51 protein-coding genes (1 of these 51 only partly in view) are annotated in these 56,891 nt (G+C 71.8%); 29 read left to right on the top strand and 22 right to left on the bottom strand.

Going from position 1 to position 56,891, the window contains the following annotated elements; genetic code table 11:
* Positions 1–69: the final stretch of a hypothetical protein gene (locus ABD269_RS33115; protein ID WP_344123978.1), read on the top strand. It extends 867 nt beyond the left edge of the window; only the last 69 of its 936 coding nucleotides appear in the window; its start codon lies beyond the left edge, outside the window; its stop codon occupies positions 67–69.
* On the opposite strand, the gene ABD269_RS33110 is transcribed toward ABD269_RS33115, so the two are convergent.
* Both ABD269_RS33110 and ABD269_RS33105 read right to left on the bottom strand, forming a co-directional pair.
* On the bottom strand, positions 29–403 hold the full coding sequence (locus ABD269_RS33110) for a hypothetical protein (protein ID WP_344123976.1): 375 nt from the start codon (positions 401–403) through the stop codon (positions 29–31). The two genes, ABD269_RS33115 and ABD269_RS33110, sit on opposite strands and share 41 nt — an antisense overlap.
* 315 nt (positions 404–718) lie before the next feature.
* Positions 719–1,450: a Stf0 family sulfotransferase gene (locus ABD269_RS33105; protein ID WP_344124082.1), complete on the bottom strand. Its 732-nt coding sequence runs from the start codon at positions 1,448–1,450 to the stop codon at positions 719–721.
* 108 nt (positions 1,451–1,558) lie between these two features.
* On the opposite strand from ABD269_RS33105, the gene ABD269_RS33100 reads away from it, so the two are divergent.
* On the top strand, positions 1,559–2,623 hold the full coding sequence (locus ABD269_RS33100) for a glycosyltransferase family 8 protein (protein WP_344123974.1): 1,065 nt from the start codon (positions 1,559–1,561) through the stop codon (positions 2,621–2,623).
* A 140-nt stretch (positions 2,624–2,763) separates the two neighbouring features.
* A complete protein-coding gene (locus ABD269_RS33095; RefSeq protein WP_344123972.1) occupies positions 2,764–2,991 on the top strand; it encodes a hypothetical protein in 228 nt (75 codons plus the stop codon).
* Between the two features lie 209 nt (positions 2,992–3,200).
* Here the strand turns inward: ABD269_RS33095 and ABD269_RS33090 are convergent, their stop codons facing one another.
* From ABD269_RS33090 to ABD269_RS33075, 4 genes are read right to left on the bottom strand one after another with little or no spacing between them, the layout of a single operon-like run.
* The gene (locus tag ABD269_RS33090; RefSeq protein ID WP_344123970.1) at positions 3,201–3,773 is read right to left on the bottom strand and encodes a peptide deformylase; all 573 of its coding nucleotides are present in this window, start codon (positions 3,771–3,773) and stop codon (positions 3,201–3,203) included.
* A complete protein-coding gene (locus tag ABD269_RS33085) occupies positions 3,770–4,423 on the bottom strand; it encodes a peptide deformylase (protein ID WP_344123968.1) in 654 nt (217 codons plus the stop codon). Before ABD269_RS33085 ends, ABD269_RS33090 begins: the two co-directional genes overlap by 4 nt.
* A complete protein-coding gene (locus ABD269_RS33080) occupies positions 4,420–4,725 on the bottom strand; it encodes a DUF6087 family protein (protein ID WP_344123966.1) in 306 nt (101 codons plus the stop codon). Before ABD269_RS33080 ends, ABD269_RS33085 begins: the two co-directional genes overlap by 4 nt.
* A gap of 13 nt (positions 4,726–4,738) precedes the next feature.
* Complete coding sequence (locus tag ABD269_RS33075; protein WP_486387819.1) at positions 4,739–6,106, bottom strand: NsdA family TPR-like regulatory protein; 1,368 nt, start codon at positions 6,104–6,106, stop codon at positions 4,739–4,741.
* A gap of 195 nt (positions 6,107–6,301) precedes the next feature.
* On the opposite strand from ABD269_RS33075, the gene ABD269_RS33070 reads away from it, so the two are divergent.
* The 3 genes from ABD269_RS33070 to tgmC are packed head-to-tail and all read left to right on the top strand — an operon-like array spanning position 6,302 to position 8,717.
* Positions 6,302–6,535 (top strand): putative ATP-grasp-modified RiPP, encoded by a 234-nt coding sequence (locus ABD269_RS33070; protein WP_344124080.1) that lies wholly within the window; start codon positions 6,302–6,304, stop codon positions 6,533–6,535.
* 3 nt (positions 6,536–6,538) lie between these two features.
* Positions 6,539–7,537 carry an ATP-grasp ribosomal peptide maturase gene (gene tgmB, locus ABD269_RS33065; protein ID WP_344123962.1) on the top strand — a complete coding sequence of 333 codons (999 nt, stop codon included), beginning with the start codon at positions 6,539–6,541 and terminating at the stop codon, positions 7,535–7,537.
* Positions 7,515–8,717, top strand: a complete 1,203-nt coding sequence (gene tgmC, locus ABD269_RS33060) for an ATP-grasp peptide maturase system methyltransferase (protein ID WP_344123960.1) — start codon at positions 7,515–7,517, stop codon at positions 8,715–8,717. Before tgmB ends, tgmC begins: the two co-directional genes overlap by 23 nt.
* 170 nt (positions 8,718–8,887) lie before the next feature.
* On the opposite strand, the gene ABD269_RS33055 is transcribed toward tgmC, so the two are convergent.
* On the bottom strand, positions 8,888–10,120 hold the full coding sequence (locus ABD269_RS33055; protein WP_344123958.1) for a glycosyltransferase: 1,233 nt from the start codon (positions 10,118–10,120) through the stop codon (positions 8,888–8,890).
* Between the two features lie 154 nt (positions 10,121–10,274).
* Here ABD269_RS33055 and ABD269_RS33050 point away from each other — a divergent pair, with 154 nt between their 5' ends.
* On the top strand, positions 10,275–10,781 hold the full coding sequence (locus ABD269_RS33050; protein WP_344123956.1) for a GNAT family N-acetyltransferase: 507 nt from the start codon (positions 10,275–10,277) through the stop codon (positions 10,779–10,781).
* Position 10,782: 1 nt separating this feature from the next.
* Here ABD269_RS33050 and ABD269_RS33045 read toward each other — a convergent pair whose 3' ends face one another.
* Positions 10,783–11,817, bottom strand: a complete 1,035-nt coding sequence (locus tag ABD269_RS33045) for a YhgE/Pip domain-containing protein (protein ID WP_344123954.1) — start codon at positions 11,815–11,817, stop codon at positions 10,783–10,785.
* A gap of 154 nt (positions 11,818–11,971) precedes the next feature.
* Here ABD269_RS33045 and ABD269_RS33040 point away from each other — a divergent pair, with 154 nt between their 5' ends.
* The 7 genes from ABD269_RS33040 (at position 11,972) to ABD269_RS33010 (ending at position 19,507) form a co-directional block, all read left to right on the top strand.
* Positions 11,972–15,466, top strand: coding sequence for a DNA polymerase III subunit alpha (locus ABD269_RS33040; protein WP_344123952.1), 3,495 nt, complete (start codon positions 11,972–11,974; stop codon positions 15,464–15,466).
* Entirely contained in the window at positions 15,463–16,488 is a 1,026-nt protein-coding gene (locus tag ABD269_RS33035; RefSeq protein ID WP_344123950.1) for a DNA polymerase Y family protein, read from the top strand. The genes ABD269_RS33040 and ABD269_RS33035 overlap by 4 nt, the downstream gene beginning before the upstream one ends.
* A 151-nt stretch (positions 16,489–16,639) precedes the next feature.
* A complete protein-coding gene (locus ABD269_RS33030; RefSeq protein ID WP_344123948.1) occupies positions 16,640–17,512 on the top strand; it encodes an esterase/lipase family protein in 873 nt (290 codons plus the stop codon).
* A gap of 137 nt (positions 17,513–17,649) precedes the next feature.
* On the top strand, positions 17,650–18,141 hold the full coding sequence (locus tag ABD269_RS33025; protein ID WP_344123945.1) for a ribonuclease FAU-1 family protein: 492 nt from the start codon (positions 17,650–17,652) through the stop codon (positions 18,139–18,141).
* A 91-nt stretch (positions 18,142–18,232) separates the two neighbouring features.
* Positions 18,233–18,721 carry a hypothetical protein gene (locus ABD269_RS33020; protein ID WP_344123943.1) on the top strand — a complete coding sequence of 163 codons (489 nt, stop codon included), beginning with the start codon at positions 18,233–18,235 and terminating at the stop codon, positions 18,719–18,721.
* 1 nt (position 18,722) lies between these two features.
* Positions 18,723–19,085, top strand: a complete 363-nt coding sequence (locus ABD269_RS33015; protein ID WP_301888529.1) for a GntR family transcriptional regulator — start codon at positions 18,723–18,725, stop codon at positions 19,083–19,085.
* A 113-nt stretch (positions 19,086–19,198) separates the two neighbouring features.
* Positions 19,199–19,507 carry an MmcQ/YjbR family DNA-binding protein gene (locus tag ABD269_RS33010; protein WP_425573034.1) on the top strand — a complete coding sequence of 103 codons (309 nt, stop codon included), beginning with the start codon at positions 19,199–19,201 and terminating at the stop codon, positions 19,505–19,507.
* An 8-nt stretch (positions 19,508–19,515) separates the two neighbouring features.
* On the opposite strand, the gene ABD269_RS33005 is transcribed toward ABD269_RS33010, so the two are convergent.
* Positions 19,516–20,328, bottom strand: coding sequence for a class I SAM-dependent methyltransferase (locus ABD269_RS33005; RefSeq protein WP_344123940.1), 813 nt, complete (start codon positions 20,326–20,328; stop codon positions 19,516–19,518).
* 57 nt (positions 20,329–20,385) lie between these two features.
* On the opposite strand from ABD269_RS33005, the gene ABD269_RS33000 reads away from it, so the two are divergent.
* The 11 genes from ABD269_RS33000 (at position 20,386) to ABD269_RS32950 (ending at position 36,121) form a co-directional block, all read left to right on the top strand.
* Complete coding sequence (locus ABD269_RS33000) at positions 20,386–21,126, top strand: GntR family transcriptional regulator (RefSeq protein WP_344123938.1); 741 nt, start codon at positions 20,386–20,388, stop codon at positions 21,124–21,126.
* 749 nt (positions 21,127–21,875) lie between these two features.
* On the top strand, positions 21,876–22,715 hold the full coding sequence (locus ABD269_RS32995) for a vWA domain-containing protein (protein ID WP_344123936.1): 840 nt from the start codon (positions 21,876–21,878) through the stop codon (positions 22,713–22,715).
* Positions 22,716–22,726: 11 nt separating this feature from the next.
* Positions 22,727–23,521, top strand: coding sequence for a protein phosphatase 2C domain-containing protein (locus tag ABD269_RS32990; protein ID WP_344123934.1), 795 nt, complete (start codon positions 22,727–22,729; stop codon positions 23,519–23,521).
* A gap of 15 nt (positions 23,522–23,536) precedes the next feature.
* A complete protein-coding gene (locus ABD269_RS32985) occupies positions 23,537–25,675 on the top strand; it encodes an AarF/UbiB family protein (RefSeq protein ID WP_344123932.1) in 2,139 nt (712 codons plus the stop codon).
* A gap of 59 nt (positions 25,676–25,734) precedes the next feature.
* Positions 25,735–27,228, top strand: coding sequence for a carboxyl transferase domain-containing protein (locus tag ABD269_RS32980; RefSeq protein ID WP_344123930.1), 1,494 nt, complete (start codon positions 25,735–25,737; stop codon positions 27,226–27,228).
* A gap of 98 nt (positions 27,229–27,326) precedes the next feature.
* Entirely contained in the window at positions 27,327–28,646 is a 1,320-nt protein-coding gene (locus ABD269_RS32975; protein WP_425573033.1) for an ATP-grasp domain-containing protein, read from the top strand.
* The gene (locus tag ABD269_RS32970) at positions 28,643–30,391 is read left to right on the top strand and encodes an IucA/IucC family protein (protein ID WP_344123925.1); all 1,749 of its coding nucleotides are present in this window, start codon (positions 28,643–28,645) and stop codon (positions 30,389–30,391) included. Before ABD269_RS32975 ends, ABD269_RS32970 begins: the two co-directional genes overlap by 4 nt.
* A gap of 199 nt (positions 30,392–30,590) precedes the next feature.
* On the top strand, positions 30,591–32,294 hold the full coding sequence (locus ABD269_RS32965) for an IucA/IucC family protein (protein ID WP_344123923.1): 1,704 nt from the start codon (positions 30,591–30,593) through the stop codon (positions 32,292–32,294).
* Positions 32,291–33,481 (top strand): type III PLP-dependent enzyme, encoded by a 1,191-nt coding sequence (locus ABD269_RS32960; RefSeq protein WP_344123920.1) that lies wholly within the window; start codon positions 32,291–32,293, stop codon positions 33,479–33,481. The genes ABD269_RS32965 and ABD269_RS32960 overlap by 4 nt, the downstream gene beginning before the upstream one ends.
* A 221-nt stretch (positions 33,482–33,702) precedes the next feature.
* Positions 33,703–35,556: an asparagine synthase (glutamine-hydrolyzing) gene (asnB, locus tag ABD269_RS32955; protein WP_344123918.1), complete on the top strand. Its 1,854-nt coding sequence runs from the start codon at positions 33,703–33,705 to the stop codon at positions 35,554–35,556.
* 190 nt (positions 35,557–35,746) lie between these two features.
* The gene (locus ABD269_RS32950) at positions 35,747–36,121 is read left to right on the top strand and encodes a GntR family transcriptional regulator (protein ID WP_344123916.1); all 375 of its coding nucleotides are present in this window, start codon (positions 35,747–35,749) and stop codon (positions 36,119–36,121) included.
* 25 nt (positions 36,122–36,146) lie between these two features.
* Here ABD269_RS32950 and ABD269_RS32945 read toward each other — a convergent pair whose 3' ends face one another.
* A complete protein-coding gene (locus ABD269_RS32945; protein WP_301888543.1) occupies positions 36,147–37,295 on the bottom strand; it encodes a DUF5925 domain-containing protein in 1,149 nt (382 codons plus the stop codon).
* Between the two features lie 114 nt (positions 37,296–37,409).
* Here ABD269_RS32945 and ABD269_RS32940 point away from each other — a divergent pair, with 114 nt between their 5' ends.
* The gene (locus ABD269_RS32940; protein ID WP_344123913.1) at positions 37,410–38,816 is read left to right on the top strand and encodes a glycoside hydrolase family protein; all 1,407 of its coding nucleotides are present in this window, start codon (positions 37,410–37,412) and stop codon (positions 38,814–38,816) included.
* A gap of 81 nt (positions 38,817–38,897) precedes the next feature.
* Here ABD269_RS32940 and ABD269_RS32935 read toward each other — a convergent pair whose 3' ends face one another.
* The 6 genes from ABD269_RS32935 to ABD269_RS32910 form a co-directional block, all read right to left on the bottom strand.
* On the bottom strand, positions 38,898–42,749 hold the full coding sequence (locus tag ABD269_RS32935) for a lipopolysaccharide biosynthesis protein (RefSeq protein ID WP_344123911.1): 3,852 nt from the start codon (positions 42,747–42,749) through the stop codon (positions 38,898–38,900).
* Positions 42,742–43,542: a polysaccharide deacetylase family protein gene (locus ABD269_RS32930; protein ID WP_344123909.1), complete on the bottom strand. Its 801-nt coding sequence runs from the start codon at positions 43,540–43,542 to the stop codon at positions 42,742–42,744. Before ABD269_RS32930 ends, ABD269_RS32935 begins: the two co-directional genes overlap by 8 nt.
* Complete coding sequence (locus ABD269_RS32925; protein ID WP_344123907.1) at positions 43,539–44,642, bottom strand: glycosyltransferase family 2 protein; 1,104 nt, start codon at positions 44,640–44,642, stop codon at positions 43,539–43,541. The genes ABD269_RS32930 and ABD269_RS32925 overlap by 4 nt, the downstream gene beginning before the upstream one ends.
* Positions 44,639–45,451: a glycosyltransferase family 2 protein gene (locus ABD269_RS32920; protein ID WP_344123905.1), complete on the bottom strand. Its 813-nt coding sequence runs from the start codon at positions 45,449–45,451 to the stop codon at positions 44,639–44,641. The genes ABD269_RS32925 and ABD269_RS32920 overlap by 4 nt, the downstream gene beginning before the upstream one ends.
* A 411-nt stretch (positions 45,452–45,862) precedes the next feature.
* Entirely contained in the window at positions 45,863–46,957 is a 1,095-nt protein-coding gene (locus tag ABD269_RS32915) for a GNAT family N-acetyltransferase (RefSeq protein WP_344123903.1), read from the bottom strand.
* Position 46,958: 1 nt separating this feature from the next.
* On the bottom strand, positions 46,959–47,459 hold the full coding sequence (locus ABD269_RS32910) for a hypothetical protein (RefSeq protein WP_344123901.1): 501 nt from the start codon (positions 47,457–47,459) through the stop codon (positions 46,959–46,961).
* Between the two features lie 344 nt (positions 47,460–47,803).
* Between ABD269_RS32910 and ABD269_RS32905 the strand changes: the two genes are divergently transcribed.
* Positions 47,804–48,610 carry an SGNH/GDSL hydrolase family protein gene (locus tag ABD269_RS32905; RefSeq protein ID WP_344123899.1) on the top strand — a complete coding sequence of 269 codons (807 nt, stop codon included), beginning with the start codon at positions 47,804–47,806 and terminating at the stop codon, positions 48,608–48,610.
* Here ABD269_RS32905 and ABD269_RS32900 read toward each other — a convergent pair.
* On the bottom strand, positions 48,599–50,293 hold the full coding sequence (locus ABD269_RS32900; RefSeq protein WP_425573031.1) for a serine/threonine-protein kinase: 1,695 nt from the start codon (positions 50,291–50,293) through the stop codon (positions 48,599–48,601). The two genes, ABD269_RS32905 and ABD269_RS32900, sit on opposite strands and share 12 nt — an antisense overlap.
* Positions 50,294–50,535: 242 nt before the next feature.
* Here ABD269_RS32900 and ABD269_RS32895 point away from each other — a divergent pair, with 242 nt between their 5' ends.
* Complete coding sequence (locus tag ABD269_RS32895) at positions 50,536–50,799, top strand: hypothetical protein (RefSeq protein WP_344123896.1); 264 nt, start codon at positions 50,536–50,538, stop codon at positions 50,797–50,799.
* A gap of 147 nt (positions 50,800–50,946) precedes the next feature.
* On the opposite strand, the gene ABD269_RS32890 is transcribed toward ABD269_RS32895, so the two are convergent.
* Positions 50,947–51,735, bottom strand: coding sequence for an ABC transporter permease (locus tag ABD269_RS32890; RefSeq protein ID WP_344123894.1), 789 nt, complete (start codon positions 51,733–51,735; stop codon positions 50,947–50,949).
* The gene (locus ABD269_RS32885) at positions 51,732–52,679 is read right to left on the bottom strand and encodes an ATP-binding cassette domain-containing protein (protein WP_344123892.1); all 948 of its coding nucleotides are present in this window, start codon (positions 52,677–52,679) and stop codon (positions 51,732–51,734) included. The genes ABD269_RS32890 and ABD269_RS32885 overlap by 4 nt, the downstream gene beginning before the upstream one ends.
* Positions 52,680–52,743: 64 nt before the next feature.
* On the opposite strand from ABD269_RS32885, the gene ABD269_RS32880 reads away from it, so the two are divergent.
* Complete coding sequence (locus tag ABD269_RS32880; protein ID WP_344123890.1) at positions 52,744–53,478, top strand: TetR/AcrR family transcriptional regulator; 735 nt, start codon at positions 52,744–52,746, stop codon at positions 53,476–53,478.
* Here ABD269_RS32880 and ABD269_RS32875 read toward each other — a convergent pair.
* The 3 genes from ABD269_RS32875 to hmgA all read right to left on the bottom strand — a co-directional run bounded on the left by ABD269_RS32875 (position 53,473) and on the right by hmgA (position 56,858).
* Positions 53,473–54,630 (bottom strand): type ISP restriction/modification enzyme, encoded by a 1,158-nt coding sequence (locus ABD269_RS32875; protein ID WP_344124078.1) that lies wholly within the window; start codon positions 54,628–54,630, stop codon positions 53,473–53,475. The genes ABD269_RS32880 and ABD269_RS32875 overlap by 6 nt on opposite strands.
* 112 nt (positions 54,631–54,742) lie before the next feature.
* Complete coding sequence (locus ABD269_RS32870; protein WP_344123888.1) at positions 54,743–55,492, bottom strand: GntR family transcriptional regulator; 750 nt, start codon at positions 55,490–55,492, stop codon at positions 54,743–54,745.
* Between the two features lie 40 nt (positions 55,493–55,532).
* On the bottom strand, positions 55,533–56,858 hold the full coding sequence (hmgA, locus tag ABD269_RS32865; protein WP_344123886.1) for a homogentisate 1,2-dioxygenase: 1,326 nt from the start codon (positions 56,856–56,858) through the stop codon (positions 55,533–55,535).
* Between the last annotated feature and the right edge of the window lie 33 nt (positions 56,859–56,891).

Below are 56,891 nucleotides of genomic sequence, written 5' to 3'. Positions count from 1 at the left end.
CCGCCGGACACGGCCTTGGGCGACTCCCTCACAGACCGCCTCCGGACCCGGACGCCTCCGCCGCGCTGATCTCCCGGATGGTCGTCGGCGCGCAGCCAGGACCGGCCGACGGCTCATGAGCGGAGAAGTTCCGTAGCGCGACGAGGAGGTTCAGTGGATCTTTATGCTTCGAGTCCTTGATCACCTGGTACAGGTAGTGACTCTTGGGGACAAATTTCGCAATAGTCTTAAGGAGACCGTCCCGTCCTTTGAAGTCGAAGAACCCGCCGCCGGTGACGAGGTACTCGCCGACCTCATCAGTCAGATGCTTGGGGAACTCGATGCCCGTGTTACCGCTGATCGTGCTCGTGTCGTTGTTCACGGCAGTCACGTGGCAGTCGAGCATCAGCTTCTCGAACGCCACGGCTGTCTTGAGTAGAGCGGCCTCATATATCCAGGTTATTGCCTGGTCCGAGAGTTTGGCCCTCCTGTGCCTCCTGTGCCTCCTGTGCCTCCAGGACGAACTTCCAGATCCGCTCAGACGTTTTGTTGAAGGTATCTGCTGCGAGCCTTCCGCTCTTCTTCCTGGCCACAGGCGCACGTGTAGGTTCCGCGTTTCGGCTTCCAATTCCAGGCCGTCATGTCCAGCCGATGCCTAATTGGACAAGTCGCATGGAAGTGCTGGACAGCGCGTTCACTCTTTTTTCGGGCTACCTCGTAGTCGTCGCGGAGACAGCGGTCATGTTGAACTGTCCCGGCGGTACCGGGCCAGCCATTCCAAGCTCACGTCGTTTCCCTGCCGGCGTGTGAGCGGCTGCACCGGCCGGCCGCCTCGCGCGACCCCCAGGCTGTCCAGGACCCGGTCCACCACACCTTCCGGGTCCGCCAGCACCTCCTCGTACGTCACCGTGATCGGCGTGATCCCGCTGCCGGAGAACCGGCGCGCCCACTCCTCGTTCTGCTCCCGGATCATGTGCTCCCAGTGCGCGATCCGGTCGCGACGATAGGGAACGTCAGCGCCCACACCGCGAACGTCGTCGGCATACCAGACGTCGGTCTCCAGCGCCCGGTACAGAGACACCGCTTGTGCCGCCGTGTCCAGCCGCCGGTTCCACACATATACCGGGCGGCCGAAGGCGCGCTCGATCACCTCGCGCCAGCTCGCTCCACTCGCGGACTGGTATCGCCGCAGCCCGGCGACGACCTCGTCCAGGTACGACCCCATGACGATCAGGCCCCACACGCCGTTGGCTGAAGTCCCGATCCGCATCAGCTTTCGTAGCTGGTCCGGCTGCGTCCGGTGCGCCGGACCGATCGGGATGTCCTCACCGTCCAGTTCAGTAACGTAGTTGTACAGATACTCCTGCGGTTTGCCCGACAAGCCCGTGCTCTCCAGCAGACCAGCCAGCAGGTGAGTCCCTGCCCTCGGTGTGCTGCAAATGAGCAGGCATCTGCCCGCTGCCGGCGCCATGTCGCTCGCTCGCGCCACAGGTTGCACCCCCTCTTGGGCCGTCTTGACCGTCGCTCGACTCCCTCTTAGCGTATTGGTTCCTAGGTCGCGCACGTGGGGGGTCGAGGGATGCGCATAGCGATCGCGTTCGATGGTCAGTACACATCGGCGGCACGCAACATGCTGTCGTCGCTGGCCCGCTGCCTGCCGCCGAAGAGCGGTGTGCGCATCTCGGCACTCATGACAGACGATTCGCCGAGCGCCGACGTCGTCGAGCACGCGAAGTCCCGCGGGCTCGATCTGGAGGTCGTCCGTCTGCGCCGCGACCTGTCCGACCTGCCACTGCTGCGTTACCTGACCGGCGCGACGTACGCGCGCCTGTTCCTGCCAGAGCTGGTGCCGGACGACGTGGCGCTGTACATGGACGTGGACGTCGTGCTGATGCGAGACGTGACAGAGCTGTTCGCGACGGACCTCCGTGACAGACCCCTCGCGGCCGTGCGGGACATGTGGCGTCCCAACCTCCACGAGGCGCTGGCAGGCGGAGGCAGCGGACAATTCGCGCCCGACGCGCCCTACTTCAATGCCGGGGTGATGCTGTGCAACCTCCGCCAGTGGCGTCGGGAGAACTTGACCGAACGGGCCCTGGACTGGCTTGCGAGCCAGGATCAGGTCCCGGTCTGTCTGGAGCAAGATGCGCTCAACGCGCTCACGCACGGTCGATGGATCGAGCTGGATCCGCGCTGGAACGTATTCCCGATGACTGACTTCCGCGACATCCCGCCCGAGGCTTGGCCGCCGCGACTGGGTACGGAGTACCACGCGTACCGAGATCAGGAGCGACGTGCCTTCGTGCTCCACTTCATCGGCTCCCGCAAGCCATGGCGTCACCCGTACCCGGACACCGAGAACCTCAGGCGATATCGTCACTTCACCACGCCGACTATCGAGGACGTGACGCCGAACCCTGTCACCTCGCCATCTCGGCCGACCCCCCCGACCGTCGAGGACGTGACGCCGAATTCCGTCACCTTGCCATCTCGGCCGACCTCCCCGACCGTCCCAGAGACGCCGTCCCTGGCACTTACCGGGAGCAGGAGGTCGGCGACATTCCCTGCGGCGGTGATCGGCTACCCAAACGAGCATGATGAGGATCAACGGTCCCGGCGTCGCAAAAGGCCTCGCTTCGCCTGACGGCCGCGGCGGGAGAGCGGATCACCTTCCTCAGACTCGCTCGCACAGCGCGGGTCTCGAACTGGCTGGTATACGCCGAGGGACTGCGCGAACACATCGAGGAAGCGATCAAGAAGCAGAACGGGGCTGCACAACTGGAGGTGGAGGCGGGCTCGGACGTCTCGGCCGAGTCGCTGGCGGCCGACCTGGAAGTGGCCACGGCAGAACTCAGAATCTTGCGCGCGGAGCGGGACCAGCTCAAGGCGGACATGGCGCGGCTGCGGGAGACCGAGGCCGAACGGGATCAGTTGCGTGAGGCGCTGAAGGGGACCGAGGAGAAACTGGAGTCCACGCGAAAGAGAGCCGCTCGTCTTCAAGCCACCGCATAGGGAAATGACACGAAAGCCGGAACGATCAAGATGACACTGAGCGCGGATTCAGACGAAGCCGCAGCTCATGAAGCCGCCGTGTGACATCTGAACGCGGAACCTACAGCACGCTCGCTCCTCGCCAGACCGCCCAACGTCATTTCTCACACCAGCGGACCACCGTCAACAGACTCGGCCCGGATGGCACTGTCCCCATGCCGACCAGCGCGCTACTGGCTCTCTCCGTACTGCCACTGCCTACCGGTCCCCTTGTACTCGGCAACCATGATCACCCCGGTGCCGGGGCTCATCCGCGACACGTACAGTACGCCGTCCAGATGGTCGAGCTCGTGCGCGACCAGCCGGGCAAGCCCGTCAGCGAACGTCGTCGTCCGGGCCTGTCCATTGAAGTCCTGATGCTCAACCCGCAACACACGCGGACGGGGAACCTTCCCGCGGACGTCGAAGAAGGAAAGGCAACCTTCATACTGCTCATCGACCTCCGGCGATTCCTCCACCACGGTCGGGTTCAAGAGAACGATCACGTCCCCTCCAGGAGGCCGGACGATCGCCGCACGCCAAGAGAGGCCGACCTGAGGCGCGGCCACCCCCATACCCTTACTGAAGTTGTGCACCTTCGCTGCTCGATCGGCAGCTGCGTGGAGCGCTGCCACGACCTTCCGCGCTGCCGACGCCTCACCAGGGAGATCGAAGTGCCGTGCCGGCTGAGTGAGTACAGGATCGCCTTCCTGCACGATCCCGATGGACTTCATCGTGTCGCTCGCGGTGGGCGGAGTGGTCACCGGCGCGCTCCTTGCCCAGTTTCCGAGAGCCCACGTGCCTCATGTCCCTGATACTGGTCCACGGCGCCTACCTGCACAAATGCTTGACAGCTGCAGATAAGGCCGGTCTGCCGGTATTCCCCGATCGGGATCGGCTCGACTCCGGGCCGCATCCGGGCGGTGTAGAGGAGGCCGTCGAGGTGGTCGATCTCGTGGTGGATCAGCCGGGCCAGGCCGCGCTCGTACACCGTGATCCGGGTGGTGCCGTCCAGGGCGGTGGCCTCCACGGTGATCCGCAGGGGACGAGGGGCCATGCCACGGACGTCGAAGAAGCTGAGGCACCCCTCGTACTGCTCGTCCATCTCTTCGGAGCCCGCGACGATGCGCGGATTGAGGAGCACGATCGGCTCCGCTCCGGCGTCGGCGGGCCGTACGGTCGCGGCCGCGCGGGCGATGCCGATCTGCGGGGCCGCGAGCCCCATGCCCTTGCCGCTGAAATCGTGGGCCTGGGCGATGCGGTCCATGGCGTCGGCCAGCCGCTCGATGACGTGCTCGGCGGTGGCCTTCTCGGCGGGCAGCTCGAAGGCGGCCGCGGGCTCGGCGAGGATTTCGGCGCCGTGCTGGACGACACCGAGGTCCCGCATGCGCTGGCTGGGTTGCACCTCGGTCACCGCAACTCTCCCTGGTTCGCGTCACCCGGTGACTGGTAGAGCTCATTCGCCCACTTCCGTGCCGCCGTCAGGTCAGACGCAGTGCCGACGGGCACGTAGGTGAAGCCGTCCCATTCCTCCAAGACTCGTGGTTCGTCCGGTCGGACGTGGACGGCACCGCCGTGGAGCGGTCGGTGGCGGCGGTACTGGTCCAGCGGCGCGTGTCGCCGTCGTTCGTACGGCGCGAGCGGGTCGTCGGGTTCGAAGCGCGCGTTGGCGCGGGAGGGTTGGTTCGGTGGTCCGGGTCGGCTGTGCTTGCCCATGCGCTCGATGTTCTCAGGCGGCGACGGTGGTCGGCCGGGCGGTGGCGAGGTCTTTGGCCTGGGCTCGTATGTCATTCACAGCTGGGGTGTGGTAAGGACGGGCAGCGTCCAGCAGGGTGTTGAGCCGGGATGCCACGAGCGTGGAGTCGATGCGGGCGGCGTCATCGAGTGCCTGCTGGGCGGCCTCGGCACCTCGTTCGGGCTCGCCCTCGTCGAACAATGCGGCGGCGAGCCCGATGCGGTCCATGACACGGACGCGCTCGAACCCGGGTGCCCTCAGCCTCAATGCCTCCTCGAAGTGGGTGCTTGCGGGCTGGTGAGGGCGGACGTGTCCGGCAAGGTCACGGGCGGAGACCGCGCGGGCGCCGGCGTGCTCGGCGACGTCGAAGTAGCCCACCCACTCAGGCACATCGTCGAGTCCGTCAGCCAGAAGCTCGTCGGCAGCGCCCAAGTTCTGCTGAGCCTGGCGCTCGTCCCCAAGAGCGGCGTGGACCCGGCCGGTCTGAGAGGCGACCAGCGCCCTGACCACAGGCAGCTTGGCCTTTGCCGTGGCCACGTCGAGCAAACCGAGGGCATCACCGGGTCGACCGAGGTAAATCATCTGATGGGACATACGCGTAACGATCTCCACACCGCGGTCACGCTGCCCGGCCTCGCCAGCCGCATGGATTCCGTAGCTCCAGTACCGCTGTGCTGTCCCGTACCGGCCGCAGTCGTGGCTGACCCACCCGGCCAGCGCCGCCAGGTCGGCGGTCGCGGCGAAGACGCGATCTCGTAGACCGACAGGGACACCCGCCTGGATGCGTCGAGCGACTTCGCCGAGCTGGGCGACGATCGCCGCCCGGTACAGGCCGCCGCCCCGAGCAGCGTCGGAACGGGCAAAGAAGGTGGTGACGTCTTCAAGCGCGGTGACGGTATCGGTGTCGAAGCCTCGGGTGCCCCGTGTCAGAGCATGCGCGGTGCCGCCGAGCATGCGTTCGGCAGCCAGGATCAGCGGGGCGCCTATGGCGAGTTTGAGGGTGTCGCGGCGGTTCATGAACAGGTCCATCTGTGTCCATCCGGCCAGGGCCTCGGCGGCTGCCTCGGTCAGCAGTGGGAGCTGGATCGTATCCACCGCCGGACTTGCGCTGGTCAAGCCGAGATCACCGACAGTGAGCGGTTGCCCGACTGACTCGGAGAGTACGGCCGCGAGCAGTGCAGGCACCGGAAGGCGTGGGTGTTCACCGTCGATCCAACGCCGGACGCGTGTGGCGTCCGGCGCGATCTGGCGATGGCCTTGGGCTTTGGCTGTAGCAGCGATCCGGCGGGCGAGCTCCCCATGGGACAAGCCACTTGCGGAGATCCACAGGGCCAAGTGTGCGTTGCCGGATCTGCTGGACACCTCGTGCCTCACTCTCCCCGACGGTGGTCACGGAGTGTGGCTTTTTCGCCACGGTTCGCGGCATCCACGGTACTGGCCATACCGGGCGTCGGTCATCGATTCTGCACAGGCGGGATGCTGGACGGCGTCCCGCTGGGACAGCAAGGGAAAGGTGAGCACATGGCAATGCCGACCACCACCCGGGCACCGTGGGCGATGCGCTTGATCACCGACCGGCTGCCGGTCTCCCCGCCGTCGTATGCGGCGGTGACACTCGACGCGTCCACGCAGACCGCCCAGTACACCGACACCACCGGGCAGGTCGTGGAGATGGGTAAGCACGGAACGTCGAAGACGACCGGCACCGCGTCGATGTCCGGGGGCGGCGACGGGCAGAACCCGCAGTCGCAGACTCAGGACGACCACACCACCGACTACGAGTCGGACTGATCGATGGCCTCCACCGTCCTGGTCGTCACCGCGCTGGAAGACGTCACCGCGGACTGGGTCATCGGCGCGCTTAACGAGCGCGAGGTGCCTGTCGTGCGCGTCGACCCGGCCGACATCGGGCCCAACCTGACCTTCGCGGCCCGCATCGAGGCGGGGGCGCCTGCATGGGGCGGGCGGTTGCGTACGGCGAGCCGGGAGGTGGAGCTGGGGGAGGTGGCGGCGGTCTACTACCGTCGCCCCACTCCGTACACCACCCGATTCGAGCACCTGCCCCAGCAGCAAAGGGACTTCGTCGCTGCCGAGGCCAGGCACGGGCTCGGCGGCATCCTGAACGACCTGCACGGCGCGCTGTACGTCAACAACCCGGCCGCGGTCACCTGCGCGGATTTCAAGCCCGTCCAGCTCCAGCGCTTCACTGAACTCGGGCTGGCGATCCCGCCGACGCTGGTTACCAACGATGCTGAGGCTGCGCGGCAGTTCGCAGCCAAGCATGGTCCCGTCGTCTACAAGACATTCCGGGGCTTGCCACGCTCTCAGGATGGCCACACCGGTGCGATTTGGACTCAGCGCGTCGCGCCGGAGACCTTCGATGACTCGATCGCCATAACCGCGCACCTGTTCCAGGCCGAGATACGCAAGATCGGCGACGTCCGAGTCACCGTGGTCGGCAGTCGCATCTTTGCCAGCCGTATCGAGGCTCCAGACGGCGCCTTGGATTGGCGCCGAGGCGACTGGGGCGATCTTGTGCACACCCCCATTGACGTCCCCGGCCCGATCCAAGGCGCCCTGCACGGCTATCTGGCATCGTTCGGCCTGGTATTCGGCTGCTTCGACTTCGCGCTCACCGGTGACGGGGGAGCTCCCGAGCACTGGACGGCGATCGAATGCAATCCAAACGGGCAGTGGGGCTGGCTCCCGGACGCACTGGCCATCACTGAAGCATTCGCCGACATCCTTAGCAGGAAGGAGACGGCAGGCCATGACGATGCCCGCCGATCTTGAGATCACCGCCGCCAACCTGCGCGAGGAGATGGCAAAAGCCCTCGCTCAGGTTGGCGTCCTGACCGATCCGACCTGGCGCAAGGCAGTGGAGCGAGTGCCCCGGCACCGATTCGTGCCCGGCTTCTACCTGCCCGCCAACGAGCGTGACGGGCAGGGGCTGACAGTTTGGGATCCGGTCACCGCCGAACTCGCCCCTGGCCGGTGGTTGGCCGCCGCGTATTCCGACACGACGCTCATCACCCAGTTCGACGGCGACGAGCCCGACTGGAAGAGCCCTTTCGAGCGGCGCGGCGGAGCGCCAACCTCCTCGTCCACTCTGCCTTCGCTCGTCGTACGCATGTGGATCGACGCGGATCTGCAGGAAGGACACACACTGCTGGAGATCGGCACCGGGACCGGCTACTCGACGGCGCTCGCGTGCGAATGCCTCGGCTCCGCTGATGTCACGAGCATCGAGGTGGACCCGCACCGGCTCAACCAGGCGGCGGGCGCCCTGTATGGGTGCGGCTATACGCCAACCCTGGCAGTAGCGGACGGAACGTATGGATACTGGCCTGAAGCGCGATTCGACCGGATCGTGGCGGCCTGTTCCTTCCGCGCTGTCCCACCCGCGCTGCTGGCCCAGACCCGGCCGGGCGGGAAAATTCTGCTCACCCTCAGCGGCTGGCTCCACGGATACGCCCGAGTCCTGCTCGCCGTCGCCGAGGACGGCACCGCCGAAGGGCAGTTGCTGCCCGGCACCGTCTCCTTCATGCCTGCGCGCACCCATGCAGCCCCTGCGTTCGGCAACCCCACTCACTGGGCCGCCTGCCTCCCCGACCAGTCACGCGAAGCCAGGCACGGCCCAGAGCGGATCACCGCCGCCACCGAGGAGACATTCCATCCCCGCTTCCTCGCCCAGTGCGCTGTACCGAATACCCAGATGACCACCGTTGGAGAAGCAGTGCACTTGGTCGACGTGGCCACCGGTTCCGCCGCCACCCTCAGCCCCGAGGGGGATAACTGGAGGGTGCGCGAGGGCGGGCCCATCAGGCTGTGGGAGCGCATTGAGAACACCCTGGACGCGTACGACGCGGCCGGTCAGCCGGAACCGGAGACCTTCACCCTGCACGTCTGCGAGGGCGGGCAGCATCTGTGGCACCCGCAGATGCCCAGCCTGCCGTTGCCCCGGCCGTTCTGAATGCGCACCGGTGGCCGGGCCGTACTGCCGCTACTCGCACAAGGAGAAGACTGCTGTGCCCTGCACCGTTACCCGCATCGCCACGGCCACCCACGCCGCGACCGTTGCCATCGGCCTCGGCCTTCTCGACGCTCTCGGCTGGTGGGTCGTGACCAGCACAGCGCCGATCGTCAGCCGCCCCCCATCTCGATCAGTCGCCGGGCCGCGGTCAACGCGCCGTCGGTGCGCATGGAATTGGCGACGGTTCGGGCCCTGTCCGCCGTCTCGGGATCGAGGGCGTGGCGGAGGGCGGTGAGCAGCGAGTCGGGGGTGGGGTCGCCGGTCGGGAGTGCGGTGCCGATGCCGAGTCGGTCGACGCGGTGGGCGAAGTAGAACTGGTCGAACATCTGCGGGACGATCACTTGCGGTGTCCCGGATGTCGCGGCGGCGGTGGTGGTGCCGGCGCCGCCGTGGTGCACCACGGCGGTGACCCGCCGGAACAGCGCCCGCTGGTTCACCTCGCCGATCGACAGGCAGTCGGGCTCGTCGTCCACGGGTGACAGGTCTGCCCAGCCGCTGGAGAGGATCACGCGCCGTCCGAGCGAGCGGGCCGTATCGATCATTGTCCTGGTGATGCCCTCGGGCGCGCGCATGCTGCCGAACCCGCAGTAGAGGGGTGGCTCGCCGGCCTTCAGGAACGCCTCCAGTTCGGCGGACAGCGGCCGGTCGTCGGGCAGCATCCAGGCCCCGGTCTGGACCACGTCCAGCTCGGACGGCTCGGACGGATCGGACGGCTCCGGCCAGGGCGCCAGTACCGGGTCCGCGGCCAGCCACGGGCTGTCGGTGAGGATGTGGGAGCGCACGTCCTCGACCGGCGGCAGTCCGACGGCCGCGCGCCGCGCGTCAAGAGCCGTGCGCCATATGGTGTTCCAGCGCGCGGCGTCCTCGGCCCAGAGTGTGTGGTTGCCGACCGGCCCGTCCGGCGGCTTCTGCCCGAGCATCTTGAAGACGGGCGGTGCGTGGTGCGCGGACGGCAGCGTGATGGGGGCGAACGCGGCGTGGACGTGGCCGATGCCGCGCTGTTCGGCCACCGAGCGGGCGGCGACCGCCAGCCCGCCGCCGCCCACGATGGCGTGGCAGCCCTCGGCGGCCGCGCCGACCGCCTCGAACTGCTCGGCGACCGTGCTCTCGATCATCCGACGCCGCTGCTCGGGCGTGGGGACGGTACCGGCGTTCCGCTTCGCGGTCCCGCGCAGCTCGGGTCCGACGGAGAGGTACGTGACCCCCAGGGACTCGGCCCACTGGTGGAAGTCGGGGGGTGCGCACACCACGGCGTCGTGCCCCATTGCTTTGAGCTGCACGGCCAGCGCCACGAGTGGCTGGACCTCTCCGCGCGACCCGATCGTGGACAACAGAAAACGCATCTCGCTCCCGTCCCGCGCCGGACCCCTCGGCGCGTGGGAGGCGATTTTCGCCCCTTATGGGGGCCTTGCGGCAAGTCCCCCTGTCCGGTATACGGTTGAAATGCGGGGAGGAGAGCCCGGCCCGGCGCACGGGGCGGCCCCTAGGGTTGTCGCCATGAACAGCACACCGCAGGTGACACTGAAGCCCTGGAGCGAAGACGACTTCTGGGTGTTGCGGAGGGTCAACACATCCGGGATGACAGAGCACTTGGGCGGGCCCGAGACCGAGGAACAGCTGGTCGCTCGGCACCGGCGGTACGTCGGGCTGCGTGAGCGCGGGCGGATGTACCGGGTCGTGTCGGAAGGCGGCGAGACCGTCGGCTCGATCGGCTTCTGGGAGTCCGACTGGCAGGGCGGCGCGGTGTGGGAGACCGGGTGGGCGGTGCTGCCCGAGTTCCAGGGGCGGGGGCTCGCCGCGATGGCAGCCCGGGCGGTCGTCGAAGCGGCGCGGGCCGCGGGGTGTCACCGCTACCTGCACACGTTCCCCGGAGTGGACCACCCCGCCTCGAACGCGGTCTGCCGAAAAGCCGGTTTCGAGCTGCTCGGCGCGGTCGAGGTCGAGTATCCGAAGGGCAGTTGGATGAGGTCCAACAACTGGCGGCTGGACCTCAAGAGCGTGTGACTCACCGCTCCGCCGGGTCGCGCCGGAATGCCGCGCAGGCCATCGTCACCGCCGCCCCCGCCGCCGCCCACGCGGACAGCACCAGCAGTGGCCCCGTCAGCGCGTTGCCCCGGAAGTACGCGATGGAGCGCGCCGACCAGGTGCCGGCCCCGGGCGGGAGCGCCGGGCCGATGGTGCGCCAGAAGGGCGGGAGGAGGGGGTAGGGATAGGCGCCGCCCGCGCTGGGGTTGCCCAGGACCACGACGATCGCGATGGCCAGGCCGATGCCGATGATCCCCGCCAGCCCCTGGAGGGCCAGGGTTGTGGCGCCGACGGCGAAGACCACCAGCGCGCCCAGCCCCCATAGCCCGAGGATGCTGCCGGGCAGCGCCCCCAGGACCGGGCCCGCGATGACCGCGCCGAGGAGGCCCGCGGCGACGGCGTAGAGCGCGAGGGCGGCGAGGCGGAACCCCGCGCGCCGGGGGTTCGCGGGGCGGGCGCCGGCGCTGATCGCGAGGATCGCGGCGCACAGATAGCCGCCCACGCACCAGCCCACCACCAGATAGAACGAGCTCAGGCCGCGCGCGTCGCCCGCCGCGGCCGGGGCGACGTCGACCACCTTGACCGAGCGCTGCTGGGCGTCCTCGGCGCGGGTGACGACGGCCTCGGCCGCCTGGGCGAGGGAAGCGCCCGCGCCCCCGGCGACGAGCAGGGTGTCGGTGGTGCCGCGCGGGTCGACGACCAGGGCGGCCTCCAGGTCGCGGTCGTGGATCCGCCGCCGCGCGTCCGCCTCGTCGCGGACCGCGCTCGGCTCCAGAGGGGTGCCGGGCAGCACGTACAGCTGCTCCACCAGCTGCTCGCTCAGCTGTTGCGGGGCGACGACGCCCAGCGTGATCTCCTTCGGCTTCGGGGCGTGGAAGGCGCCGATGTAGGACGTGATGAACGCGAGCTGGAGCACCAGCACGCCGATCACCAGCAGCGCCGCGTGGGCCGTCACCGCCTCCCGCACTTCCTCGATGAAGGTGGGACGGGCGGTGTCGCCGGGGGTGCGGTCCATGTCCCGAGCGTGCGGGGTCCGGGGGGTGGCCGCAGGCGGTGCGGGCCGTTCGGGCGACCGCCCACGATGTTCGTATGAATGTTCGAGTGTGTGGTTTATGGTGGATACGGGAGGGCGGAAATCGGCCAGGGGGTGAGCGAGCGCAGGAGGTGCGATGGCAGGGTTCACGCACCTGCACACCGCGTCGGGGTTCTCGATGCGGTATGGCGCCGCGCACCCGGAGCGCCTCGCCGAGCGCGCCGCCGAACGCGGCATGGACGCCGTCGCCCTCACCGACCGCGACAGCCTCGCCGGAGCGGTCCGGTTCGCCCGGGCGGGCGCCCGGGCCGGGGTGCGGCCGCTGTTCGGCGTCGACCTGGCCGTACGGGAGAGGACCCCCGGGCCCGGCCCCACCGTCCGGCGGCGCGCCCCCGTACGGGGCGGCGCTTTCATCGACGAGTCCGCGCCCCGCGTGACCTTCCTCGCCCGGGACGGCGCGGCCGGCTGGGCGGCCCTGTGCGGGCTGGTCTCCGCGGCGTGGGTCACCCCTGACGGGACCGCCGGAAGCGGGGCCGGGGGCACGGTCGGCCGCGCCCCCGGGCTCGCCCACGAAGACCTCGCGGCCGCCGCCACCGGCATCCGCGCCCCCCTGACCGTGCTCCTCGGCCCCGGCTCCGAGGTCGGCCGCGCGCTCGTCGCCGGGCGCCCCGACCGGGCCGCGCGGCTGCTCGCGCCATGGCGGGAAATGTTCGGTGACTCCCTGCGGCTGGAGGTCGTCTGCCACGGCCGCACTGGCACCGGCCCCGGCTCGCTGCGGCTCGCCGCCCGCACCCTCGGCCTCGCCGCAGAACAGCGCGTACGCCCCGTGCTGACCAACGCCGCCCGCTACGCCGACCCCGGGCAGGCGCCCGTCGCCGACGTGCTCGACGCGGCCCGCCGCCTGGTGCCCATCGACCCCCGCAAACCCCTCGACAGCGGTGAGCGCTGGCTCAAGGGGGCGGGGGAGATGGCCGCCGTCGCCGAGCGGGTCGTGGAGGCCGCCGGATTCCGCCGCGACACCGCGCACCGGCTGCTCGCCCTGACCGAGGAGACCGCCGCCGAGTGCCGCGTCGACCCCGAGGACCACCTGGGCCTGGGGTCCGTCCACTTCCCCGAGCCCCACCTGGTCGGGGCCACTCACCGCACCGCCGCCCGCGTGCTGCGCTCCCGCTGCGCCGGGGCCATGGTGCTGCGCGGATACGACCGCGACCGCCGCTACTGGGACCGGCTGGACGACGAGCTGCGCATCGTCGAAGGGCGCGGCTTCCCCTCGTACTTCCTCACCGTCGCCCAGGTCGTCGACGACACCCGCGCGCTCGGCATCCGGGTCGCCGCCCGCGGCTCCGGCGCGGGCTCCCTGGTCAACCACCTGCTCGGGATCGCCCACGCCGACCCCGTCGAACACGGCCTGCTGATGGAGCGCTTCCTGTCGGCCCGCCGGACCGCGCTGCCCGACATCGACATCGACGTGGAGTCCGCGCGCCGCCTGGACGTCTACCGCGCGGTCTTCGACCGCTTCGGCGCCGACCGGGTCGCGACCGTCGCCATGCCCGAGACCTACCGGGTGCGGCACGCCGTACGGGACGTGGGCGCCGCCCTCGGCATGGACCCCGCCGAGGTGGACCGGCTCGCGAAGGCGTTCCCGCACATCCGGGCCCGCGACGCCCGCGCCGCCCTGAAGGAGCTGCCGGAGCTGCGCGGCGTGGCGGCCGAGGAGCACGGCCGGCTGTGGGAACTGGTCGAGGCGCTGGACGGGCTGCCGCGCGGCATCGCCATGCACCCGTGCGGGGTGCTGCTGTCGGACGCGACGCTGCGGGCCCGTACGCCGGTCGTGCCGACCAGCGGCGAAGGCTTCCCGATGGCCCAGTTCGACAAGGACGACGTGGAGCACCTCGGGCTGCTCAAGCTCGACGTGCTGGGCGTGCGGATGCAGTCGGCGATGGCGTACGCGGTGGCGGAGGTCGAGCGGGCCACCGGGCGCCGCGTGGACCTGGACGACCCCGCGCAGGTGCGGCCGGGCGACCCGGCGACGTACGAACTGATCCGCTCCGCCGAGACCCTCGGCTGCTTCCAGATCGAGTCGCCCGGCCAGCGGGACCTGATCGGCCGGCTCCAGCCCTCGACCTTCCACGACCTGGTGGTCGACATCTCCCTCTTCCGGCCGGGCCCGGTCGCCGCCGACATGGTGCGGCCCTTCATCGCGGCCCGGCACGGGCGCGCGCCGGTGCGCTACCCGCACCCGGACCTGGAGGGGACGCTGCGCGAGACGTACGGCGTGGTCGTCTTCCACGAGCAGATCATCGAGATCCTGCGGATCATGACCGGCTGCGACCGGCACTTCGCGGACGAGACGCGCCGCGCGCTGTCGGACCCGGAGGCGGCGGGCCGGGTGCGCGCGTGGTTCGCGGAGCGCGCGGCGGCCCGCGGCTATCCGGTCGAAGTGGCCCGCCGCACCTGGGAGATCGTGTCGGCCTTCGGCAGCTACGGCTTCTGCAAGGCGCACGCGGTGGCGTTCGCGGTGCCGACCTACCAGTCCGCGTGGCTGAAGGCCCATCACCCGGCGGCCTTCTACGCCGGGCTGCTCACGCACGACCCGGGGATGTACCCGAAGCGGCTGCTGCTCGCGGACGCGCGGCGGCGCGGGGTGCCGATCCTGCCGCTGGACGTGAACCGGTCGGCGGCCGCCTATCGAATCGAACTGGTGTCCGGTGAATTCGGGATCCGGCTCGCACTCTCCGAGGTGCAGGGCATCACCGGGGCAGAGACGGAACGGATCGTCGCGGGCCGCCCCTACACCTCGCTCCAGGACCTGTGGCAGCGCGCCCGGCCCGCGAGGCCCGTCGCCGAACGGCTCGCGCGGGTCGGCGCGCTGGACGCCTTCGGCCCCAACCGCCGTGACCTGCTGCTGCACATCGCCGAACTCCACCGGCGGCGACACGGCTCCACCGCCCAACTGCCGCTGGTCGACAGCGCCCGCGCCGCGCCCGTCGGCCTGCCAGACCTCGACGCGGGGGAGCGCCTCGGCGCCGAGCTGAGCGTGCTCGGCATGGACGCCTCGCGCCATCTGATGTCCGACCACCGGGCGTTCCTCGCCGAGCTGGGCGCCCTCCCGGCGAAGCGGCTGCGCGACACGCGGCACGGCGAGACCGTCCTGGTCGCGGGCGCCAAGGCCGCCACCCAGACCCCGCCGGTCCGCTCGGGCAAGCGGGTCATCTTCACGACCCTGGACGACGGCACGGGCCTGGTCGACTGCGCCTTCTTCGACGCTCCCCCTAGGCCTGGCGGCCTGGGAGGTGCCCCCAGCCACGAGCGGTGCGCGCACACCGTCTTCCACTCCTGGCTGCTGCTCGTGCGCGGCGTCGTCCAGCGGCGCGGCCCCCGCAGCCTCAGCGTGGTGGGCTCCGCCGCGTGGGACCTCGCGGAGCTCACCCGGCTCCGCGCGGAGGGCGGACTCGCCGCGGTGGCCGAGCTGTTGGCGAGCCCCGCGGGCCGTCCCGCCGCGGCGCCGTCCCGCCGCCTCCACCTGCCCACCGGCTACGAGATGCACCCGTGGGCCGACCTCCGGCCCGCGGGCGAGGGCGCGCCCACCGGACGGAAGCTGTGGCACGCGAGCCCGGGGAGCGCGGGATGAGCGCGCGCGGGCGAAGCCTCTCCCCGGTCCCGCCCCTTCCCGGAACCACCGTGCTGTACGTGCACTTCCATCCCGCCGTCGGCGAGGAGACCTACGACGGGCTGCTCGCGCTGCTCACCGAGGTGACGCCCGTCGTCGAGGCGCTGCCGCCCGACGCCGCGCTGATGGACGTCCGCGGCGCCGTGCGCTACTTCGCGCACGACCCGGCCGAACTCGCCGGTCTCGTACGCGTCCGCGCCCTCGCCCGGTACGGAGCCGACTGCACGGTCGGGATCGCGGGCAACCCGATGCTCGCGCGGATGGCCGCGCACGACGGCCCGCCCGGAGCCGTGCGCACGCTCCCCGACGACCCCGGCGCCGTGGCCGCGTTCCTCGCCCGCAAGCCGGCCGCCGCGCTGTACGGCGTCGGCCCGGCGACCGCCCGCACCCTGTGCGCGTACGGGCTCGACAGCATCGGCCGGATCGCCGCCGCACCGCTCCCCGCGCTCCAGCGGATCCTCGGCGCGGCCGCCGGCAGCCGGGTCCACGAGCGGGCGCGCGGCATCGACCCGACCCCCGTCACGCCGGGGGAGCGGGCCCGCTCGATGGGCGCGGAACACCGCTTCGGCGGGGACGAGCTGGACGACGGCCACCGGCGCCGCGCGCTGCTCACGCTCGCCGACGGGCTCGGGGCGCGGCTGCGGGAGGGTGAGCAGGTCGCCCGCGGGCTGACGCTCACCGTCCGCTACGCCGACGGCTCCTCGACCACCCGCACCAGGTCCTTCGCCGAACCGACCGCGCACACCCCGGTGCTGACCGCCACCGCGTACGCGCTGCACGCCGCGCTCGGCCTCCAGCGGGCCCGGGTGCGGGCGGTGGCGCTGCGCGCGGAGGGGCTCGGCGGCGCCGGGCCCGGCGCGTACCAGCTGACCTTCGACCCCGCCGACGACAAGGCGCGCCGCGTCGAGGCGGCCGTCGACCGGGCGCGGGCGCGCTTCGGGGTGGGGGCGGTGGGGCCCGCCGCGGCGCTGGATGTGGCCTGAAACTTTCCATTCAACTCGGTGAATTTGCTTGACGAAAGCAAGAACCGCACCCCACCCTACTCGCAAGTAAGTTTACGTCGTTTTAATGCACCGGAAACCCATCGGCCGGTGCTGCTTCGGCGTGACTACCCCCCACCTGCGAGGAGTTCAGATGAAGCTGCGCCGGAGATCCCTCCGCGCCCTGCTGCCCGCATTGGCGCTGACCCTGGCGGCCGCCGTCGCCCCGACGCTCGCGACGGCCACCCCGGCCCACGCCGCCGCGACCACCAGTGGCTGGAACAACAGCTCCTGCAAGCCGTCGGCCGCGCATCCGCGCCCCGTCGTCCTCGTCCACGGCACGCTGGAGAACGGCACCGACAACTGGCTCTCCCTCGCCCCGTATCTGGTCGAACGGGGCTACTGCGTCTACTCCTTCGACTACGGCCAGGTGCTCGGCATCCCCGTCTTCTACGGCCTCGGCCCCATCGAGGAGGGAGCCGGCAAGCTCGCCTCGTACGTCGACAAGGTGCTGGCGCAGACCGGCGCCTCCAAGGTCGATATCGTGGGTCACTCCCAGGGCGGGATGATGCCCCGCTACTACCTGAAGTTCCTGGGCGGCGCGCCCAAGGTGGGCTCCCTCGTGGGCATAGCCCCCAACAACCACGGCACGACGCTGTCCGGCCTGACCAAGCTCCTGGACGTGGTCCCCGGCGCGCGCGGGGTCCTCAAGAACCTCACCCCCGGCCTCACCGACCAGGTCGTCGGCTCGGACTTCATGCGCCGCCTCAACGAGGGCGGCGACACCGTGCCCGGCGTCAACTACACCGTGATCGCCACGAAGTACGACGAGGTCGTCACGCCGTACACCTCCGCCTTCCTCTCCGGGCCGAACGTGCGGAACGTCGTCGTCCAGGACCTCTGCCCGGTCGACATCTCCATGCACCTGACCCTGGGCACGATCGACCGCCTCGCCTTCCACGAGACGGCCAACGCCCTCGACCCGGCGAACGCGACCCCGACCACTTGCAGGACCATGCTGAGCTGAGTGCGCTGTGCGGGTGCCCGGGTGACATCGCCCGGGCACCTTTTGCCGTCCGCCCGGAAAACCGGTGGATCCGGCGCCCGCCCCCGGGAGAGGCTGCGGCCTGATCTGATGGCGAAGAGCACGGAGTTGAGAACACCATGGCAATCCTGACGGCGGGCAACGGCGTGACGGTCGCATTGACGAAGAGGGCGCGGACCAAGGTGCGCTACCCCGCCACCGTCGTCCGCGACGACGGCACGCACCTCGTCGTCCGCGCTCCGTGGGCGGGGGCGGACGACAGGGACTTCGGGTTCGTGCGCTTCGAGCGGGGTGACGTCTTCACCGAGCACTACTGGCGCGACCGCTGGTACGCGATCAAGGAAGTCCGGTCCGCCGACGGCACCCTGAAGGGCTGGTACTGCGACATCACCCGCCCCGCCGCCCTCGACGGCCACACGCTGGTCGTCGAGGACCTGGACCTCGACCTCTGGCTCTCGGCGGACGGCGGCACGGTGCTGCGCCTGGACGAGGACGAGTTCGAGGAGAGCGGCCTGCGCACGAGCGACCCCGAGGCGGCGGAGCGGGCGTGCGGGGCGCTGGATGCGCTGGAGGCACTGGCCCGCGCGGGAGGACTCGCGGGGCTGCTCTGACCGAACCGACCGCGGGATGAACCCTCTTGTGGCGGATGAATGCTTGTTCTAGCGTGAGGCGAACAAGATCGTCCGTCACGGAGGCGCGCACATGAAGCACTCACCGCAGGGCAAGGGCAGTGTCTCCGTCTGGTACCGGACGCAGTTCAGCGGGTGGATGATCGCCACCGGCATCGTCGTGGCGGCCGCGATGCTCGCGGTCGCCGTCCTCACCCAGAGGTATCCGGTGGCCGGCCTGCCGATGCTGCTCGCCCCCGCATCCATCCTCGCCACCGGCGCCGTCAAGGTGACCGTCTCTCCCCGTGGTGTCACGGTGGCCTCGTTCTTCTTCCCGTTCTTCCGCAAGCGCATACCGCTGGACCACATCCGGCAGGCGTCCGCCCGCTGGTCCAAGCCGTCGGAGCTGGGCGGTTGGGGCTACCGCTGGAAGCCGGGCATGCGGGCCGTCTCGCTGCGTCAGGGCGACGCGCTGTGGCTCGCCCTGACCAACGGCAAGCAGTTCGTGATCACCGTCGACGACGCCGGGACCGCCGCCGAGCTGATCAACGGCCGCGTACCCGCCGACCGCGGGAGCCGCTGACATGCTGGTGACCATCGACCACTCCTCACGGACGCCTCTCGCGGAGCAGATCGCCGCGTGCGTACGCAAGGGACTGGCCGACGGCACCCTGCGCCGCGGCGAGCGCCTGCCACCCGCCCGCGCGCTCGCCCGCACCCTCGAAGTCAACATGCACACCGTGCTCCGCGCCTACCAGCTCCTCAAGGAAGAACACCTCATCGAGCTCCGCCCGAGCCGCGGCGCGGTGGTCAGCGCGGAGGCCCCCGCCTCCCAGGCCCTCCTCGTCGAGGCATGCCGCCACCTCGTGACACTGGCCCGCACCCAGGGACTCGGCGAGGAGGAGACGATCGACTTGATCAGGGGGCACTTCCGGTCCTCGGCGTAGCCGCCGGCCCGCGCGGAAGGGCTCGCCGGGCTGCTCGCTCACGGCGCGCGCCGACCGAACGCCTGTCTAAAGTGTCGTTCGTGATCGATTCCCATGATGTCCGCCGTATCGCGATGGCTCTCCCGGAGACGGTGGAGAAGGAGGCGTGGAGCATGCCCACGTTCCGGGTCGCCGGGAAGATGTACATCACGGTCCCCGACGACGAGACGTCCATCGCCGTCCGCTGCCCCAAGCACGAGCGCGCGGAGCTGATCGCCGCGGAGCCGGAGAAGTTCTGGGTACCGCCGCACGAGGCGGGTTCCTCGTGGGTGCGGGTGCGGCTCGCCGCGCTGGAGGGCCTGGGCGAGCTGCGCGACATCATCGTGGACTCCTGGCAGCAGGCGGCGCCCGAGCGGCTGCTCGATGCGGGCCCGGGCGCCTGACGGCGGACTCAGGCGCGGGCGACGGCGAGCAGGTGGGAGCTCGCGGCCAGGAGATCGGGGTACGGTTCCGCGGCGCGGGCGGCGGCGAGCGCCGCGTTGAAGAGGGGCGAGTCGAGGAGCGATTCCCCGGTGTGCTGTTCGGCGGCCTTGAGCAGGGACCAGGTCGGGCCTTCGACCGCGTGCACCGTGACGTCGTGGAAGCCGGCGGCGCGCATTTCCTCCGCCAGTTGGGGGCCGGTGTGGAAATAGGCGGTGGTGAATCCCTTGCGCCCCGGCTCGTGGACACCCGTCGCGAGGATGTCGGTCACGGCGGCATGCACGTTCTCGCGGTCCAGCCACGTGGTGGCGGTGTGCTCGAAGAGTGACGCGTAGCGGTTGATCGCGGCGGCCACGACCAGCCCGCCCGGCGCCGCGACCCGGCGGGCCTCGGCCAGGGCCCGGTCGCGGTCGGCCCGGTCGGGGAGGTGGTACAGCGGGCCGAGCAGGAGTACCACGTCGTACGAGCCGTCGCCGGCGGTGAGACTGCGCGCGTCGCCGATCTCGGCCGTGCAGCCGGTGCTTGTGGCCTGGTCGACGTGCCGTGTCACCGGGTCGACGAGGTGAACCCGGTAGCCGTCGGCGGTGAGCCAGCGGGCGTGCGCGCCGGGCCCGCCACCCACGTCGAGGACGGCTGCCGGTGCGGGGGGAAGGTGACGCCGGAGGAGTTCTTGGGTACGGATCATCTCCAACGCGCCGTCCGCCGTGGCCGACAGGCGGGTGGCCTCGTCGAACGTATCCGTGTAGAAGTCGATGATCTCGGAGTCCACTCGGGGGATCGTCATGCCGGGGATGCTTCACCTTGACCGGTCCACCTGTCCAGAGATGCAGGAGAATCAGCCATGCCGATGCTGAAGTACGAGCAGATCGCCGACTCCTTGCGCCGCCGAATCACCGAAGGGGAGTTCGGCCCCGGGGATCTCTTGCCCTCCGGCCGCGATCTGTGCGAGCAGTGGAGCGTCTCCCGGGCGACGGTCAACAAGGCGTTCGACGTGCTGCGGGCCGACGGGGCGATCGTCGCTCACCAGGGCCTGGGATTCCGCGTCACAGAAACGCCCTTGGCCCGCTCGGCCGGTGGGCGCAGGAACGACGCCGCACGGGTGTCCGGTGGCCATCCGTTCCGCCGGTTGGGAAAGCCGGTCAGGGAAGTGCCGCCTGCGCATGTCGCCGACGCGTTGGGACTTCGGCCCGGAGAGACAGCGCTGCGACGGGACCGGCTGGTGCTCCTCGCCGACGGCTCACCTCTGTCGCTGGTGACCGCGTGGTTCCCACCGGACATCGCCGACCACTGCCCGAAGCTGGCCCAGGCGAAGCCGATCGTCGAGGGGACCACTCACTACGTCACTCGCCAGACGGGCCGGTCACCGGTGCGGGGCACGGACGTGACCACGGTGCGACTGGCGAGGGAGGCGGAAGCGGAAGAACTCGGGCGCGGCCTCCCTCTCGCGGTGGCTGTGGACTTGCATGTTGCGCGTGATGAGGGAGGGAATGCTCTGGTCTGCGAGGAGGGAGTGACGCCGTCGGATTTGTGGGAGCGGATCGATAACTATCCGATGGCAACGCAAAAGTTGAGGCAGGCCTGACTGGTCCGGTTTGACGGTTCAGCGTGACCGGGCCGCCGCGCCCGCGATACCGCCCCCCGTAGCGCCACCGGCGGAACCGGTGAGTCCATCCAGCCCCGACAGGGCGCAGGGCGAAGACGACGGCGCCTCCTGCGGCGTCTATATGTGGGCAACGGCGCACGGTATCGACCTCAAGCCCAGTTCCCCGCTGCGCTCCTGCACCTGCTTCGCCCACACCCGTACGCCCCGCGAGGCGCCGGAGGTCGGTGCGTTCGTCATCGACACCCGCACCGACCGTGTCGGGCAGGTCATGGGGCACGAAGGCTCTCGTCTTCAGCTCCGGCCGCCCCACGGCGGCAGGGAGTGGGAAGCGGAACCGGACGCCGCGCGCGCCCGCCACCGATTCCGAGCTGCTCAGCGCCAAGGTGAAGGCGGCCAATGCGGCGAACCGGTGGGGGAGGTGAGCGCGCGTACTGGCCGACGCGTCACTCTCGTGCGGTGAATCGCCCATGAACAGCCGGCCATATCGGTGCTGGGTGTGTCCTCGGAGAGCGCTGGCCACCACACATGGTGCCCACACGTCCCGGTGGTCAGCCGAAGAGTTCCGGTGTCGGCGTAGCCGTTGATCTCCCGAGCGTCATCCCCGCAGCACAGCGTGTCACTGCTCTGGGTTACGCTCAGGGCTCCGCCAGGGTCCCGCCCTGCCTGACGTCCCGACACGCAGTGCGCGGTCCCTCGCCTGTTCGTTCCCAGCGCTCAGGAGCAGCCGCATGTCCTACACGGCCGAGATCAGTCGGACCAACCCCACCGCCATCATCTTTCTGGTGGACCAGTCCGCCTCGATGAGCGACCCGATCGGTGGTGAGGTGCCGCAGAGCAAGGCCGACGTGGTGTCCGATGCGATCAACCGGCTCCTGACCGAGCTCTCCATCAAGTGCGCCAAGGAGGAGGGTGTCCGGGACTACTTCCACGTCGCGGTGATCGGCTACGGGCACACGTCCGTGGGCTCGGCCTTCAACGGTGAGCTGGCCGGTCGTGACCTGGTCCCGCTCAGTCAGGTGGCCGACAGCCCCTTCAAGGTGGAGACGCGGACGAAGAAGGTCCCGGACGGCGCGGGCGGTCTGGTGGAGACCGAGACGAAGTTCCCGATCTGGATGGTCCCCGTGGCCAATGGCGGCACCCCCATGAACCGGGCGCTCCAGTACGCGGACAGCCTGGTCTCCCGCTGGGTGCAGGACCACCCCGGCAGTTTCCCGCCCATCGTGCTCAACCTCTCCGATGGCGAGTCCACGGACGGCAACCCGGCGAACGCCGCCGCGGCCATCGGGGCCCAGGCGACGGCCGACGGTGCGGCCCTACTCTTCAACCTCCACGTCTCCGGTGCGGGCGGCCGCCCGGTCACCTTCCCCGACACGGACGCCGAACTCCCTGACGAGCACTCCCGTCTGCTGTTCGCGATGTCCAGCGTGCTGCCGAGCCATATGCGCTCGTACGCCGCGTCGCAGGGGCAGCGTGTCAGCGAGCTCACCCGCGGGTTCGTCTACAACGCGGACATCACGTCCGTGGTGCAGTTCCTCGACATCGGCACGCGCGCGACCGAGCTCCGGTGACGCGTCGTCCCATGTACGCGTCGCGTCTCCTGACGCCGAAGGAGGGGAACAGCGAGTCCGAGTGCGAGGACGCTGCAGCGCTGTTCCCGGCGGACGGCGAGGTATCCGACGATGTGCTGGTGGCCGCCGTGTCCGACGGGGCCTCCGAGAGCGCGCTCGCCAAGGACTGGTCGAAGATGCTGGCCAACGGTATCGCCGGGTCGGCTAAGGAAGACGCTGCTGTCCTCTCCGACGAGAAGGCCTTCGCCGCGTTCACTGAGAGACTGGTCGGGCAGTGGGAGGGGTTCCTCTCCCGCTACGTCCGGGAGCGGGCGGAGAACGGAAGGCCCGTGCAGTGGTACGAGGAGGCGAAGTTCGAGAAGGGCGCCTTCGCCACGCTGCTGGCCGTCCGGGTGGAGCGGTCGCCGGATTCCGTGGGGGCGAGATGGACGGCGGCCGCGCTGGGGGACAGCTGTCTCTTCCACTTGCGGGACGAAGAGCTGCTGCACTCCTTCCCGCTCACGAAGACCGACGAGTTCGGAACGACTCCTGCCCTGTTCGGCAGCCGGAACCATGACTACGGACTGATCGCAGAGCGGACGCGATTCGCCTCGGAGCAGGCAGAGCCGGGCGACATCCTCTTCCTGATGACGGATGCTCTGGCAGCTTGGTTCCTCGGGCTTGGGGAAGGCCTCGTCGGTCAGCTGGGCGCGTTGAAGGCCGCGAGCACGGGCCGACAGGTCGTATTCGAGCAGTTGGTGGGTTCCTTGAGGTCCTCGAAGCAGCTCCACAACGACGACGTGGCCCTCATCCGCATCGACATCTAGGGGGAAGCAGCAGCCGTGCGGACGTTTCCGACGGGTGGCGAGTATGCCAACGCACTCCAGAATCCTGCGCTATGTTTCCGCCACCCCGAGCTCGCCGGATCCGTGCCCGACCTCACTAGGCTCGGTCTTCCCCGCGCCAATTCGGGGAACTTCGCGAGCGTCTTCCCAGTAACCTCCGCAGCGGGCCGGCGCTTCGCGCTGAAGTGCTTCACCCGCGAGGTCGGTGACCAGGAGACCCGTTATCGCGAGATCAGCAAGAAGCTGGCAAAGATCGATGCGGCGAAGCTCTCCCAACCCTGGAAGATGGGCTTCGACTATCTTCCCGACGGCATTCTGGTCGGCGCCGAGCGCTTCCCCCTGCTCAAAATGGAGTGGGTGGACGGCATCAGCCTCTCCGCCTGGCTGGACAACAACCACGCCGACCGGTCCGCGGTGGCCGACCTCGCCACCCGGTTCGCCGGGCTCACGGCCGATCTGGCCACCGCGGGCATCGCCCATGGAGACCTCCAGCACGGCAATCTCCTGGTGTCCGATGACGGCAGTTTCCGGCTGGTCGACTACGACGGCATGTACGTACCGGCGCTCCGCGGTCTGCAGGGCACGGAGAACGGCCACCGGAACTATCAGTCACCGCGCCGCGCCGCCGATGACTTCGGCCCCGCCATGGACCGGTTCTCTGCCTGGGTGATCTACCTCTCCCTCGTCGCCCTGGCGGCCGAGCCGGGGCTGTGGGGGCAGTTGCACGAGGAGGGCGGGGAGTATCTGCTGCTCTCCGAGGATGATTTCAAGAGCCCGGACAACTCGTCGCGGCTTCCCGTGCTGTTGCACCATGCCGACTCGGTCGTACGGGACCTCGCCACCCGTTTCCGGAGTCTTGCAGCGCAGCCCCTGTCCGTACTCCCCGACCTGGAGATATCCGCCAAACCGGCGCATATCCCGGTTCAACCGCCGCAGCCCAAGGCCCCGGCGAGTGCCCTGCCGCAATGGATGGAGGGGCACATCGTCGATGTCGGGGGCAAGTCGACTCTCGCACCGGCCAACGGTTTCCGTGGCCGTACACCCATGGACTCCGCCGCCGCCCTGTTGCCTGTACTGAGCGTTCTCGTGCCGGTTCTCCTGTTCTTCGCGGAGGCGCTGACATCGGCCACCTTTCTGCTGGCCTTCGTGAGTGCCCTGGCGGTCTCCGGCGCCTTTGCGCGGTACGCGCATCGCGCGCGCCCGGAATCCCGGGGCGCCGCCGAAGAGCTCCGGGCGCTCAAGGAGCTCGAATCTGCGGCGACCGGGCTGTCGAAGGCCCGCGCCGACATCGATCGGGAGCGCATCGGACTCGACCGGGCCGAAGTTTCCCGGGCCGCCGCGCTCAAGGCCAAGCAGCAGAAAATCACCCAGAAGCTCCAGAAGAAGCACGCTGGCATCGAATCCGACCGGAGCCGCGAGGAGCGGAAGCTGACTCAGCAACTTGCCGGTCTCTCCTCTCGGCATCACCAGGAACTCAGCCGGACTCTGGATGTGTTGCAGCGGCAGCACATCCAGCAGCACCTGACGAAATGCGGCATTGCCTACGCCAAGCTGCATCAGTTCGGGCCCAAGACCGTCGCGGACCTGGCGGCTCATGGCATCCGGACGGCAGCGGACTTCACCGGCACCAGGCTTGTCGCGACGAGCAGCACCTACGGGTCGACCACGGCCCATATCGTGCTCGCCAGCGGGCGTGAAGTGAATGTCAAGGGCATCGGTGCGCAGAAGGCTGCGACGCTCGAAGCCTGGCGGCACGACTGCGAAGCCCACGCGAGGAGGAACGCACCGGTTCTCAGTCCCCAGGAACGCTCCCGTATCGCCAACAACTATGCCGTGCTTGAGACCGGCCTCAAGCAGGAGTTGAAGGACCTGGCCACTGCGGCTCAGCGCCGCAGGGACGAAGCCACTCAGGAGACCGCCAAGGCCCGCAGCGACCTGCTCGCGGCGGACCGGCGAGCCCAGGACGCAGCGAGGCGGCAGAAGGCGGTGCTTGACCAGCGCTGGTCTGATGCTGCCCACACGGTCGCCGTCGGCCAAAGTGCTCTGGCGGCCGCCCGGCAGTCGGCTGTGGCGCAGCTCGAAGCGGTTTCCGGCAAGCGGTACGTCCGGTTCCTCTACCTGGGCGACGGCTCATAGGCCCACCCGTAGGCCCAGGAGGACGTGTCAGCGTGCCGAGGCCATGGCAGGGTGATCACATGACTGCGAACAGCCCTCGTGCAACGGCCGTCGAGATCGTCGAAGCCGCGGTGGACCCCGGCAGCTGGCGGTGTTGGGACGAGGCCGTCGAGGTGACGACCGAGGACGCCGCCTATCGCGCCGATCTGCTCGCCGCCCGGGAGCGGACCGGGCTGGACGAGTCCGTCATCACCGGGGAGGGAAGGGTGCGCGGGCGGCGGGTGGCGCTCGTGGCCTGTGAGTTCCGGTTTCTGGCGGGGTCGATCGGGGTGGCAGCGGGGGAGCGGCTCGTACGGGCCGTGGAGCGGGCCACGGCCGAGCGGCTGCCGCTGCTCGCGGCGCCCGCGTCGGGCGGCACGCGGATGCAGGAGGGCACGGTCGCCTTCCTCCAGATGGTCAAGGTCGCCGCCGCGATCACCGATCACAAGGCCGCCGGGCTGCCCTACCTCGTCTATCTCCGGCACCCCACGACCGGCGGCGTCCTCGCCTCGTGGGGCTCCCTCGGCCACCTCACCGCCGCGGAGCCGGGCGCCCTCATCGGCTTCCTGGGCCCCCGCGTCCACCAGGCGCTCTACGGCGAGGAGTTCCCCGCGGGCGTCCAGGTCGCGGAGAACCTCCTGGCCAACGGCCTGGTGGACGCCGTGCTCCCCGCGTCGCGCCTTTCGGGCGTGGCCGCGCGGGCGCTGAGCGTGCTGTGCGCCGACCCCGCGGCCGCGGCGCAGGTGAGCGCCCCGGAGCCCGCGACCGGCCCGTGCGAGGACGTGCCCACCGCCGAATCGATCCGGCTGTCGCGCCTCCCCGGCCGGGCCGGGGTACGGGAGTTGCTCGCGGCCGCCGCCACCGACGTGACACCGCTCAGCGGCACGGCCGCGGGGGAGCGCGACCCCGGGCTGATGCTCGCCCTCGCCCGGGTCGGCGGCACGCCCTGCGTCGTACTCGGCCACGACCGGGGCGAACACGCCGTACCGGGCACGGGCCAGGCGCTCGGGCCCGCCGGACTGCGGGCCGCGCGGCGCGGGATGCGGATCGCCGCCGAGCTCGGCCTGCCGCTGCTCACCGTCGTCGACACGGCCGGTGCCGCGCTGTCGCGGGACGCCGAGGAAGGCGGCCTGGCCGGGGAGATCGCCCGCTGCCTCGCGGACCTCGTGACCCTGCCCGCCCCGACGCTCTGCCTGCTGCTGGGACAGGGCGCGGGCGGCGCCGCGCTCGCCCTGCTGCCCGCGGACCGCGTCGTCGCGGCCCGCCACGCGTGGCTGTCGCCGCTGCCACCGGAGGGGGCGTCGGCGATCCTGTACCGGACGACGGACCGGGCGTACGAGGTCGCCGACCGGCAAGGCGTGCGGTCCGCGGACCTTCTCGCCAACGGGATCGTGGACGCGGTCGTGGAGGAGGGCGAGGACTTCCTGCCGCGCCTCGGGCGGGTCCTGGGGTCGGAACTCGCGGCGCTCACGGCGTCGGATCAGGGCGAACGCCTTTCCGCCCGTCGGGCGCGGTATCGGCGGATCGGGCTGTGAGGGTGACGGCGGAGCGGGGATAAAGGGCGCATTGCGGGCGGGAGTTGCTGCGCGATTGACAAGGTAAGCCTTGCCTAACTTAGGGTCTGTCCGTGACCATGGCGACGAGCCAAGACCAGCCCGGCCGGCGTTCGAGGCCGTGCCCGCAGGGCGCCCCCGCCGCAGGCGGCAACGAACCCGCACCCACCCCCGGCCCAGCCCAAAAGCAGACGCGTCTCCACCTCCTCGCGCTCAACCCCACCGACTCCGTCACCCACGGCTTCCTGCCCGCCGCCGCCGCGCTCGGGCTCGCCGTCACGCTGCTCACCGATCAGCCGGACGCCCACCGGAGCGCGTACGCGAAGGGCGCGTCGCTGCCGGAGGCGGACGTCGTGGGCTGCGACGTACGGGACTTCCGCGAGGTGATCAGCCGGATCGGCCGGCTCGGGAGGCCCGGTGCCGTCTTCACCAACAGCGACCACCTCCAGGTCCAGGCGGCGCTGGCCGCGGACTACTTCGGGCTGCCAGGCAAGGACTGGAAGGCGGCGCACCGGGCCAAGGACAAGGCGCAGCTGCGCCGGAGCCTCGCCGCGGCGGGGGCCGACACCGTGCGTTCCGCGGAGCTGGGGCCCTGCGACGACCCGGCCGGCCCCGAGATCCTCGGCCTGCCCTTCCCGTGCGTGCTCAAGCCGCGTGAGGGCGTGGCCAGCGAGGACGTGGTGCTGGTCGGCGACCCGGGCGAACTCGCCGCCCGCTGCCGCGAGATACGGGCGCGCAGGCCCGGCGCCGCCCTGGTCGTCGAGGAGTACCTGGACGGGCCGCTGCACACCCTGGAGACGCTGGGCGACGGCCACGTCCTGCACACCCTCGGCACCTTCCGCACCGGGCTGTCCCCCCTGCCGTACTTCGTCGAGGAGCGGCTCACCCTGCTGCCCGGACCTCCGCGGCCGCACGCCGCCGACGCCCTGCGGCAGCTGCGCGCGCTCGGCGTCGGCTTCGGCGCCTGCCACACCGAATACGTCGCGCAGGGGGACCGCGCCCGCATCGTCGAGGTCAACTACCGTGCCATCGGCGACCAGTGCGACCTGGCGCTCGCCGACGCCCTGGGCATCCCCCTCTTCGCGCACATCCTGCGCACCCACCTCGGCGAGCGGCTGCCTGGGCACCTGGGCGGCCGCGCGGACGGCCGGGCGCGCGTGGAGTATGTCTGCGCCGACCGCGGCGGTACGCTCACAAGGGCGCCTTCGGCGAGCGAGACCGAACGCGACGGCGTACGGCTGGTGTACCGGCCGCTGCGCGGGACCGGCGAGGCGCACCCGCTCCACCGCACCAACCGCGACTATCTCGGGGTCATACGGGCGACCGGCACCGACGAGGGCCGGATCGGCCGTGCCGTCGAGGAATTCCTGGCGGCACAGCGCTGGGAGATCACGCCATGAGCCTGACCGGCAGCGTCGTACTGGAGGACGAGCTCCTCCAGCGCGTCCTGAGCACCTTGCTCCGCGAGGACACCTACGGGCTCCGCAGCCGCGCGCGCACCGAACACCGGCCGGACGGCGACTGGCTCCGCCTCCGCGCGGCCGGCGAGACCCTGCTGCTGCCGGTCGGCCCCGAGGGCTTCCAGTGCGAGATCAGGGCCCGCCGCCCGCTGGTGGAGACCGCCGACGGCACCCTCACCGGGCTGCGCCCCGTCCTCGCCCGGCTGCGCCCGGCCGCGCCCCCGGAGGACCGGGCCGGATACGACGCCTTCCTCGCCGAGTGCGACGCGGCCCTGGCCGCGATCCGGCTGCACAGCGAGGTCCGCGACGACGTCGTCGCCCGGCTGGCCGCCGCCTACGGACCGGACACCGCCCACTGGACCGGGCTCCGCCGCTCCCTCGCCTACGACGCGCTCGCCGCCTACCGCGACCACCCCCTCTACCCCACCGGGCGTGCCCGCTCCGGCCTCAACGAGACCCAACTGCGGCTCTACGCACCCGAGTTCCACCCCTCCTTCGCCCTGCGCTGGCTCGCCCTCCCGCGCGAGGCGTTACGCCGTGGGCCCGCCGCGCCGCCGCCCTGGTGGCCCGCCCCCGCGGACCTCGGCCTGCCCGGCCTCGACGCCACCCACCTGACCCTGCCCGTCCACCCGCTCACCGCCGGGCGGCCACTGGCCGAGGCCCTGCGCGCCTGCGGGCTGGAGCGCTCCGCGCACCTGGCCCCCGCCCCCTGGCTCCGGGTGCGGCCGACGCTGTCCACCCGTACGGTCGCCGTCGCCGACGACCCGGCCGTCCACCTCAAACTCCCGCTCGCCACCGCCACCCTGGGCCTGCGCAACCGCCGCACCATCAAGCCCGGCACCCTCCTCGACGGTGAGGTCACCCAGCGCCTCCTCGAAGAGGTCACCGCCCACGAACCGCGCTTCGCGGGCACGGTGCTCCTCGCCGACGAACGCGCCCACCTCCAGGCCGACCACGAGCTCCTCGCCGTGCTCGTCCGCCGCTACCCGGCCGGGCTGCGGGACGCCCACGTCGTGCCCGTCGCCGCGCTGCTCGCCCGCACCCCCGCCGGCGCGCTCGTCGCCGACGAACTCGCCGACCGCTACTACGGCGGCTCGCTCACCGCCTTCCTCGATGCCTATCTCACCCTGCTCCTCGACTGGCACACCACCCTCTTCTCGTACGGCATCGCCCTCGAATCGCACCAGCAGAACACCTCCGTCGTCCTCGACGACACCGGCGGCGGGCCCCGGCTGAGGCTGCTGCTCAAGGACAACGACGGGCCGCGGGTGCACCCCGTCCGGCTCGCCGCACGGCTCGGCGGCGCGGCAGCCGCACTCCTGGACTTCGACGACCGGCGGATCCTGACGAGGGGCGACAGCCCGGTCGCCGACGTCTTCGCGACCATCACCGTCCACCTGTGCGCGGGCGCCCTCGCCTTCGAGCTCGGGCGGCTCGGCCGCGCCCCGCTGGACGGGCTGCTGCGCCGGATCCGCGAACGGCTCACCGAGGCCGTGGACCGCCTCGCGACCACCGCACCCGGCGCCGCCGCCGTGCTGCGCGCCCGCGTCCTCGACGCCGACCGGCTGCCCGTGAAAGCCATGATCACCGCCGGAACCCTGCTCACGAAGGAACGCTCGGGCGCGTCCGACATCAACAAGCATTACGTGGAGGGCCCCAATTACCTGAGGGGGGCGGCCGGATGACGACCGTTCCCGCACCACCGCTGCGCGGCGGTGTCCTCAATCGCCGGACGGGCTGGATTTCGCGGACCGTCGCCCTTGGCCCGCGGGCCGTGGTTCGCGGACCACGGTCGGCACATCCAGCCCGTCCGGCGTTTGAGGACGCGCCCGCAGGGCGCTCCCGCCGCAGGCGGCAACGAACCCGCAGCATGGAGCCGCCAAGATGACCGCACCTCCCGCCCTCACCACCGTGGCCTCCGCCGACCACGTGGTCGCCCACACCCTCCTCAACTGCCTGCTCCGCGAGGTCTCCGGCCCCGAGCACCAGACGGCCGTCAGCGGCGGGCGGCTCCTGCTGCGGCTGCCCCGCGGCGGCACGCTGCTGCGCGTCGGACTGCGCCGCGCCTCCCTCATCGGCGCGCACCGCTTCACCGGGCCGGTCGCCGAACAGCGCGGCGGCACCTGGGCCGAGCTGACCTGGCAGGCGCTCGCCGAGCGCGTCCACCGGGAGCTGGAGCTGCGCACGGGCGTCCGCAACGACGAGTTCCTGGGCCAGGTGGCCGCGAGCCACGCGGGGGTGACCGCCGCCCTCGACGCCGCGCGCGGCGACGCGGGGCCCGACGCCTACATGGACTCCGAGCAGTCCCTGCTCTTCGGCCACCGCTTCCACCCCACCCCCAAGGCCCGCACCGGCACCGCCGACGACTGGGGCCGCTACGCCCCCGAGAACCGCGCCCGGTTTCCCCTGCACCACCTGGCCGTACGCCGGGAGCGCGTGCGCGAGGAAGCAGCGACGGACGGCGCCCTGACCGCCCTCGACCGGCAGCGCCCCGTGCCCGAGGGCTACCGCCTGCTGCCCGTGCACCCCTGGCAGTACGCCATGCTCCGCGACCACCCCGTGCTGCGCGCCGCCCTCGCCCGGGGCGACGTCCTCGACCTGGGGAGCGGCGGCGACGGCTTCGCGCCCACCGCCTCCGTGCGCACCCTCTATGACGGCCGGGACTTCCTGAAGTTCAGCCTCAACATCCGCATCACCAACTGCCTGCGCAAGAACGCCGAGTACGAGCTGGCGGGCGCCGTCGCCCTGACCCGGCTGCTGGAACCCGTCGCCACCTCCCTGGCCGCCCGCTTCCCCGGCGCCGACCTGCTGCGCGAGCCCGGCTACCGCACCCTCGACCTCGGCAGCCGCGACCTCGCCGAGGGCTTCGGCGTCATCGTCCGCGAGGGGCTCGCCACCCGGCTCGCCCCCGGCGTCACCGGGCTGCTCGCCGCCGCCGTCGCCGACGAATACCCCACCGGCGGCGCCCACCTCGGGCTGCTCCTGGCCCACGCGGGGCCCGCCGAGGCCCTCGCCTGGTGGGACGCCTACCTCGGCCTGCTCGTGCCGCCCGTGCTCGCCGCCTACTTCGACCACGGCGTCGTCCTCGAACCCCACCTGCAGAACGTCGTCGTGGGCGTCGGCCCCGACGGCACGCCCCACCAGGTGCTCTTCCGCGACCTCGAAGGCGCCAAGCTGCTCCCCGGGCACCACGCGGCCGCGCTCGCCGCACTGCCCGAGTACGTGGCCCGCCCCCTGACGTACGACCGCGAGCGCGGCTGGGACCGGGTCGTCTACTGCCTCCTCGTCAACCACGTCGCCGAGATGCTCGCCGCGCTCGCCGACCTGCACCCCCATCTCGAACCCGAGCTGTGGTCCGCCGTCCGCCGGACCCTGGCCGCCCGCGCCGCCGCCCACGGCGAACCGCCGCCGCTGCGCGCGCTGGTGGCCGGGGTGCCGCTGCCAGCCAAGGCCAATCTGCTGACCCGCTGGGAACGCAAGGCCGACCGGGACGCGGGCTATGTGCGCATCGCCTCGCCCCTCGTGCCGGACCTGCTGTCCACGCTCACCCGCAACGCCCGTACCGAACCCTGGAGCAGTGCACCGTGATCACCCCCCGCGTCGCCGACCTCGCCGCCCGTCTGCCCGGCGCCGCACTGCCCGCGTACGTCCACGACCTCACCGCGCTCGGCGCACACGCCCGCGAGGTGCGGGCCGCCCTGCCGGAGGGTGTCGAGCTGTACTACGCGGCCAAGGCCAACCCCGCCCCGGAACTCCTCCGCGCGCTCGCCCCGCACCTCGACGGCTACGAGGTCTCCTCCGGGGGCGAACTGGCGCATGTCAGGGCGGCGGTTCCCGGGCTGCCGCTCGCCTTCGGCGGCCCCGGCAAGACCGAGGAGGAGCTGCGGCTCGCCCTCGACCTGGGCGTGGAGCGCTTCCACGTGGAGAGCGAGAACGAGCTGAGGCTCCTCGCCGACCTCGTCGACGAGCGGCCCGGCGACGCGCGCGCCGACATCCTCCTGCGCGTCAACCTCCCCGCGGGCGAGGGCTGCGAACTCGGCGGCGCGGTGCTGGCCATGGGCGGCAGGCCCGGCCCCTTCGGCCTCGACCCGCATCGGGTGGAAGCCTGCCTTCCGCTGCTGCGCGGCCGTCGGCTGCGACTGCGGGGCATCCACGCCCACCTCGCGAGCGGGCTCGACGCGGCGGCCCATCTCGCCGTCGCGGCCCGGGTGGTGGGCTGGGCGCGGTCCCTGGCCGACCGCTACGGCATCCCCCTCGACGAGGTCGTGGCCGGCGGCGGCATGGCCGTCGACTACGTCCGCCCGCGCACCCGCTTCGACTGGCGCGCCTACGGCGCCGGCCTGCGCGAACTGGCCGCCGCGCACCCCGGCGTCACCCTGCGGATAGAACCCGGCAGGTCGCTGGCGGCCCACTGCGGCTGGTACGTCACCGAGGTCCTGGACCTCAAGCACAGCCAGGGGGAGGCCTTCGCGGTCCTGCGGGGCGGCACCCACCATCTGCGGACGCCCGCCGCGAAGGCGCACGACCAGCCCTTCACGGTGCTGCCGGTCGAGGAGTGGGCGCGCTCCTGGCCGCGCCCCGCCGCGCTCGACGAGCCCGTCACCCTGACCGGGCAGCTGTGCACGCCCAAGGACGTGCTCGCCCGGCAGGTGCCCGTCGCCGAGCTGAGGGTGGGGGACCGGATCGCCTTCGCGATGGCGGGCGCGTACGCCTGGAACATCTCGCACCACGACTTCCTGATGCATCCGGAACCGACATTCCACTTCCTGAACTGACGGACCGTCATATTCGCTGCCCCGTAGGTGTGATGGGTCGCCGCATGTCGTCCCTGTGATGTGAATGTTTTCCCGTCCGTACATGGTGGATGCATCTATTCAGGCGTATCGTGATCTTCACGGCTCGCACGCGGAACACACGCGGGCCCGTCACCACACGGGGAGCGCCGTACCCGGAGGGCAGACCGCCGGGCGGCCTAGCGAAGGGGTACACCGCGAGCATGTGCGGCATCACCGGATGGATCGCGTACGACCAGGACCTCTCGACCGCGCGCGGCACGCTCGACGCGATGAACGAGACCCACATATGCCGCGGCCCGGACGCGGGCGGCGTCTGGCTGGACACCCACGCGGCGCTGGCGCACCGCAGGCTGTCCATCATCGACCTCGACGGCGGCAAGCAGCCGATGCTGATCGAGCACGACGGCCGCACCCTGCTCGCCACCACCTACAGCGGCGAGGTCTACAACTTCCGTGAGCTGCGCGCCGAGCTGGAGGGCCGCGGCCACACCTTCCGCACCACCAGCGACACCGAGGTCGTCCTCCACGCCTACCTCGAATGGGGCGAGTCCGCCGCCGAGCGGCTCAACGGCATCTACGCCTTCGCCATCTGGGACCCGCGCACCGAGGAACTCCTCCTCGTCCGCGACCGCATGGGCGTCAAGCCGCTCTTCTACCACCCCACCCCCGACGGCGTGATCTTCGGCTCCGAGCCCAAGTCGATCCTCGCCCACCCCGCCGTCCGCCCCGTCGTCGACGCCGAGGGCCTCGCCGAGATGCTGGCCTTCACCAAGACGCCCGGCCACGGCATCTACAAGGGCATGCGCGAGGTGCGCCCCGGCCACACCGTCCGGGTGCGCCGCGGCGGACTGACCGAACGCGCCTACTGGGCGCTGGAGTCCCACGAGCACACCGACGACCTCGACACCACCGTCGGCCACGTCCGCGAGCTGCTGGAGGACATCGTCTCCCGCCAGCTCATCGCCGACGTCCCGCTGTGCACCCTGCTCTCCGGCGGACTCGACTCCTCCGTCATCACCGCCCTCGCCGCCAAGGGCCTCGCCGACGGCGGCCACGGCCCCGTGCGCTCCTTCGCCGTCGACTTCGCCGGACAGGCCGAGAACTTCAAGGCCAGCGACCTGCGGGGCACCCCCGACGGCCCGTTCGCCCACGCGCTGGCCGAGCACGTGCGCGCCGACCACGCCGACATCGTGCTCGACACCGCGACCCTGATGGACCGCGGCCACCGCGACGCCGTGCTGCACTCCCGCGACCTGCCCGTCGGCTTCGGCCAGGTCGACACCTCCCTCTACCTCCTCTTCAAGGCGATCCGCGAGCACTCCACGGTCGCGCTGTCGGGCGAGTCCGCCGACGAGGTCTTCGGCGGCTACCGCTGGTTCCACGACGCCGACGCCGTCAACGGCGACACCTTCCCCTGGCTCACGGCCCGCATCTTCGACACCGTCTCCGGCGACGGCAGCGGCGACCGCACCGACTTCCTCGACCAGGGCCTCCTCCACAAGATCGACCTGGCCGGCTACCGCGAGGCCCGCTACCGCGAGGCCCTCGCCGAGGTGCCCCGCCTCGCCGGCGAGACCGGCCTCGAACGCCGCATGCGCGAGATCAGCTACCTGCACCTCACCCGCTTCGTGCAGCTGCTGCTCGACCGCAAGGACCGCGTCAGCATGGCCACCGGCCTTGAGGTGCGCGTGCCCTTCTGCGACCACCGCCTCGTCCAGTACGTCTTCAACACCCCCTGGGCGATGAAGACCTTCGACGGCCGCGAGAAGTCCCTGCTGCGCGCCGCCACCCGCGACCTGCTGCCCGCGTCCGTCGCCGACCGCGTCAAGAGCCCCTACCCCAGCTCCCAGGACCCGCGCTACCCCGACGTCCTGCGCGGCGAACTGCGCCGCGTGCTCGCCGACAAGAACAAGCCCGTCCACGCCCTGCTCGACACCGCGGCCGTCACCGGCTCGCTCACCCAGGGCAACGGAGAGGCGTTCCAGTCCACCACCGAGCTGGTCCTCAGCCTCGACACCTGGCTGACCACCTACGGCGCCTCGCTGGAGCTCTAAGCGGGCCCAGTGAAGTCCGGTGCGGTTCGGCAGTGCCCCGAAGGGGCGCGGGGAACTGCGCGACCAGCCACGGACCACCCGCAGCTGACGTACCGGACTTCCAGCGAAGCGCTTAGCACCACCCGGGCACGGTGGGACTCCCTGACGCACAATGGGTGACACAACCCTTCGCCGAACCGGGAGCCCCACCGTGGCCTTGCACCTGAACGTCGACCCCGACGCGGCCGAACCGCCCTACGAGCAGATCCGCGCGAGCATCGCGGAACAGGCCCGCTCCGGCGCGCTGCCCGTCGGCTACAAGCTGCCCACGGTACGGGGCTTCGCCGAGGAACTGGGCCTGGCGGCGAACACGGTGGCCAAGGCGTACCGCGCGCTCGAAGCGGACGGGGTCATCGAGACACGGGGCCGGAACGGGACGTTCGTGGCCGCGCCGGGCGACGTGGCGGCGCGGGAGACGGCGGCAGCCGCGGCCGTCTTCGCACAGCGTGCGCACCGCCTGGGCCTGGACCGGGCCGCGGCACTGGCCGCGGCCGAGGAGGCGCTGCGCGCGGCGTACGGCAGCTGACTCCCCGGCCCTTCGCCGGCCGCGCCTACAAATACAGCCCCGCGTCCGACCCGTCCTGCTGGAGCGGCACCGACGCCGGTCCCACACCCCGCCGCAGGGCGAAGAGCTCCGCGAGCGTCGCGCCGTCGCGCCCCACGCCCTCCTCCCGGCCGAGCCAGGCCACGGACTCCTTACGGGTCAGCGGGCCGACCTCGATGCGGGCGAGGCACCGGCCGGGGCGGACGACCGCGGGATGCAGCCGCTCCAGATCCTCGTTCGTGGTGACCCCGACCAGGACATTGCGCCCCTGCCCCAGCAGCCCGTCCGTGAGGTTCAGCAGCCGGGACAGCGCCTGCCCCGCCGTGTGCTTCGCCTCGCCGCGGATCAGCTCGTCGCAGTCCTCAAGCAACAGCAGCCGCCAGCGGCCCTTCGCCGAGCCGTCGTCCTCGCCGATCGCGATGTCCATCAGATAGCCGACGTCGTTGAACAGCCGCTCCGGATCCAGCACGCAGTCCACCTGGCACCAGTCCCGCCACGACCGGGCCAGCGTGCGCAGCGCGGACGTCTTGCCGGTGCCGGGCGGGCCGTGCAGGAGCAGCAGCCGGCCCGCGATGTCGTCCGGGGTGACCTTCATCAGCCGGTCCATCGCGTCGGCCACCGGCGCCGTGTAGTTGGGCCGGACCTCCTGCCATGTGCCGGCCGAGATCTGCCGCGTCGTGCGGTGCGGGCCGCGCCGCGGCGACACATACCAAAAACCCATCGTGACGTGCTCGGGCTGCGGCTCCGGCTCGTCCTCCGCGCCGTCCACGGCCTGGCCGAGCACCTTCTTCGCCAGGTCGTCGCTGGTCGCGGTCACGGACACATCCGCGCCCCGGTTCCAGCGGGAGATCAGCAGAGTCCACCCCTCGCCCTCGGCGAGGGTCGCGCTGCGGTCGTCGTCCCGCGCGGCGCGCACCACGCTCGCCGCGGGCGGCAGCAGCGACGCCCCGGGCTTCACGCGGTCCACGGAACGGCTGTGCGCGTACGGCTGTTCCCCGGTGGCGAACCGGCCCAGGAACAGCGCGTCGATGACATCGGACGGCGAGTCGCTGTCGTCCACGTTCAGCCGGAGCGGCAGGGATTTCTCCGCAGGGGTGGGGGCCGGGTCGGCGGGCAGGATCTGCCTCCTGGCTTCGGGACGGAGGTCGGCACACATGCCGCCCATGATCCGGCACCGGCCGCTCTTGCGCACACAGGTTTTCCGCGCTTCCCCGGACGTTCGCGCGGAAGCAGGCCCACTTCGATTCACCCGCGGATACTCTTGCCCGTGATGGCACGTCATGGGACACGTCGGGCGTTTTTTTCTCGGACAGGGCGGTGGCGGGTCGCCGCACTGCTCGTGAGCGGCGTTCTGGCGCTGGCGCTGCTGGTCACGGTGTTCAGCGGGGGATGGGAGGGCGGCGGCGGGCCCGGCGGCACGGGCGGGCCGGGCGGCTCCGACGGCGACCGGGGCGGCGGCGGCCGCACCGCCCTCGGCTTCGGCTTCACCCACACCCAGTACAGCGCCGACCACGGCGACGACGGCGCCCGCGACGCCGCGGCCAAGCTCCTCGCCGCCTCCCCCATGCCGCAGAACCAGCACATCATGGGCTGGGGCGTGGACAACCCCGAGCCCCGGCCGGGCTCGTACAACTTCGGCGACCTCGACCGGCGCGTCGCCCTGATGCGCAAGACCGGCGCGACCCCCGTCCTCACGCTCTGCTGCGCCCCCGACTGGATGAAGGGCGGCACCGCGGGAAAGACCAACTGGGCCCAGAAATCCCTGGAGATGGCGCCCCTGGCCGGCCACTACAAGGACTTCGCCCAGCTCGCCGGGGTCATCGCCAAGCGCTATCCGGACATCCACCACTTCGTCGTCTGGAACGAGTTCAAGGGCTTCTTCGACGAGTCCAGGAACCGCTGGGACTACGAGGGCTACACCCAGCTCTACAACCTGGTCTACGCGGAGCTGAAGAAGCAGAACGCGAACAACCTCGTCGGCGGCCCCTACATCAGCATGGACAGCCATCCCCCCGACAACGCCACCAACGCCTCGTCCGTGCGCGGCCCCTGGGGCTCCGTCGACCAGCGTTCCGTCGACGCCATCTCCTACTGGAATACGCACAAGAAGGGTGCCGACTTCGTCGCGGTCGACGGCGCCAGCTACACCCGCGAGAACGACCGGCTCCTGCCCGACGAGTTCGGCGCCACACAGAAGTTCGCCGACGTGACCGGCTGGCTGACCAGGACCACCGGCCTGCCCGTGTGGTGGTCCGAGTGGTACGTCGAGCCGCCCGACGCCAACGACGCCCGCAGGGGCTGGACGGAGGAGCACCGCACGGCCGTCCAGGCGACGGCCATGCAGCAGCTGGCCACCGCCGGGGCCGCGACGGCCTTCTACTGGAACCCGGAGGGGACGACGGCCGACTGCCCCGGCTGCCTGTGGCGCAGCACGGAGCTGCCGGACGGCGGCTCGGGGTTGCCCATGCTGGATCTTCTGGCGCGGTTCGCGAAGGCGTTTCCGCCGGGTACGCGGTTTCACTCCGTGGGTGTGACGGGGGTGGATGGGGGGACGGTCAGGGTGCTCGCTTCCGATGCCACGATTCTGGTCGTGAACACGCAGAATCGAGCGCTGACGGCGACGGTGGACGGTCACACGCTCAATCTCGGGCCGTACGACGTCCAGTGGCTGGGCTGACGCTCTTTCCCCAGCCCCGCCCCTTCCCGAACTGGGGCTCCGCCCCAGACCCCGGTCCTCAAACGCCGGACGGGCTGGCCGCTACGAGATCGTCGCCATGCGGACCGCCAGTGATACCAGCAAGACCACGAGCAGCGGCAGCGCGAACCAGTACGTGCTCTGGAGCCAGCGGAGCTGGCGGACTCCGGGGCGGCCTACTACTCGCAGCAACTCCCGCCCGGACAGAAGCAGCAGCAGCGCCACCGCCGCCAGCGCACCGACCACCGACACCGGCGTCCACGTCACACGGGGCCCGGGCGGGCCCGGTCGGGGCTGGGGGGCCGTGCCCGCCGGCGGGGTCTTCAGTTCGTACAGCACCGCGTCCTCGTTGGAGAGCACCCGCCGCAGCTCCGGCCGGCCGTCGAGCGCGCGGCGCATCCGGTCGTCCCAGTCGGGGGCGTAGCCCGAGTCGAGCTGGAGATAGACCGACTGGCCGCGGTTGACCATGATGTACGCCCGGGGCCCGGCCTTGCGCAGGGCGGTCACCAGGTCGTCCACCCGGGCCGGGTCGCGCGGCGCGAGCGTCGGTTCGTACAGCACGCGCTCCATGTCGCGGCTGCCCCACGGCATGGCCGGAGTGACGTTCTTGACGGTGTCGTTGCTCATCCACAGCAGCTGCACGGTCGGCTTGTCGTGCGCGTACACAAAGTCCATGGCGGCGACCTCGCCGGGCCGCACCCGTTCGAAGGACTCGTTGCCCCAGCGGGCCACCAGGAAGCCGAAGACGAGGACGAGCCCGGCCAGCAGCGCGGCCACCGGACCGAGCACGCCGGCGCGGACCGTCGCGCGCGGGCGGGGGAAGAGCGCGAGCGCGGCCAGGACGCAGGCGCCCGGCACCGCGAACAGGAAGACCCGCAGGGCCACTTCACCGCCGTACGACTGCATCCCGAAAGCGAGGAACGGCACCGCGGTGAGCAGCAGCAGCGCCAGATCGCCGATCCCGGACCGGCGGCGGCGCCACCAGCCGAGCGCGGCGAACGCCAGCACCCCGCCCGCCAGCGCCACCCGGACGTACAGCACCAGCTTGTGGGTGGCGCTGCCGCCCTCGATGCGGCCCGAGACCGACGAGGAGACATTGCCGCCCAGGGACCCCAGACCGCCGAAGAGCTCGTTGAAGTGGCCCGACCAGTACGGCTCCGCGAGGAAGCCGACCCACACCGCGAGCATCACCGCGCACAGCAGCGGCAGTCCGCGCAGCGTGCAGCGCCGGGTGACGACCAGCGCGGTGAGGACCCCCAGCATCACGAACGGGGTGAGCTGATGGCTCGCGACCGACGCGGCGAACAGCGCGAGCACGACCGCGAGCAGGACCCCCAGCTCGCCGCGGCTCGCCGGGACGACCTCCGCCTCGCCCGGCAGCAGCTTGCCGCGCAGCTGCCTCGGCCAGCGGAACCACACCAGCAGCACGGCCACGAACAGCAGATAGAAGAGGTAGTTGAGGGCCTGCGGGGAGAAGTAGTCCTGGCCCACCCAGCCGCACAGCACGAACAGCCAGGCCGCCGTCCACTTCGCCCGCCAGCCCGCCCGCACCGCCCGCAGCAGCAGGGCCAGCGGCGCCAGGCTCAGCAGCTGCACGGCCAGCGGCCACCAGCGCAGCACTTCGCCGAGGTCGCTCACCCCACAGGCCCGGGCGAGGAAGGCGGCGAGGGCGAAGAAGCCCGGCCAGCTCCAGCGGGCGTCGAGGTCGGGCGCCGCCACCCCCGTACGGTCGATGAAGTCGATGAACCCCAGGTGCTGCCACGCCGTCGCGAAGCGCGGCTGCGCCTCCAGCACGGCGGGCGCGGCGTGCAGGGACACGACGGTCAGCAGCAGCACCGCCGTCAGCAGCCAGCGGCGCTGCCGGGGCAGCGCCAGCGCGGCCGCGAACGAGGTCACCAGCAGGGCGGTGCCCACCAGCGTCGCCACGGGCAGCACGGAGATCAGCCCGAGCCCGCCCATGCCGTCCAGGCCGGACTCGCCGAGGGAGGCCAGCGGTGTCCAGTAGAGCGCGAGCGCGCCGAGGAACAGCAGCCAGATCCCCGCCTCGGGCCGCCACCACCGGGGGGCGGCCGGGCGGGGGAGCGGGCCCTCCACGGCCGCCGCGGGCGCGCGCGCGGGCATCACGGGCGCTGCCGCCGCGGGCGCCTTCAGCACGGGCGGCCGCGCCGCGACCGGCACCGGCCGGGCCTCGGGCGGCGCCGTCGCGGCGAGCTTCGCCACGGGCTCGGCCGAGGCCGTCTCGTCGTCGGCCGCGGGCTTCGGCAGCGGTGGCGGCACCGAGGCCAGTCCGACGCCGTCGGGGGTGTGGCGGAGGTCAGGGCGCCGCTCCAGGTGGTCGAAGTCCAGCCGCACGCCCAGCGGCATCGTGTCCGCGTCGAGCGCCGCCCGCAGCGCCCAGCGCGTGCCGTACCGCCCGCCCTCGCGCTGCCCGCCGTCCGAGGCCGTCCGGGACCCTAAGGCGCGCCCGATGCCCCGCCGGGCCGGGCGCGGCCCGTCACGCGGGCCGTCCCGGCGGTCACCGCGCACCGCGAGATCGGCGAGGTCGCCGTCCGGCGCCACATCGGGCGCGTACGCCACCGGGGCGCCGAGCGGGGGCGCCGCCGCCTTGAGGATCCGGCGCAGCTTGACCGCGGAGACGGAGACGATCACCGCGAGGCTGGAGATCTCCGCGACGCCCGCGCCCGTGAGCCCCATCCGGGGCAGGAGCAGCAGCGTCAGACCGAGCACCAGCACGCACAACAGGCCCTGGAGATAGGCCAGTCCGGCCGTGCGGCTCTGGGCCCGCAGCACCGCGAAGTAGGTCTCCATCACCACCCGCAGCGCCGCCCCCACCGCGAACCAGCGCAGCAGCGGCGTCGCCGCGTCCGCGTACCCCTGGCCGAAGACCCGCAGGATGTACGGCGCGAGGACGAACAGCAGCACACAGACCGGCACCATGATCTTCGCCATCCGGCGCAGCGCCGCCCGGCAGTTCTCCGCCAGCCGCGCCGGGTCGTGCGACCCCTCGACCGTGAGGGAGGCGCCCATGTTGATGGCGAGCAGGTTCGTGGTGCCGCCGATGGTGGTGGTGATGTAGAAATACGCGTTGTCGGTGGAGCTGACCTGCGAGGCGATGATCACCGGTACCAGATAGACCACGGCCAGCGAGAACAGCGACCCGGTGTAGTCCCCGGCGAGGAAGCGCCCCATCTCGCGGTACGACGCCGTCCGCGCCGTCGCCTCGGTCGCCACCACGTGCCGCGGCACCAGCCGCCGGAACACCAGCCACCCCAGCGGCACCACCGAGACGCCGATCGAGACGACCCAGGAGACGAACACCCCGGACGTCGGCAGCGCCGCGGACACCCCCACCAGCAGCGCCAGCTTCACGGCCGAGAAGACCGTATTGCCCACCGGCACCCAGAACGCGCTGCGCAGCCCGGTCAGCACCCCGTCCTGAAGGGTGAGCACCGACCAGGCCGCGACGGCGATCACGAAGCCGAAGCCGTGCAGGGGCCCGTGCAGGAAGCGGTACGACGGGCCCCACAGGTTGAGCGTGAGCAGGAAGGCCGTCGCGGCCAGCGCGACGACCACCGAACTCCCCGCGTACGTACGGAAGACGAGCCGTCCCGTCATCCGTCCGGCGGTGGGGATGAAGCGGGCCAGCGCCCCCGTCAGGGTGACCGCGGTGAGCCCCGCGAGGAGCTTCATCGCGGCGATGGCCGCGGAGCCCTGGCCGACCGCCTCCTCGGAGTAGTACCGGGCGGCGACCAGCCAGTACCCCACGCCGAGTACGGCGCTGATGCCCGTGTTGAGCATCAGCGCGAAGGCGTTGCGGAACAGCGGACTCCCGCCGCCCCGCCCCGGCAGCCGCAGCTTGCGGCCGGCCGGCCCCTCCGTCTCCCGTTCCTCGGTGCGGGTGGACGTGTCAGACACGGGCTTCGCTTGCCTTCCTGACGACTTGTCGGGTTCTGCGATATATGGCGTACCCCTTGGTCAGGGTGCGGTCCCGGACGAACAGCCGGCCCAGCGCCCGCCCCTCGACGAGCCGCTCGAACTCGCCGAGCCCGGTCGAACGCCGCACCGTCACCCGCTCCAGGGCGTACGGCCCCTGCGGACGCGCGGCGAGGGTGTTGCCCACGGCCAGGGAGACGCTGAAGCCCGCCGCCCGGACCGTGCGCCGGACCCGGCGGTCGGAATAACCGTAGGGATAGGCGAAGGACACCGGTGCGCGCCCCAGCTCACCCGCAAGGATCTCCCGGCACCGCTGCACCTCGAACCACAGCTGTTCATCGGCCAGTTGATCGAGCTGGGGGTGGGTGTGGCTGTGCCCGCCGATCTCCACCCCGGCCGCGGCCAGCTCCCGCACCTGGTCCCAGGTCAGCATCAGGTCGAGTGCGCCGCCCGTCTCGTGCGCCCCGCGCAGCCACCCCGTGGACGCGAAGAGCGTCGCGGAGAAGCCGTGCTCGGCGAGCGCCGGAAGGGCGTGCCGGTGCACGCCCTCATAGCCGTCGTCGAAGGTGATCAGCACCGGCTTCGGCGGCAGCGCGGCGCTGGTGCGCCAGGCGGCGGCGAGCTGCTCCGCCGTCAGCGGGGTGAACCCGCGCTCGGCCAGCAGCCGCATCTGTCCCGCGAACGAGTCGGGGGACACCGACAGGCCGTACGTCGCCCGGGCGGGTGAGTCCGCCACGGCGTGGTACATCAGTATCGGCACCCGGTCCGCACTCATGCGCCGGCCTCCTCGGCGGGAGGGCCCGCTGCCGGGCCGTTCGGACCGTGTCCACCGTGCGGCTCCTCCGCCGCCGTGCCGCCCCCGGGCACCTCCGCGACCGCGAACCGGACCCCGCCGCGGCGCGCCCGGACGCTGCCGAGGGCATAGCCCCCCACCGTCGCCGCGAGCCCGGCCACGATCGCCCCGGCCCGGCCCGCGCCGCCCGGCCTGCCGAGCAGGGCGTCCCGCACACCGCGCGCGACGCCCGCGGGCAGCACGCGCGTGGTGTAGCGGCGCTCCGAGGACAGCCCCGACTGCGCCCCCACACTGCGGGTGACCAGGGCCTTGGACAGCCCCTCGGCATACGCCCGCGTACGGAAATAGCGGAAGCGCTCCCGCACGGCCGGCACCCGGTGGTGGATCACCGACCGGTCGTCGATCAGTAGCACCGCCTCCGGCATGGCCCGGGTCAGCCGGATGCACAGCTCCGTCTCCTCGCCCCCCAGCGGCAGCCGGTCGCCGTCCCGCCCGATGCCGCTGGCGAACCCGCCGGCCAGCGCGAACGCCGACCTGCGGAAGGAGGCGTTGCCGCCGAGGACGTTGCGCACTTGGACCCGGCCGGGCGGCAGGCCGCGATAGGAACAGCCCACCACCCAGTCGAACTCCTCGGGGAACCAGGCCGGCCTGCGCCGGGACTCCCACACCGGTTCCGTGCGGCCGCCGACCGCCATCACCCGGGGGTCGGCATAGGCCCGCGCGAAGTGGCGCAGCCACTCCCGCTCGGCGACCGCGTCGTCGTCCAGGAACGCGATCACCTCGCCGGAGGAGGCGGCGATGCCGGTGTTGCGGCCCGCCGACAGGCCGCGGGGGCCCGCGTTGGCGAGCACCCGCACCCCGGCCGTCGCACCGGCGCCGTCGTCGCCGTACCACTTGGCGAGGCGGCGGAGCAGCGCGGCGTTGTGATCCACGACGACCAGGGTCTCCAGGGCGGGCCAGGACTGGTCGCGCACCGAGGCCACCGCGGCGAGGATGTCGTCCCAGCGGTCCTCGGTGTAGACGCAGATGACCACCGAGACGTCCGGCACGCAGGCCGGGCGGTGGTCGGGTGGGCTGCTCAAGAGACTTCCCTGCGGTTGGCGGCCGGTGCGATGGCGAGGCGGTGCGGGCGCCGGCGGCGGGCGCCGTGTTCTTTGAGGATGACCTTCAGGACCCGCAGTCCGTCGCGCACGGCACGCAGATTGCTGGTGCCGTGGATGCGCACGAACTCATGGCTGGGGATCTCCTGGACCCGCAGGCCCGCCTTGACGACTCTGATGTTCATCAGGGTCTCGACCTCGAACCCGGCGCAGTCCAGGGCGATGTCGTCCAGGCAGTGCTTCCAGAAGGCGTTGTATCCGTAGCACAGGTCGGTGTAGCGGGCGCCGAACTTGTGGTTGACGAGGGAGCACAGGACGCGGTTGCCGAGCTTGCGGATGGGCGTCATGTCGTCGGTGCCGCCGCCGTTGGCGAAGCGGGACCCCTTGGCGAAGTCCGCGCCGCCGACGAGCGCGGAGACATAGCTGACGATCTCATTGCCGTCCGCGGAGCCGTCCGCGTCGACCATCACGATGATCTCGCCCGTGCAGGCCGCGAAACCCGTGATCAGTGCGTCGCCCTTGCCCTTGCCGCGCTGCTCGACGACCTTGACGTCGGGCCACAGCCCCCGGGCGACCGCGATGGTGTCATCGGTCGAATTGCCGTCCACGAGGACCACTTCGTGGATCCACCCCGGCAGCGTCTTGAACACGTACGGAAGGTTCTCCGCCTCGTTCATGGCCGGGATGACGACGCTCACCGGTGGCGCTATCGCGAGATGCGAGCTCACCGGGCGGTAATGGCCGGCCGGTGCCGGCTCCTGATCTGTCGCAGGGCGAAGGAAAGAACTCATGAGTCGGATTTCCCTCTCGTCCGGTGGACCGCCCCCCGGCGGTCCAGTGGCTTATCCGGTTCGAAAAGGGGGTACTCGCCTCGCCCGCCGATGCGTGAAGCACCGTACGGCCAGGGTGAGTTGACAGCGAAGACCGATCGCGCGGTACGCGACTCTGCGACCGTGACTACCGAACGCGGCACCCCCCACCGCGCCCCGCCCCGGACACCATCGCGGCGCTCGAGCCCTCCCCTTGAGCCGCTGAAACCGATGGGCCGATGCGGGTGGATGTACGACGGTATTGATGGTTGAGACTGTATGGCAAGAGCTGGTGCGGTGACTCCTCCTTTGGGTGTTTTTTGCGCCCGTTTCACACGTCCGGTTGACGAAGTGCGCCGTCGGCGGCGCACTTCGGGGGCGCACCCCCGCGCCTCAACTCCCCGCGCGGAACCGCCCCATGCGCTTGAGCAGCCGGTCCGCGCGCTCGAAGAGCTCCGGCCGCGCCAGCACCGTGTTGCGCAGGGCCCGCACCGGCGCGCGCCGGACCCGGTGCCCCAGCGCCACGGGGTGATGGCGCGTCACCCACCCTTCGGAGACGCTGAGTTCACGTGTCTTGAGGGAGTTCTTGTACGCCTTCTCGCCGCGGCCCAGGTCCAGGTAGGCCATCCCCGCGGCGGCGGCCCCCTCGGCCATCCGCAGGTGCAGCACCAGGCCCGGCGAGTACTTCGCGAACGCCGGGTCGTACGCCGGGAACCAGCAGGCGAGCACCGGACCCGAGCGCAGCCCGAAGTGCGCCGCGACCGGCCGGCCGCCGGCGTAGAGCACCGAGAGCAGCCCCGCGAACGACGCGCTGCGGGTGTGGAAGAGCTGCTCCACCAGATGCGAGATCCACGGCCGCGCGAAGCGGTCGCTGCGCCCCGTTCTTCGGTACTGCGCGGACTTCCAGCCGATCAGGGTGCGCAGCACCGCCGGGTCGCGCTCGTCGTGCACATAGCGCACCTCGCCGACGTCCCGGCCGAGCTTGCGCTCCTTGGCGAGGGTGGTGCGGGTGAACTTCGGCGACTGCTTGCGCAGCGCCGCCAGATAGGAGTCGAAGCCCTGCTCGACATCGACCACGGGCGAGCCGTACGACCCGGAGGCGCCCACCTCGAAGGGCTTCTGCCCCTCCACCAGGTGGTCGAACTCCCACACCGAGAGCCCGCACGCGAGCAGCAACTCCCGGGCGTCCCACTGGAATCCGGGGCGGTGGATCAGGCCCTGGGCGTCCGAGACGCCCAGGCCGATGGCCCGGCCCACCCCCATCGGCGACCGCTGGTAGGGGAAGAAGGCCACCGGCTCGCCCTCTTCCCGCACGACCGCGATCCGGGCCCCGTGCCGGCAGCGGCCGACGGCCAGGGCGAACTCCGGTGCGAGGAAGGGGTTCGCGAGCTGCGGCGAGCCGTCCTCGACGGCCCGCGACTGCAGGGCGGACCAGGCCGCCCGGTCGGCCGCGGTGAGCTCGCCGGGCCGGTACACGCTGATGTTCACCTCAGGAAGCCCGACTTTTCGCCGCGCGGCCCCGCCGCCGCGCGTGTGCCAGCAGGAACAGGAGGAGGCTGACGGCCGCGACGGCGGCGACGCCACCCCGCACTGTCCAGGTGTGCAGCGCGAGCATGACCTGTGCGATCAGCAGGTCGACGGCGACGGCGCCACCGGCCGCCACCACGGACCGGCTGAGCGGGTCGAGGCCGCGCAGCGCGGCTCCGATGGCACAGGCCGGCGCGACTATCAGGAAGAACAGGGTGAACGGCGCGCGCAGCGGCGAGCCGATGTCGGCGAGCGCGAGCGCGGCGCCCACCCCCGCGATGGTCGTGGCGGCTCCCGCGATCATGGGCAGGGAGTCCCCGGCCGACGGTATCCCGCCGGCGCCGGTGTACTCCTGGGCCGGGGCGGCCGCTTCGGCGGGCGCGCGGGGCCCGGCGGGTCCGACGGCGGACCCGGAGGACTCGTCAGGTTCGGAAAGCTCAGACAGATCGGTCAGCTCGCTCACGCCGGTTGGACCAGTTGGATCAGTGAGACCGGTGGGATCAGTGAAGCTCTGCATTGGCGACTTTGCCCCCCGAAGCGCCGGATGCCAAGTTTCAATGTCGCGCAATCGGCGGAGGCACGTCAAGATGTGAAGGCCGTGCAAACAGACTCCGGTTACGCCATAGGCGAGCGAACCGGAGTCTTTCCGTCAGGGCGGCTCCGAGCGGAATCTGTCGATCCGTCAGAAGATCTCCACGAGACGATCGTCAAGCATTCACCTTTTCCATGTTCTTGTCATGGACACTTCCGTCGCATGAGGGCGACTGCTACTACGGAGTAAGTAGCGCCCCTGGTAAAGGAGGTTCCATGAAGCTGAACAGAGTCGTGGGTTCCGTATCCGCGCTGGCGCTCACCGCCACCCTCGCCCTCCTCGGCGCAGGACCCGCCCAGTCCGCCGAGAAGGCAGCAACTACCGGCTATGTGGCGCTCGGTGACTCCTACTCGGCCGGTGTGGGAGCCGGCAGTTACGACTCCGGGAGCGGTTCCTGCAAGCGCAGCACCAAGGCGTACCCCGCGCTCTGGGCCGCCCAACACGCCCCCGCGAGCTTCGCGTTCACCGCTTGCTCGGGCGCCCGAACGGGTGATGTTCTCAATAGCCAGCTGGACCCGCTCAACTCGTCCACCGGGCTCGTCAGCATCACCATCGGCGGCAACGACGCGGGCTTCGCCGACACCATGACGACCTGCGTGTTCAGCAGCGACAGCGGCTGCCTGGACCGGATCGCCCAGGCCCGCGACTACATCGAGAACACGTTGCCCGGCCAGCTGGACGGCGTCTACTCCGCCATCAGCGACAGGGCGCCCTCCGCCCGCGTCGTCGTCATCGGCTACCCCCGTTTCTACAAACTCGACGGGAGTTGTTTCGGCGGCCTGAGCGAGGCCAAGAGATCCGCGATCAACGCCGCGGCCGACGACATCGACACCGTCATCGCCAAGCGCGCGGCCGACCACGGCTTCGCCTTCGCCGACGTCAACTCCACCTTCGGCGGCCACGAGCTCTGCTCCGGCAGCCCCTGGCTCCACAGCGTGACCCTGCCCGCCGACGAGTCCTACCACCCGACCGCCGCCGGCCAGGCGCAGGGCTATCTGCCGGTCTTCGCCTCAGCCGCCTGAGCCGTACGGAGCCGTCTCGCCGTACGTCCCGCCGTATCCGCCGCCGCCCGGGGTCGATCCGCCCGCCGAAGGTGACCGGCTCGGCGACCCCGAAGGGCTCGACGAGGCCGACGGGCCGCCCGTCGACGGCTTGTCGCAGCGCACCGTGAACGACACATGAGAGGAGGTCAGCTGCTGCGGGCTCTTCACCTCGACGGCGATCCAGTCGTCGCCCGCGTCCGACGGGTCGCGGTCCGACTCCACATGGCTCAGGGTCTGCGTGCGGGCCGAGGTGAAGTGGAGCGTCCGCCAGCCGCCGTCCGCGACTTTACCGCTGCCCGTCACCCAGCGGTAGACGACGTCCACCGGGGTGCGTCCCACGGCGACGTACGCCTTGAACGCCGGCGCGGACCCCGCCGGGGGCGGGCAGGCGCCGGTGTACTGGTCGCGCTGCGCGGTGACCGTGACGCGCACCCCGTAGCCGGCGGAGTCGCCGGGGGAGGCGGCGGAGCTCCCGGGGCCGGCGGCCGGCGGCGCGCCCGCGTCGTGGCCGTCGGCCGAGGAGGCCCCGCCGGCGGACGTCGCGCCGCCGGAGCCGCCGCCCTCGCGGGCGAGCGCCCACACCAGGCCGCCCACCAGCAGCGCGGCGACCAGGGCGGCGACGATCAGCACCGTGACGGTCCGCCGGTGCTGCCCGTCGGGCTCGGGCTCGGGCCCCGGCGGCGGACCGGAGGGCGCGGGGCCGAAGCCCTGGGGAGGGGTGTGGGCTCCTCCGGTGGCCGCGAGCGGCGCCGGTGCGGCCGGGCGCGCCGGGACCGTCGGCGCGTGGGAGACGGTGGGCGGGGCGCCCGCCCCCGCGGTGCCCTCCGCGACCGCGCGCAGCATCCGCTCCGCCTCGGCCGCGCCGAGCCGCCGCTCCGGCTCCTTGCGCAGCAGCCCTTCCAGTACGGGCGCGAGCGCGCCCGCGCCGCGCGGCGGCGGCAGCTCCTGGTCGACCACGGCCCGGATCGTGTTCAGCGGGGTGTCCTGGCGGAACGGCGAGAAGCCCTCCACCGCCGCATAGAGCGTCACCCCCAGCGACCAGAGGTCCGAGGCGGGGCCGGGCGGCCGCCCGAGCGCCCGCTCGGGGGCCAGGTACTCGGGCGAGCCCACCAGCTCACCGGTCCTCGTCAGCGCCGAACTGCCCGCGACCGTCGCGATCCCGAAGTCGGTGAGCACCACCCTGCCGTCGTTCGCCAGCAGCACGTTGCCCGGCTTCACGTCGCGGTGCAGCACCCCCACCTGATGCGCGGCCCGGAGCGCGGCGACCGTCTCCGCGCCGATGTGCGCCGCGCGCGCGGGCGTGACGCAGCCCTGTGCTTCCAGAACATCGGCGAAGGAAAGGCCCCGGATCAGCTCCATGACGATCCAGGGGCGGCCGTCCTCGGCCACCACGTCGTAGACGGTGACGACATTGGGGTGCGATATGCGGGCCGCCGCCCGGCCCTCGCGCTCCATCCGGGCGTAGAGCTGCCGCACCTCGTGGTCGAGCAGCCCGGCCGGGGCCCGCACCTCCTTCACGGCCACCTCGCGGTCCAGCACCTCGTCCCGCGCCCGCCACACCACGCCCATACCACCTTGGCCGAGCCGGTCCAGCAGCCGGTACCGGTCCGCCACCACCCGATCGCCCTGGTCGCCGTACCCGGCTCCGGAATTCCCGCTCATCGACGGGCCCCCTCCCGCAAGAGAGCAATTCGGGGTGAATGTACCGCAACGGAGCGTGATTGCCTCCCGTTCCGCGCATTCCGGCCCGGGTCAACTAGCGCCCAGTGACGGCAGGTTCACGCCAGGTTCGTCAACGCCCTTGACGGAGTGGTGAATACGGCCCGCCGATGCGCGGGTGACGGAATGGGGCGGTAGGGTTACTCTGCCTGGGCCGGGGTGCCTCGTACGGGTGGGGAGTTTCGATGGATCAGATAGCAATGCGCGGCAGGCCTCGAGTGCCTGCGATCAACTGCAACAGCGGTGCGACCAGTGCGCGCCTCGACCGCCATCTCGCGGTGCTGGGCGGACCCGCCCTGCCGCAGCGGGAGGTCGAGAACGCGACCCTGCTGATGCGGGAGCTGACCGCGCGCGACCGCGCGACGACCAGGCAGAGCAGGACCGCGAAGGTCTCGCTCCTGGCGCCGCTCAGACGCCTGCGCCGCTCGCTCTTCGGCAACCACGGCTGACCCGGACCCCGGCCCGGATCACAGAGCCGCCCACCACTCCGACCCGGCGCAGCGCCGTCGGCCGTACGCCCTCTCCCCAGGGCCGGCCGGACGGCGCTGTGGCTTGCCCGGAGCCGATGGCTCCCGGGGCCGTCCCGCGCGGCGCCCTCAGGCCGCATCGCGCCCGTACCGACGGACCGTCAGCGGCACGAAGACCGCCAGCAGGACCGCGGACCAGGCGAGCGACGCCGCGACGGGATGCGCCACCGGCCAGGACGCGTCGGGGGACGGCCCGCCGTTGCCGAAGAGGTCCCGCGCCGCGGTGACCACCGCGCTGACCGGATTCCACTCGGCCGCCGTGCGCAGCCAGCCGGGCATGCCGTCGGTCGGCACATAGGCGTTCGACAGCAGCGGGAGCATGAAGGTGGCGGCACCCAGCTGCCCCGCGGCCTCCTCGGTCCCCACCACCAGCCCGAGGTAGTGCCCCAGCCAGGCCGTGACCAGCCGGAAGAGCAGCAGCAGCGAGAAGGCGCCGACGCAACCGGCCACCCCGCCCTCGATGCGCCAGCCCACCGCGAGTCCGCACAGTGTCAGCGGCACCATGCCGACCGCGGCCAGCACGACGTCGGAGGCGGTCTGCCCGGCCGGGATCGCGAAGCGGCTCATCGGCAGGGTGCGGAAGCGGTCCATGACGCCCCGCTGGTGGTCCTGCGCGGAGGCCAGCATCGCGGTCATGACGCCGTTGACCGCGGTCGCGGCGAACAGCCCCGGCACCAGATAGGCCCGGTAGTTCCCGCTGCCGTCCAGCACCACCGCGCTGCCGAAGACGTAGCCGAAGAAGAGCAGCATCGTCACCGGCATGGTCATGGTGATGACGAACAGGCCGGGCGCGTGCCGCATCCGCTGGAGGTTGCGTCCGAGCATCGACCAGCTGTCGGACAGGGCGAGCGTGGTCATGCGAGAGCCTCCTCGGGGGCGGTGAGGCGCAGGAAGACCTCGTCCAGGGTGGGGCGGCGCAGGGTCGCGTCGACGACGGGCACGCCCGCGGCGTCGAGTTCGCGCACGATGCGCGGCAGGGTCAGGTCCGGGTCGGTGGTGGCGGCACCCGCCGCGCGGCGCCCGGCGTCGAGCGCCGCGGGCCGGCCGGTGAGGCGGCCCAGCACGAGCGCCGCGCCCGGCAGCGCCGCGTCGTCGGCGACGACGACCTCGGCGTACGCGCCGATCTCCGCCTTCAGCGCGGCCGGTGTGCCGCGGACGGTGACCCGGCCCCGGTCGATGAGCGCGATGTCGTCGGCCAGTTGGTCCGCCTCCTCCAGATACTGCGTGGTCAGCAGCACCGTGGTGCCCGCCAGGGTCAGCTCGCGTACGACGTCCCAGATCGCGGTGCGGCTGGCGGGGTCGAGGCCGGTCGTGGGCTCGTCGAGGAAGAGCACCCGCGGCCTGGTGAGCAGGCTCGCGGCGAGGTCGAGCCGCCGCCGCATCCCGCCGGAGTAGGTGCGGGCGGGCCGGTTCGCCGCGTCGCCGAGCGCGAAGCGGTCCAGCAGCACGTCGGCGCGGGCGCGCGCCACCGCGCCGCCCAGCCGGTGCAACCGGGCGAACAGCCGCAGGTTCTCCCGCCCCGTCAGATCCGTGTCCACCGAGGTGGACTGGCCGGTCACCCCGATGGCCCGGCGCACGGCGGCGGGGTCCCGCGCCACGTCGTGCCCGGCGACCTCGGCCCGGCCCGCGTCGGGTGCGAGCAGGGTGGTGAGCAGCCGGACCGCGGTCGTCTTGCCCGCGCCGTTGGGCCCGAGCAGCCCGCAGACGCTGCCCTCGGGCACGGCCAGGTCCAGCCCGCGCAGCGCGTGGACCTTCCCGAAGCGCTTCTCCAGATCTTCACTAAGTACAGCGTACGTAGTCATGAGGGTGACCATACTCCACTACGTACGCTGTACGTAACTACGATGGGGGGCGAGGTGATGATCAATGACAGCCAGCGGTCGCCCGTCCGGGCCCGAGGTGATCTGGGCGCGCCCCGAGCGCGCCGGCCGCGGCCCGCGCCCCGCGCACACCCGCGCCGAGATCGCGGCGGCGGCGGTGCGCGTCGCCGACGCGGAGGGGCTCGACGGCGTCTCCATGCGGCGCGTGGCGGCCGAGACCGGCTGCGGCACGATGTCGCTGTACAACTACGTGCCGCGCAAGGAGGACCTGTACGAGCTGATGGTCGACGCCGTCGTCGCCGAGTACGAGTTCCCCGACGCCCCCACGGGCGACTGGCGGGCCGACCTCAAGGCGCTCTGCCGGCAGACGCGCGGCATCATGCACCGCCACCCCTGGGTGCCCCGGCTGATGTCGCCCGTCTACGGCTTCAGCCCGAACGCGCTGCGCTACTTCGAATACGCCCTGTGGGCCATGGAGGGGCTGGACGTCGACAACGGCACCAAGGTCGAGCTGCTCGCCATGCTCAACGGCGTCATCACCGCCTATGTCTCCAACGAGCTGTCGACGGCCGAGCGCGCCCGCACCTCGCCGTACTCGCCCGAGCAGGAACAGGCCGCCCGCACGGCCTACATCATGCGGGTGCTGGCCGGCGGCGCGTACCCGCGCATGGCGAGGACGCTGACCGAGGGGCCGGGGGAGATCGACCTGGACGAGGTGTTCGCCCGCGCCGTCGACCGCATCCTGGACGGCTTTGAGGCCGAGGCCCGCCGCGGCTCATAGCAGCGCGAACTGCCCCTCCGGGCCTTCCTCCTGATGGCCCAGCACCGTCGCGGGCCGCCGGGACGCGGGCGGCGGCGGGAGCACGCCCGCCCGGCGCAGCCCCGCGGCGTCCGGCCCGCCGTCCGGCACCGGCAGCGGCCGCCGGACGGCCGGTTCCGCCAGCAGCGCCAGGATGGTGATCAGCTCCAGCAGCTCGGACGTCCACTCCGGCGGCCAGCCCGCGGGCCGCACGGCCTCCAGCGTCCCGGGCTCGCCCCGCTCCGTACGCTCGGCGAACCAGCTCTCCAGCACCCGCACCCCGCCCGCGCGGAACTCCCAGGCGCCCACCGGCACCGGCGAGATCCTGCCCGTCCCCAGCCGCAGCGTCTCCTCTGCCGGGTCGTACTCCAGGCTCCCGGGCAGCCCCGGTGCGAGAGCGGCACGGACGTACGGCCTTCGGCCACCCGGCAGCCGGGGGCGTTCCCCCGGCGCGGGGGCGCACCGCGCGCCCCGGGTGTGCAGCCACAGCGCGCGGCGGCCCAGCGCGACCCCCTCCTCCCACAGCCGGGGCGAGGCGGTCAGCGGCACGGTGGTGCCGGCGCGGGAGGGGCGGGCGACGGCGGCGGTCCAGGCGAGGAAGTCCTCGGCGGACACCGGCCGTCCGAGGCGGTCGGCGAGGTGGCCGAGGAGGCCGGGCGCGAGATTGGGCTCAAGGCCGCCGGGCCGCCGGTAGAGCGGCCGGATCCGGCCGGGCCTGCCGCCGGGGGAGTGCCCGTCGGGCAACAGGGCCGAGAAGGCCGGGCCGTCCGTGCCGGGCGCCGGGTCCAGCAGATGGATCTGGTGGCCGTCGGCCACCCGCCACAGCTCCGGCCGCGCCGCGTCGACGAGCCGGTGGTCGGGCAGCAACCACTGCTCGTCGTACGGCCCGTGGGCGATCCGCACCGGCTCGGGGCACGGCCCCACCTCGCGCGCCAGCCGTCCGGTCGGCGTCGCCTGGCCGGGCAGCTGCGGGACGGCGCTGTGCGGCGTGCGGGACCGGGTCGGGCAAAAGAGCGCCGCGCGGGTGGCGGGGTCGGCGCCCGCGAGCGCGGCCCAACGGGCCCTCAGCGCGCCGGGGTCGGGGGCCGCGATCCACGCGCGGCCGAGCCGCAGCGGCGCGACGGACCAGGGCATGAGGTCGTCCAGCAGCGGCGCGCCGTCGGGCCGAGGGGTGGTCACGGGCCTGCTCCTCCTCGATCCGCACGGTCGGGCCGGGGCATCGTAGCGGGGGCGGCCCGGGCGGCGGCTACGGCGCGTCCACCGTGACGGTGAAGGAGAAGCGGTCGCCCCGGTAGTGGATGCGGGCCACGTCCACCACCCGGCCGCCCTCGTCGTACGTGACCCCCGTGTAGTAGAGGATCGGGCTCAGCAGCGGCACCTGGAGCAGCCGCGCCGTCTCCGGGTCCGCGAGCCGGGCCTCGACCGTGTCCGTGATGCGGCTGATGCGCACGCCCACCGCGTCCCGCAGCACCTTGGTCATCGGCCAGCGCTCCAGATCGGCGAGCTCGATGCGCTCGGCGAGCTCGGGCCGGACGAGGTTCTCCGCCCAGTTGGTGGGCTCGCCGGTCCGCTCGTCGCAGCGCAGCCGCCGGTAGGCCACCGCCTCGTCGAGACCGGGGAAGTGCTCGGCCAGCTCGGCCGGCACCTTTTCCGGGCCGTGGCCGAGCACCTCCGTCCGCTCCCCGGACTGCTGCGCCACGATGGTGTCCACCGAGCCGAGCAGCCGCACCGGCGAACTCCGCCGCGCGCTCGGCTCGATGAAGGTGCCGCGCCGCCGGTGCCTGCTGATCAGCCCCTCCGTCTCCAGCTCCTTGAGCGCCTGCCGCATGGTGAGCACGCTGACGCCGTAGTGCGCGGCGAGCGCGTCCTCGGTGGGCAGCCGCAGCGGGTCGCCGGCGCGCCGCCCGAGTATCGAGGCGCGCAGTGACTGCGACACCTGATACCAGAGCGGCAGCTTCCGGTTGAGCGCGACGGAGTCGGGGGCGAAGGTGGTCACGGAGAACTCCGGGTTTACGGCTGCGGCGGCTGGTGGACCATCACCGGCGGTAATGGCGCTCCAGACCCTGCCACACGTCGTCGTAACCCGGCTGAAGGTGGTCCGCCGTCCTGGCCCGCTCCGTCGTCGTGACCGGCCAGCGCGTCTCGAACATGAAGGCCAGCCCGTCGTCCACCTTCTGCGGCCGGAGCTCCGCCGCGCTCGCCCGGTCGAAGGTCTCCCGGTCCGGCCCGTGCGCCGACATCATGTTGTGCAGCGACCCGCCGCCGGGCAGGAAGCCCTCCGCCTTCGCGTCGTACGCGCCCTCGATCAGCCCCATGTACTCGCTCATCACGTTCCGGTGGAAGTACGGCGGCCGGAAGGTGTCCTCGCCCACCAGCCAGCGCGGCGCGAAGACGACGAAGTCCACTGCCGCCAGGCCGGGGGTGTCCGACGGGGAGGTGAGCACGGTGAAGACCGACGGGTCCGGGTGGTCGTAGCTGATCGACCCGATCACATTGAAGCGCCGCAGGTCGTAGACGTACGGGACGAGGTTGCCGTGCCAGGCCACGACGTCCAGCGGGGAGTGGTCGTAGGTCGCCGACCAGAGGTTGCCGCAGAATTTGTTGACGACCTCCACGGGGCGCTCGACGTCCTCGTACGCGGCGACCGGCGCCAGGAAGTCCCGGGCGTTCGCCAGCCCGTTGGCGCCGATCGGCCCGAGCTCGGGGAGCGTGAACGGCTGCCCGTAGTTCTCGCAGACGTAACCGCGGGCCGTCCCTTCGAGGAGCTCCACCCGGAAGCGCACCCCGCGCGGGATGAGCGCCACATGGCCGGGCTCGGCGCGCAGCAGTCCGAACTCCGTCCGCAGCAGGAGCGCCCCGCGCTCGGGGACGATCAGCAGCTCGCCGTCCGCGTCGCTGAACACCCGGTCCGTCATGGAGGCGTTGGCGGCGTAGAGGTGCACGGCCATGCCGGTGCGCTGGGTGACGTCGCCGTTGCCGCCCAGCGTCCACAGCCCGGCGACGAAGTCGGTGCCCTCGGGGGGCTCGGGCAGCGGGCTCCAGCGCAGCCGGTTGGGGTCGGGCACGGAGTCGGTGAAGGGGGCACTGCTGATGTTGCCGTTGCCGGTCCGGGTGAACGGCGGGTGCGCCGCGGACGGCCGGACGCGGTAGAGCCACGAACGCCGGTTGGTGTGCCGGGGCTCGGTGAACGCGGTCCCGCTCAGCTGCTCCGCGTACAGCCCGAGCGGCGCCCGCTGCGGGGAGTTCCGCCCGTGCGGCAGCGCCCCGGGGACGGCCTCACTGCTGTGCTCGTTGCCGAAACCGGCCGAGTGGGCCAGTGCTTCGGCGGCCTTCCGGGTCTGCTCGTCAGCCGTATCGCTCATCGCGTGCTCCCCGCGCCGATGGATTCCTATGGG

The organism is Streptomyces blastmyceticus (genome assembly GCF_039521185.1).
GTDB classification, from domain to species: domain Bacteria; phylum Actinomycetota; class Actinomycetes; order Streptomycetales; family Streptomycetaceae; genus Streptomyces; species Streptomyces blastmyceticus.
This window is presented reverse-complemented; position numbering and strand designations above follow the sequence as displayed.

What these genes read in the sequence shown, in the direction of transcription:
- ABD269_RS32890 (WP_344123894.1), bottom strand. Translation starts at nt 51,735, where the DNA reads ATGACCACGCTCGCCCTGTCCGACAGCTGGTCGATGCTCGGACGCAAC.
- ABD269_RS32975 (WP_425573033.1), top strand. Translation starts at nt 27,327, where the DNA reads ATGGCGACGAGCCAAGACCAGCCCGGCCGGCGTTCGAGGCCGTGCCCG.
- ABD269_RS33050 (WP_344123956.1), top strand. Translation starts at nt 10,275, where the DNA reads ATGAACAGCACACCGCAGGTGACACTGAAGCCCTGGAGCGAAGACGAC.
- ABD269_RS33015 (WP_301888529.1), top strand. Translation starts at nt 18,723, where the DNA reads ATGCTGGTGACCATCGACCACTCCTCACGGACGCCTCTCGCGGAGCAG.
- ABD269_RS33045 (WP_344123954.1), bottom strand. Translation starts at nt 11,817, where the DNA reads ATGGACCGCACCCCCGGCGACACCGCCCGTCCCACCTTCATCGAGGAA.
- ABD269_RS33025 (WP_344123945.1), top strand. Translation starts at nt 17,650, where the DNA reads ATGGCAATCCTGACGGCGGGCAACGGCGTGACGGTCGCATTGACGAAG.
- ABD269_RS32970 (WP_344123925.1), top strand. Translation starts at nt 28,643, where the DNA reads ATGAGCCTGACCGGCAGCGTCGTACTGGAGGACGAGCTCCTCCAGCGC.
- ABD269_RS33100 (WP_344123974.1), top strand. Translation starts at nt 1,559, where the DNA reads ATGCGCATAGCGATCGCGTTCGATGGTCAGTACACATCGGCGGCACGC.
- hmgA (WP_344123886.1), bottom strand. Translation starts at nt 56,858, where the DNA reads ATGAGCGATACGGCTGACGAGCAGACCCGGAAGGCCGCCGAAGCACTG.
- ABD269_RS33035 (WP_344123950.1), top strand. Translation starts at nt 15,463, where the DNA reads ATGAGCGCGCGCGGGCGAAGCCTCTCCCCGGTCCCGCCCCTTCCCGGA.
- ABD269_RS32920 (WP_344123905.1), bottom strand. Translation starts at nt 45,451, where the DNA reads ATGAGTTCTTTCCTTCGCCCTGCGACAGATCAGGAGCCGGCACCGGCC.
- asnB (WP_344123918.1), top strand. Translation starts at nt 33,703, where the DNA reads ATGTGCGGCATCACCGGATGGATCGCGTACGACCAGGACCTCTCGACC.
- tgmC (WP_344123960.1), top strand. Translation starts at nt 7,515, where the DNA reads ATGACGATGCCCGCCGATCTTGAGATCACCGCCGCCAACCTGCGCGAG.
- tgmB (WP_344123962.1), top strand. Translation starts at nt 6,539, where the DNA reads ATGGCCTCCACCGTCCTGGTCGTCACCGCGCTGGAAGACGTCACCGCG.
- ABD269_RS33010 (WP_425573034.1), top strand. Translation starts at nt 19,199, where the DNA reads ATGGCTCTCCCGGAGACGGTGGAGAAGGAGGCGTGGAGCATGCCCACG.
- ABD269_RS33030 (WP_344123948.1), top strand. Translation starts at nt 16,640, where the DNA reads ATGAAGCTGCGCCGGAGATCCCTCCGCGCCCTGCTGCCCGCATTGGCG.
- ABD269_RS32945 (WP_301888543.1), bottom strand. Translation starts at nt 37,295, where the DNA reads ATGTGTGCCGACCTCCGTCCCGAAGCCAGGAGGCAGATCCTGCCCGCC.
- ABD269_RS32990 (WP_344123934.1), top strand. Translation starts at nt 22,727, where the DNA reads ATGTACGCGTCGCGTCTCCTGACGCCGAAGGAGGGGAACAGCGAGTCC.
- ABD269_RS33105 (WP_344124082.1), bottom strand. Translation starts at nt 1,450, where the DNA reads ATGGCGCCGGCAGCGGGCAGATGCCTGCTCATTTGCAGCACACCGAGG.
- ABD269_RS33080 (WP_344123966.1), bottom strand. Translation starts at nt 4,725, where the DNA reads ATGGGCAAGCACAGCCGACCCGGACCACCGAACCAACCCTCCCGCGCC.
- ABD269_RS33000 (WP_344123938.1), top strand. Translation starts at nt 20,386, where the DNA reads ATGCCGATGCTGAAGTACGAGCAGATCGCCGACTCCTTGCGCCGCCGA.
- ABD269_RS32965 (WP_344123923.1), top strand. Translation starts at nt 30,591, where the DNA reads ATGACCGCACCTCCCGCCCTCACCACCGTGGCCTCCGCCGACCACGTG.
- ABD269_RS32995 (WP_344123936.1), top strand. Translation starts at nt 21,876, where the DNA reads ATGTCCTACACGGCCGAGATCAGTCGGACCAACCCCACCGCCATCATC.
- ABD269_RS33020 (WP_344123943.1), top strand. Translation starts at nt 18,233, where the DNA reads ATGAAGCACTCACCGCAGGGCAAGGGCAGTGTCTCCGTCTGGTACCGG.
- ABD269_RS33005 (WP_344123940.1), bottom strand. Translation starts at nt 20,328, where the DNA reads ATGACGATCCCCCGAGTGGACTCCGAGATCATCGACTTCTACACGGAT.
- ABD269_RS32930 (WP_344123909.1), bottom strand. Translation starts at nt 43,542, where the DNA reads ATGAGTGCGGACCGGGTGCCGATACTGATGTACCACGCCGTGGCGGAC.
- ABD269_RS33070 (WP_344124080.1), top strand. Translation starts at nt 6,302, where the DNA reads ATGCGCTTGATCACCGACCGGCTGCCGGTCTCCCCGCCGTCGTATGCG.
- ABD269_RS33055 (WP_344123958.1), bottom strand. Translation starts at nt 10,120, where the DNA reads ATGCGTTTTCTGTTGTCCACGATCGGGTCGCGCGGAGAGGTCCAGCCA.
- ABD269_RS32940 (WP_344123913.1), top strand. Translation starts at nt 37,410, where the DNA reads ATGGCACGTCATGGGACACGTCGGGCGTTTTTTTCTCGGACAGGGCGG.
- ABD269_RS32900 (WP_425573031.1), bottom strand. Translation starts at nt 50,293, where the DNA reads ATGAGCGGGAATTCCGGAGCCGGGTACGGCGACCAGGGCGATCGGGTG.
- ABD269_RS32895 (WP_344123896.1), top strand. Translation starts at nt 50,536, where the DNA reads ATGGATCAGATAGCAATGCGCGGCAGGCCTCGAGTGCCTGCGATCAAC.
- ABD269_RS32880 (WP_344123890.1), top strand. Translation starts at nt 52,744, where the DNA reads ATGACAGCCAGCGGTCGCCCGTCCGGGCCCGAGGTGATCTGGGCGCGC.
- ABD269_RS32905 (WP_344123899.1), top strand. Translation starts at nt 47,804, where the DNA reads ATGAAGCTGAACAGAGTCGTGGGTTCCGTATCCGCGCTGGCGCTCACC.
- ABD269_RS32885 (WP_344123892.1), bottom strand. Translation starts at nt 52,679, where the DNA reads ATGACTACGTACGCTGTACTTAGTGAAGATCTGGAGAAGCGCTTCGGG.
- ABD269_RS32980 (WP_344123930.1), top strand. Translation starts at nt 25,735, where the DNA reads ATGACTGCGAACAGCCCTCGTGCAACGGCCGTCGAGATCGTCGAAGCC.
- ABD269_RS33040 (WP_344123952.1), top strand. Translation starts at nt 11,972, where the DNA reads ATGGCAGGGTTCACGCACCTGCACACCGCGTCGGGGTTCTCGATGCGG.
- ABD269_RS32875 (WP_344124078.1), bottom strand. Translation starts at nt 54,630, where the DNA reads ATGCCCTGGTCCGTCGCGCCGCTGCGGCTCGGCCGCGCGTGGATCGCG.